The following is a 57,671-nucleotide window of genomic DNA, read 5'->3' as shown; positions in this document are numbered from 1 at the left end:
TTGGAATCACGGTTTGGGGCGTAAGGGATGTTGACAGTTGGTTGTACGACAATGGTACCGAATGGCCCTTGATGTATGATGCCGACTTTGAGCCAAAACCAGCCTATGACGGTTTTAAAGATGGTTTAAACGGAACGAACGTTCCGTAAAAAAAACTTAGTATTAAAAAAGCCTGCAAGTATTGCAGGCTTTTTTATTTTTGGCTTATTAACTTTTTCAAAACAGAACTATTGCTGTCCCTGGTTGGCTTTAATATTTTTTACCACATCCAACATCGTATCCGTCCAAATAACATCTTCATGAGCCTTTAAATAACGGACAAGGGCTTCGTGGTCCCCTAAAGAAACATTCAAGGAATGGCCTCCTCCCACACCATGAAACAAAAACACCAAAAGGCCTTTGTTTTTCATCGCCTTTTCCACTTCGGCAATCAACTCTTCTCCTGATTCGCCATTCACCCCAAAACACTTGATAGCATAGGGGTCGATGGCATCTATCGTTTCAATGCCTTTATACACAGTTCTAGCACCCGCCAAATCTCCTTTCAACAAATCCATAAACGTTCTATCTCCTATGGCCATATCTCCACAAGCAAAGGCAAAGGTGCGCTCGGCTTTGTGGTCTAGAACACCTAAAAAGGCATTGGTCAATCTAATTTCCTCCACCATTTTCTCAATACTGTAGGTACTTAAATCATAGTTGGGATCAACCCATTCCCTTCCGGGAAGATTTCCTAAACAGGGGTGATAAAGTGTATGGTTGCCCAATTCGTGTCCATTGGAGGCTAAGGTTTGCCATTCCTTTGTTCGTGATGTAAAACCGCTTGCTGCTGCCGAAATGTAAAAGGTCGCTTTCATGCCTAATTCATCCAATAGTGGTGCTACATTGTCCAAGTGCACATCCAAGGCATCATCATAAGTCAGCACCACGGCGCACTGCTTTCCTTGCCAAGCTACTTTGTACAACGTTTCAGGATCATAGTTTCTGAAAGGCGATGCCGGCAATCCTTCTTTGTTGTATAAATTAGCTTCCACAGGGTTGTTGGCCCATGCGTATCTTACATATTGAGGATCGGCAATATTGGGATGGCTCAACACCACGGTATTATTTTCAATAGAGGCATTAGCTTTTACGAAATGAAGATTGGCTCCTGCTATTTCAAAACCTTTCAATGCATCCCCACGGCAAACCAAGCCTTCTCCCGCATTGTTGAAATTGACATACAAAGCACCATTCCTTTCAATAGCTGATATAAACAAAGGTCCCGATGCCACCAAGTTTTGTTCCCCATAAGCCAAAGAACGTGCCTGCAAAGCCAAACGTTTTCCTATAACCTCCTTATTCAATGGGTGGATATCATTCCATTCTCCTGCGTCAATAGTGACCGCCATTCCTGTATTGGGAAGCGACAAAGCCTTCCATTGGGCTTCACGTAATTGCGCCCACTGACTCTCCTTTTCTGTATTGTATGGCTGCATATAATTAGGCAACTGCACATACAAAAAAGGGAAATCTCCTTGCCCCCATTGAGCTCTCCAATCGGAAATGAGAGCAGGAAATTGTTTTGAGTACAACTGAGGATCGTAGGTATTGGATTCTCCTTGGTAAAACAACACACCCTTTATTTTGAATTGGGTTAAAGGCGCAATCATTTTGTTGTAAAGCCCTACGGGTTTCCATCTAATAAAAGTTGGAGAGGCTAAAGGCTCCATGTTAGTCCCTAAACGGTACTTCCAAGTCCCTTTTAAGTCAATGGTATCCTTACCAACAGCTAGGTAATAGGGTTTATCATAGAAGAAACCACCTCTTCCCGACTGGTTCACAACTCTAACGGCAATGACATTTTTACCCTCTTTCAAAATATCAGGAGCCACCTCATAGCGTCTCGGCGGGTATTGATAACTGATACTGCCCACCTGTTTCCCATTGATATAGGTAAAATCTTGGTCCACCACGCGCCCCATCATAAGTTTTGCTGGCTTTCCAGCCATGGACTTGGGCACATCGATAGTTTTTCTGAACCAAACTGCTCCATTCACAAAGCCCAACGATTGGTCTGCCCAAAATCCAGGAACCATCATTTGGTTCCAATGGGAATCATCATATTGCGGATCACTCCATTGCGGTAACTGATTAACACCCAAATCATTTGAGTTTAATTCTTTGTACCAATCTTCCGCTCTTTTATTGTCGGCTGTTGTAATAGCCTCAATAAGACTGTCATTTTTAAACTTTTGAGCAACTTGGTAATCCTCTGGAAACTCCTTAAGGGCCATTTCACTCAAAAAACAGGACACCCTAGCCCCTCCATGGGCGGCATTAACCAAACCAATAGGCACCTGATAAGTAGCATACAATTCTTTGGCAAAAAAGTAGGCCACTGCAGAAAACTTATAAATGGTTTCGGGATTGGCTTCCAACCATTGCATAGGAGCCTTAAAATCTGTTTGGGGTTGATGGAAATCATAAGCATCAACCACCTCGATTTGGCGGATAAAAGGATTCTTTGAAGCCGCAATTTCCTTTGGGTATTTTTCCTTGACCCGTTCCATGGAAATTTCCATATTGGATTGCCCTGAACAAATCCATACATCTCCGAAAAGGATATTATTTACCTCAATTGAGTTCTTCCCCCTAAAAGTCATTTGGTAAGGACCTCCTGCTTTTTGAGGCGGTATTAAGAATTCCCATTCCCCCGAAGCATTGGTAACCGTCTCAAAATTTTGTTTGTTGAATTTTAAGCGAACGGTCTCTCCCGCTGAAGCCCAACCAAAAATCCTCAGTTCTGTATCCCTTTGTAATACCACACCATCACTTAAAAGCTTGGGAAGTCGAATTTGAGCCAAAAGATTTGAAGTACCAACAATAAGTACTACAATGACCAAGAGTCTCTTCAAAATTGATTTGGAGTACATATAAAGCTATTTTATTTTACAATTTAAATGTAGCTATAAAAAAACCGTCAGGCTTCTAGACCTGACGATTTTCCAACTAATTCAAAACTAATTCTAATTTAACTCTGTTTCTATTTTTTTAATCGCAGGCATCGTATGGAACCACCGACACATCATCTACAAAAAAGGTTTGTGTACTGGCGCCCATATCGAACAGCAATCTATATTCTCCTGAAGGTACTGCAGCCGCATTCACTACGAACGAATAATAAGTCCAGTCTTCTGGAATACTTAAATCATCCGAATAAAAGAAATCCGATCCATTACCATCCCATTGCGACATAGAAATTCTGAAGACACCATCAGGTCCTGCGGCTTTCGCCCAGAAACTAATTTTATAGTCATTTCCTTCCTCCATATCCATTGGGTCTGATGCCATTTGCACATCCCAAGGGTTGCCTCCAGCGCCCGTAGCTGTCATGGAAGCCGATCCCGAATGGGATTCTGTTGTGGAAACCTCATGGGCGCCATTTAGGGTATTCCAATTGGTTAGCCCATCTTCAAAACCGCCATTGGCAGCCAAACTACTTCCTACAATTTCATATTCTTTAACTGTTACGGCATCCACAAAGAAGGTTTGCGAAGTAGCTCCCATATCGAACAATAATCGATATACTCCTGAAGGAACTGAAGCAGCTTCTAACACAAAGGAGAAATACTTCCAATCTTCCGGAATTGCTAAATCGTCAGAATAGAAGAAATCCGATCCGTTACCATCCCATTGAGACATAGAAATTCTAAATATGCCATCAGGTCCCGCCGCTTTGGCCCAGAAACCAATTTCATATTGTGTTCCCACAACCAAGTCTATCGGGTCGGAAGCAATTTGAGTGTCCCAAGGGTTTGCGCCTGCACCTATAGCTGTTAAAGATTGATCACCGCAATAGGCTTCAGAAGTAGAGATATCATGGGCACCATTCAAGCTTTCCCAACCAGTCAAACCATCTTCAAAACTTCCGTTAGACAATAATTCTGGTGGCCCAGCGACAGCTGAAAATGCTCCAGGTACCAAAGCAATATGATCAATACCAAAAGGTACGCTTCCCATTCCCATATCCAACACCACTTTGTGGGTTGGTAAATCATTGGTCACCGTAAAAGTCCATGTATATGGCAACCAATCGGCATTGGAAATTTCAACGGTGTCTCCATAAAAATAGTCTGCTCCGTTACCATCATACTGAGAAACCGACACACGCATTTGCGCTCCAGCTGATTCAGCCTTAGCAAATAGGATAACGGTGTATTGCTCTCCAAAGTTAAGCGGTGTTGGCGTACTGGCAAACTGGCGGTCCCAAGGGTTACCTCCAGCAGGTGCCACTCTAATAGAGCGACCGCCGCCATAAGCATCATCTCCGGTAAGCTCGGTCATGGTTTCTCCACCGTTAAGTTTTTCCCATCCGGTAAACTCATCCCCTGAACCTTCGCTTAAAGTACTATTCACTAGGAAATTTTGTCTTGCCACAAAAGCTGTTGAAGCCGTTGCTTCTCCAAAATCATTACTAACAGTAAGATCCAAAAATGCATTGTCATCTACCCCTGCAGGCACGGTCACCACCAATTCAGTATCGGTATTGGAAACTATTGTGGCTGGCACATCATCTATTGTTACTACCGGGTTATATCCCGCATTAAAACTAGTACCAGTTATGGTAACATTGCTGCCTACTGCCACAAAAGCATCAAAGTTTTGTATGATAGGTACCGGAGTTAATAAGACTTCAATATTAAAGTGAACTCTATAATCATTAACCATGGCCAAAGTCACCACATTGTTGCCTACTTGGGCATTTTCTGGAACGACAAAGGTTAAAGTACCATCCTCGTTGAGGAAAAATTCCGTGTGTTTATCTCCAACAAAAACAAACTGTACATAATCGAAATTTGAACCTTGAATGGTTACACTTTCAAGAGGATATACAGATGTTGGATTTACCGCTGTTACCGAAACCTCAGTAAAATCGTCATCATTGTTACAATTCACAAGTGTCAAGGCCAACACTATTGTGAATGCACTAAAAAGAAATTTTAAAAATTTATTCATAACTTATTCTTTACTTGTTAGTAACCAGGGTTTTGAGTAGCACCTGTTTGATCTATAAAACTTTGAGGAATAGGCCAACGCTCATGTTTTCCAGCAGTTATATTTCCAGCTGCATTTGGATTGTACATATTGGTTCTTTCAATTAATAGGCCATTTCTTTTTAAGAAATACCAGCGATGACCTTCATGGCCCAGTTCGCGAGCGTGCTCTTCAATAATATCTTCAAAAGTGATGTTGGAAAAATTCCCAGAAGTATTCCCATAAGCACGTTCTCTTAACACATTAAGATATTGCATGGCCTGTCCGGTATTTCCTAACTGAAAATGAGCCTCGGCCGCATCAAGATAAGCATGGGCCAATCTGAAAATAATAATATTTCTCCAACCTTCAGCTAAAGCAGTTGTTCTATTATATTGCCCATTTTCCCAAGTTTTAGTGGACGTTGGTTCAATATATCTTACATTGGTTGAGGCTGCGTGCTCTTCTAAAACTACATCTCCTATTTCTACACCATCTGGTAAGTTTTCAGGGTCATCAAAAGTCCAAAACAACTTATGCCAAGCTTGTACCCGACCGTCGGCTTCATCCATAACATCACCATCACCATCGGTGTCAAATAAAGACCAATAGTATTCTGAAGGCGATAACCTTGACCATGGTCTTCCACCACTTTCCATAGTTCTGGCTACACCTGGGATTCTGTCGTACAGTGGTACAAACATTTGTGATGTCCATTGCACAGTAGATGAGGACTCTTGAAAAGCAATTGAAAAAATTAACTCGCTGTTATTTTCTTCACCACCTTTGCCACCATCCAATCCAAAAATATTATCCAATGGCTGTAATACATAAGACCCATCGTTAATCACGGCCTCTGCTGCTGCAACGGCTTTAGTATAATCACCAATATCTAAACTGGCTTCTGCCAACATCATATTAGCCAAACCTTTAGATATAGAAATTGCCTGATCATCACCCTCACTTCTGGTTTTCAATAAAGGTATGGCAGCTTCTAGGTCTGAAATAATTAAATCGTATACTTCCTCTTTAGAATTTTGCTCTGTTGTAAACACAGGTCCTGTTTCTTCCAAATCGGCTACTTCCACTATTGGGATATTTTCAAACCTTCTCACCAATTCAAGATACAAATAGGCTCTCATGGTATACGCTTGGCCTAATGCATCCTTGATTTCTGGATCCAAATCTTCAATAGGGCCTGAAGCCTCTATACCACTAATTGCAATATTGGCAGGAGTGACGCCTGAGTAATAATAATTCCACATGGCATCAAGAGGCCCACTGGCAGCAGAGAAATTACCGTCATAGGTATTCATTCCCAACAATCCATCTGCTGGTTCATCAGTTAAATTGGTCCCACTCCGCACGATATCCGTACCGCAGGGCTTAAATACTGAAATTCCAGCGCCCCCATCAGCAAAAATACTTCTGGCGTAAATCAAACCACTGGCAATTAAAGCTTTATTGCCATTTACCGTATTCGCCGCATCCTCAGCGGATAAAGTATGGCGTAAGTCTTGATCTAAAAAATCATCTTGGCACCCTGTAAAAAAGAGTGTAACTGCAAAAAGCGCAATTGAAATTTTATAAAACTTTCTCATTGTCTTCTTTTTTAAAAGGTTAATTTAATTCCCATCACCCAAGTTTTAGAAATAGGATACTGATCTGTATTTGTTATCTCTGGAGAATAGGCATTTGTATAATCTGTCCAATATTTTAAATTGTTACCACTAACGGATAAGGTCAAACCATTTAGAAAAGTTCTATCCAGCATTTCACTTGGTAAACTATAGGACAAGGAGACATTTCTTAAAGATACAAAACTGGCATCTTCAAGAAAAATAGAATTGTAGAAAGTTCCTCCTGGAGTCATCGCACTACCTTCACCTACTCTTGGATAATCGTTGGTTGGATTGTCTGGCGTCCAATAATTGATATTTATTCTATTCTGTCTGGCAGAATTATAACTATTGTAGATAGAATTGATTCTCTTTACGCCTTCTACAAATTCAAATAGAACCGAAAGCTCCAAACCTTTATATCGGAACACATTGTTGATACCACCATACCAATCTGGTGTTGGATTGCCCAAAAAGGTTCTGTCTTCAAAATCTACATTGCCATCGCCATTGGTATCTCTAATTTTAGGATCTCCTGGTTGTGGAACTGCTCCCAAATTAGTAACATCAGGGGTTTCACCTATTTGCCAAACTCCTAAATATTCAAATCCATAAATTTCCTGGAAATCTTGACCAATAAACCAACCATTATCTATATCATCCAATGGTTCTCCATCTTCTCCAAGTTCATTCAATCTTATAATTTTACTTTTCGAAGTAGCCCAATTAACCCCCATGTTCCATGAAAAATCTTCGGTTCTAATGATATCACCTCTTAAGCCAACTTCAACTCCCGAATTCTCAGTCTCACCAATATTTGAGGGGTAGAATTCATATCCATTGTTAAGCGCCGCTGGGATGCGCTGATAAAGCAATACATCTGTTGTTTTGGTGTTATAAACTTCAACAGAACCATTAACCCTACTATTGAAAAAGCCAAAATCTACCCCAACATTGAACTGTTTACTAGTTTCCCACTTAATATCTGGATTTCCAGCAACATTTCCAGGGATTAAGCCCGTTTCAGCATCTGCCGGCGGAATTAACACTGCATTGGTATTGGCTTGATACGAAAATGAAGGAATATTATCGTTACCCAATTCTCCATAACTCAAGCGTACTTTAAAATTGCTAAAGGTATCTCCTCCAAACCACCAAGCTTCATTGTGCGCATTCCATGCAAAAGCTGCCGATGGAAAGTAGCCTACTCTATTGTCTCCAATAAATTTATTGGACACATCTCTACGTAAAGTTAAAGTAGCACTATAGCGGCCATCGTAATTATAACCAAGTCTTCCGGCTAGATAGGATTTAGCCCAATCACTAGTGTTTACCCCTGTACTTTGAAGCTCCTGAGGTGCCGTTCCAAGGCCCCAATATCCCAACTCATCAGCTGCTGTTCTAGTAGCTTGGGAATTAACCTCTGTCCATTCAGATTTTTGCATTCCGTATATCAACGCTACATCGAACCCGTGCTTACCAAAATCCTTTTTATAGGAAAGAATATTATCAATCAAATAAGTAACTTGTTGACGCTCTCTTATTTGAGCTAAATTGTCTGCACCATCTGTAAAATTAGTTGATTGGAATCTTCCTAAAAACTCTCTTCTGTCTTCAGCAAAAGTATTCAAGGTGTAATCCAAGCCTTCGGCTATATCAATATTCACATAAGGATTCACATAAGACCTTGTAATATTAACATCCAGCTCACTTTCGTTAAACTTGTGCAATGGGTTTACTGCAAACAGGTCAGTTGTTGCAAACTTGCTGTAATTACCATCTTCATCATATAAATTACCATACGGACTGGACTCAACCAATGCAGACAGGGCTGGCACTCCTCCATTTCCAAAACCAACAATGGCTGTTCTTTGGTCGGCAAAACTTTTAGATAGTTGAACTCTAGCTCCAATTTTCAACCAATCTGTTGCTTGTAGGTCTCCATTGAAGCGTACAGAAAACCGCTTATAATCTGAAGCCACCAATGGCCCAGATTCTCTAAAGAAATCCCCATTTAAATAAAAAGTTGTCTTCTCGGTTCCTCCGGAAACCGTCAACCCTACATTGTTTTGAACTCCTGTTCTAGCAACCTCATCCATCCAATCTACTTGATTTCCTTCAATATAGTTAGCATATTCAATAGGATCTAATCCCAAAGTATTTGGAAAATACTGCGCTCCTGAACTACTGTTCTGATTGACATCTATCCTAAATTTCACGAATTCGTCTCCAGTCATGATATCAGGCCTTTGAGCCAAACTAACAAAACCGGATGAACTGTTAACTGTGATTTGAGTTTTTCCCTTTTTCCCACTTTTGGTTGTGATCAAAACGACCCCATTAGCTCCACTGGAACCATAAATAGAAGCGGAAGCGGCATCTTTTAAGATATTTATACTTTCGATATCGTCTGGGTTAAACTCGGCCATATTACCACCAACCAACGGAACACCGTCCACAACAATGATAGGCTGGTTCACAGTATCAAGATTTGTCCCCCCGTTTGTAGAAGCCCCCAAAGAATTGTTACCTCTAATCTTAAGTACCGGCGGCGAACCTGGTTGCCCAGTATTTCTGCTAATCTGTACCCCTGCAACCTGTCCTCTTAAAGACTCTACCACATTGACTACAGGAGCTTTGGCTACCTCCTCCATTTCAACTGTTGAAATGGCTCCGGTTACATTGGCACGTTCCATTGTACCATATCCAACTACCACCACTTCATCCAACTGAGCAAGATCTTCTTGCAGGGTGATATTGATGACACTTCTTCCTGCAACGGCTACTTCTTGGGTAAGATACCCCACATAGCTAAAAACTAAGGTGGCATTGGAGTCTACCCCATCCAAGGTATAATTCCCATCAAAATCGGTAGCGGTTCCTGTAGTAGTTCCCTTTACTATTATGCTAACCCCCAAAAGAGGGCCAGTAGCATCGGCAACCTTTCCTGAAACACTAACCGTTTGTGCTTGCACCGCCAAGGCAAAGGCCATGAGCAGTAACGTTAAAAAACCCTTTTGGGGTTTATTCCTGTAATTACTTTTGAATTGATCGGTCATTTTGTCAAAATATTAATTTAAGGTCTGTTAATTTAAGGTTATGGTATTTTTAACCTAGTATAATTTTGATATCGATAAATATACGTAATTATTTCTTTTACTCAATCGGTTGCGTTATTTTTTTGTTAATTTTTCACAACAACTCAATGCATATCAATAATTCAAAGGGAAATAAATTACGATATTCGTATAAAAATGAGTATTTTTACATATGTTAACAATTGGTAATTTCTAATATTTTCTGCGAGCAAACAGCTATCGTGTCATCTTTTTTAAAGCATTCCATCATGAAAAAACTACTCCCTTTTTTAGCCATTTGTATACTTATAGCATCCTGCAACAACTCAAAATCTTCCAACACAACGGAAGCCATGGAACCCCTTAACAAGGATAAAATAATGAACAAAAAATCCTTGGAAGGGGCTTGGGAACTGGTGAGTTTTTACAATTATGAAGACAATAACATAGTAGACTCCTTCCAAACCAGTGAAGGTTACAGGCAAGTAAAAATGTACACGAAATCTAAGGTGATGTGGTGTAAAAATGTACCGTCAGATTCCTCGGAATGGTTTGGCTACGGCAGTTACGAAATCCATGGAGATACCCTAACGGAAGTGTTGGATTATGGTTCTAAAATCATGACCAAAATCATCGATTTGAAAACAAAATTCAATAACGAATTGCAATTGGGCCCCAACTCCTTTACACAAATCGAGATTGACGATGAGGGCAATAGAATCTATTCCGAAAATTACAGACGCATAGAATAACCCTTAGCATATATACCATACTTTTAATGAGCCACGTAAGTTTGCGTTTACCGCTTTGTACCAAGCAAACACCTCATTTTTTTCAAATCACTATCTTTAAGGGGTATTTTTGAAATATGAATTTCAGCCCTTTTAAAAACAGGTACCTCCTCATCAATCTATTGATTGGTATTGGTTTGGTGAGCATCCCTTTTTTAACCTCCCCCGACCTTGGTTCGGGTTTGGAATTACTTAAGGTAAAACCATTTCAGCGCAGCCTTTTAAGCTATATGCTATTGCTCTTGGTGTTTTATGGCAATTACTATTTTATTGTACCAGAATTTTATATCAAAAAGCGCTGGTTTTGGTTTTTGGGGCTCTCTCTCTTGGGGTATCTCTTGGTATTTAATTTACCGCAAATCCTGATTCCAGAACACTTCCCAAATAACATGGAAAGACCCAAAATGCCCGCAATGCCGCCAGAACCGAGAAATCGGTTGCTGCCTTTCGGCATTTTTTCAAGAGACAGCTATTTCTTCCACTACATCGTCGTGTTTTTACTGTCCCTATTTTTAAGATTAGAAGAACATCTGCATAGTGTGCAAAACGAAAAATTGGCCACTGAAGTCTCCTATTTAAAAGCTCAGATCAATCCGCATTTTCTGTTTAACACCCTTAATAGTCTGTATGCCCTAACCCTTACAAAATCTGATGAAGCACCAAAAGCAGTCATCAAACTATCCAACCTAATGCGCTATGTTGTGACGGAAAGCGACCAAAAAATGGTGGATCTCAAAAAGGAAATTGCCTATATAGAGAATTTTATCGCACTTCAAAAATTGCGTATTTCAGAGGACATAAAGGTGACTGCCAATTTTTCGGGGGACTTTTCCAACAAAAAAATAGCGCCTTTGCTTTTGATCAATTTTATTGAAAATGCCTTTAAATACGGGCCTTCGGCAGAAAACGACTCAGAGATTCTCATAGACCTATCCGTAAACGAAGAGAATTCCTTATTTTTGAGAGTAGAGAATACATTCTCCAAAAAATATCAAGATGAGCAAACCTCTACCATGCAAGGATTGAAAAACACAAAGCGTCGCCTAAACATTCTCTACCCCAATGCGCATAAACTCACAACTACAGTAGCATCAGGAAGGTTTAAAGTGGCTTTACAACTAAACGTATCATGATCACGGCAGTTGCCATAGACGACGAACCCTTGGCGCTTAAAGTCATAGAGACCTTTTGCAGTGCGGTACCGGGCATTCAACTGGAAAAAACCTTTTCCAATCTTGCAAACGCCAAAAAATACATCAATAAATTTCCGGTAGATGTCATTTTTTTGGACATAGAAATGCCCAATATCAATGGGATCGATTTTTATGCCTCCCTCACCAAACCGGTAAAGGTCATTTTTACCACAGCCTATGATGAATATGCCGTAGAAGGTTTCAACCTAAACGCTACAGACTATTTATTAAAACCCTTTTCTTTGGAACGCTTCACCGAAGCAGTATCGCGGGTCCAAAAAAGCTTGGAATTGGAGCAGGCACACGAAAATGCCAACCCCTTGCTATCGATAAGGGCCGACTACAAACTTCACCGCATCCCAATTCAGGACATCCTTTATTTGGAAGCCATGGACGACTATGTAAAAATTTACATCCAAGACCAAAAAAGTCTGGTTACCAGATCCACCATGAAAGGCATCTTGGAAAAACTCCCGAAAGCACAGTTTGCCAGAATCCACAAATCCTATATTGTGCCTTTGCACAATGTTAAAAGTATCGCTTCCCAAGAAGTAGACCTAGGCTATGCCAAACTGCCCATTGGTAACAGTTACAAACAAAATTTGGAGCCGCTCAGCTAAACACACTTTTGGTTAATTAACCGCAAATTTTCTCCCTTTCCTCTCAATTTGTTCATTTCTCATTAAGCTTTTTATAATTTGGTTGAAGAATTAAAACATACAGCTTATGAAACGAAAAGATTTTTTAAAGAACGGACTTTTGGGAGTTGGAACCATCGTAGCCATTCCAACAGTTCTAACAGGCTGTTCCAGTGATGATGATTCAGGATCAGGTAAGGCAACGGGAGACAATTCGGGAAATAACTCTGGCAGTACTACTGGGGACTGTGTACTATCCCCAAGTGAGACCAAAGGTCCCTTCCCTATCAAAACACCCTCACAATTGGTTAGGGAAAACATTATAGGAGATCGCTCTGGTTTGGCTTTCCTCATGACTCTTACCATACAAGATAAAGACAACGATTGTGCTCCATTGGAAGGAGTATTGGTGGATATATGGCATTGCGATGCGGATGGCAATTATTCTGAATATGGCGGCGTACAAATGCAGACGGCCGACTATACTGACAATCACTTTTTAAGAGGGCGTCAAACTACCGATAGTAATGGCCAAGCCTCCTTTATCAGTATTTTTCCTGGATGGTACATGGGCAGGGCACCTCACATCCATGTGGAAATTCTAGATGCCAATGGCAACTCAAAAAGAGTCACCCAAATTGCCTTTCCTAAAGATATATGCGACACCGTTTACGCCACGTCAGGCTACCACGGTACTGCAGACACCTCCAACGAAACCGATAATGTGTTCTCGGATAGTTTGGAGGATAATATGGCCGACACCCTTACCGGAAACACTACCGACGGGTATACTTTGACCAAAATAATCACCGTATAGCCCTTAGGGTGTCGACATATAAACACTAGAAAATTCCATTGTTTTGATCTTTAGAGTTGTTAGCCGAAAAGAGGTGTTCAATATTGGACACCTCTTTTCATATCTCTACTTTCCTATTTTAAAGTTTTAACTGAACTTCAACAACTTAAGTTTTAGAATAAAAAGTTTGCAAACAATTTCCCTAAAATCAAAAAATCCCGCACAAAACACTAATTATCAACACTTTGTGGTAAAAGTTTGACTTATTTCGTTTACACTAGTTATTGATTACCAGCCCCTCTACAATTCTCCTCCTACTTCACAACTATTAATCAATAACCTTTTAATTAATCTCAAAAATCATGAAACAAAAACTTCACCCACTAAAGTTATTTTTATTGTTGATGCTGATGCCTTTATGCTCTTTCAGTCAGGAAAAACCAAACATTTTGGTTATCTGTGGAGACGATATTGGTACCTGGAACATTAGTCACAACAACCGCGGCATGATGGGCTACAAAACCCCAAACATCGACCGGATTGCCAAAGAAGGCCTTGCCTTTACCGATTATTATGCGCAACAAAGTTGTACCGCCGGTCGGGCCGCCTTTATTGGCGGTAACGTACCCGTAAGAACCGGGATGACCAAAGTAGGGCTGCCAGGTGCTGCCCAAGGCTGGCAAAAAACCGATGTCACCATGGCCACCGTTCTAAAAAGTCAGGGCTATGCCACCGGGCAATTTGGAAAAAACCACCAAGGCGATCTGGACGAACACCTCCCAACCATGCATGGCTTTGATGAATTTTTAGGAAACTTGTACCACCTCAATGCCGAAGAAGAGCCCGAAAATTTTGATTATCCAAGAGAGATGAAAATGAAGGACGGCAAAACCTTTCTGGAAAAATATGGTCCACGAGGAGTGCTTCATTGTTGGGCCGATGGCAAAGGAGGACAACGCATAGAAGACACCGGACCATTAACCAAAAAACGTATGGAAACCATTGATGACGAAACTATAGCGGCAGCTAAAGACTTTATCAGAAAAGCAGTGAAAGATGGCAAACGTTTTTTTGTATGGTGGAATGGTACCCGTATGCATTTCCGTACCCATGTTAGAGAAGAGCACCGCCATCCCGGTAATGATGAATATACCGACGGTATGATAGAACACGACGGCAACGTTGGAGAGCTCTTGGATTTATTGGATGAATTGGGCATTACTGATAATACGGTAGTGATGTATTCTACAGATAACGGTCCTCACTACAACACTTGGCCAGATGCCGGGACCACGCCTTTTAGAGGCGAGAAAAACTCCAACTGAGAAGGTGCTTACCGCGTACCTGCCTTTATTAAATGGCCAGGACATTTCCCTGCTGATAAAACTTTAAACGGCATTGTTGCCCATGAAGATTGGCTACCAACCTTTGCAGCCATAGCTGGGGCGTCAGACATTAAGGACAAACTTAAAAAAGGAGTCTCCTTAAATGGCCGAAGCTATAAAAATTATATCGATGGCTATAACATGGTTGATTATCTCTCCGGTAAAACAGAAGAGTCTCCACGCCACGAATTTTGGTACGTAAATGACGATGGGCAAATTGTAGCTGCCAGATACGATGATTGGAAAATTGTATTCCTTGAAAATCGTGGTGAAAAATTTGGCGTATGGATGGAACCTTGGGTAGAACTTCGCGTACCCTTAATTGAAAACCTAAGACGTGACCCCTTTGAAAAAGCCGAACACAACTCCAACACCTATTACGACTGGCTATTGGACCGCGCCTATGTATTGGTGCCCATACAAGGCTTGGCGGCCAATTTCCTAATGACTATGAAGGATTATCCTCCTAGTCAAACACCAGGTTCCTTTAATTTGAGTGCCATTGAAGAAAAACTAAAATCAACCATAGGCGGTAATTAAAAACCGGTAAATCCAACTAAAATCCAGTTACATGCAAGAATAGTGTGCAACTGGATTTTTTATTCAGTAAATTAGTAATGTTCCTTCTATTTTAAACTAAAACAATAAAACGTTGCATGGTTAGAAATGTTGAAATGAACGATGCTGAAGAAATTTCAAACATCTACAATTACTATATCAAAAATACCGTGATTACCTTTGAGGAAACGCCGCTTGCCAAAGAGGATATGGCAGAGCGGATCAAAACCAACAGCGCTCTATACCCTTGGATTGTTTACGAAGAAAATAATGAAATCTTGGGATATGCCTATGCTACGGGTTGGAAATCAAGATCTGCTTATCGATATACTGTTGAAAGTACCGTATATCTTAGGCACGACCAACATGGAAAAGGATTGGGTACCCAACTCTACAAAAGCCTTATAAATCAACTTAAAAAACAGAAATTCCATGCGGTTATTGGTGGTATTGCCCTACCCAATGATTTAAGTATTGCACTTCATGAAAAACTAGGTTTTGAAAAGATTGCCCAATTCAAAGAGGTCGGCTATAAGTTTGAAAAATGGATTGACGTGGGCTATTGGGAACTCATTTTTAAGTAGCAATAGTACAATCTATGACAAACTTATAATAGCACCCTCTAAAAAACTCCCCTTAAAAAATATAAACACCTGAAAATCATTCAATTTCTAGTTTTTATATTGTAATTTTATTACACCTAACACAAAATCAATCACTTAAAATGATTCTTTAACTAAAAGGATAAAAGAATCATTACTTCAAAGAGATTGGCATCCTAACAAAACTACGCGCTTTTAAGTTATAGGCACCTATGTTCTAAAAATATTCAAAACCATCTATTTTGACTATTCATCATTAATCAAAAAAACACACAATTATGAGAACACATGCCTTAATTATCTTAGTATCGATTATCTTATTGGGATGCGAACCAATCGACAATCAACCTGACATGATAGAAATTGAACCCACCTTGATTGCTAAGGACAATCTTTATGGAGCTGGGGCCGAAGGATTAGTAGAACAGAAAATGATTATTACTGAAGAAAGAGCTTGGAAAATTCTATTGGCCCAAATGAATTCAGTAAACAATGTGTCCGATAATTTTTCGGAAACGGATATCGATTTTTCTCAATATCAAGTAATAGCCATATTTAGCGAAGTACTTCCTCATGGAGGCTCTAGTTTGGATTTTAATATGACTGCCAATGTTGAAAATATCATCTTTAGGATTAACACACTAGGTTCCGATGGAATCGCAACCACAGTGATGACGCAACCTTTTCTTATTGTTAAAATTCCAATATCTAATTTGCCTATAGTATTTCAATAACTCCTCCTCATTACCTCTATCATAATTCATTGCGTTGTTTTTCATACTGAAATGCAACGCAATGTTTTGCTCTCACAATTCCATTTAAAACCAAATTATTTAAGGATAGCTACTGTGCGAGCATATCATATATAAAGCGTAATTTTACTTGATTTTTAGCAGATAGTATGTTTCCTGGTTTTGAATATATTGTAGCCTAGTACCCTATATCTCTTAGGCAAGAACAAACGAAGGAGAATTTAGTAGTAAAACCTCAACCATGAACAAAAAACATTACGGAGCAAAACCCACCAACGACCATATCACCCAATATGCCAAGAGCCCCAATTGGAACAATGATAAATTCCAAAATTTGGAAGAAACTATCATGTCCATCAGCATACAAAACCTTCCCAAATTACTGTACAAACAGTTTTTCAAAAAGCAGGATCGTGAACCCAAAACACACCTGCCAATAGAAACCTTCAATAAAGAACAGTTTCTCTCACCTTCCCAAAACACCAAATTTATCTGGTACGGACACTCCGTGATATTACTGCGTATGCAGAACAAAACACTTCTGATCGACCCTATGTTAGGACCAGATGCAGCGCCAATTGCCCCCTTTCCTGTAAAAAGGTTTAGCAAAAACACCTTGGACCTGATTGAAGAATTCCCTGAGATTGACCTTGTGTTGATAACCCACGACCATTACGATCATTTGGACTATAAAAGCATCAAAAAACTGAAGTCAAAGGTGAAACATTTTTATGTAGCCTTGGGGGTTGGGCGTCATTTGGAGAAATGGGGAGTTCCTAATAATCAAATCACCGAATTCGATTGGTGGGAAAAAAGTTCCTTTGAAGGGATCGATATCACCTTTACTCCCACCCGCCACTTTTCAGGTAGAGGACTTACCGACAGGGCAAAATGCCTTTGGGGAGGCTGGGCATTTAAAACGCCTTCCGAAAACATCTGGTTCTCTGGCGATGGGGGCTATGGCAAACATTTTAAAGAAATTGGAGACCGATTGGGCCCCTTCGATTTTGGATTTATGGAATGTGGCCAATACAACCAAAATTGGCATTTGATACACATGTTCCCAAAAGAAAGTGTGCAAGCGGCTCGGGATGCAAAAGTACAATGCATCATGCCTGTGCACTGGGCAGGCTTTTCCTTGGCGCAACACAGTTGGCAAGAACCCATGGAAGCTTTTTTAGATGCTGCACAAGGCAACAAGAGTGCCCATATCCATCCAAAATTGGGTGAATTGGTCGATTATAAAAATCATGAGAATAAAGTTTGGTGGAAAGACTAACAGTTCTTTTCTCGACTCAGTACATGCGCTCATCGGTTACTTGTTCAAATCAAAGACATCTAAACCTTTGCCTTGCCAATCCTACCCCCTTTTATGGATAACCCTCTGTTTAAGAAATTGAGAAACCATCACTTGGTAAAATCAGAGATTCCCTTATTAAAAAACACAATTGCTTAACAATTTGTGATAATTAAAACTTTTCTTACTTTTAACTGACTAGTGAGCATCACATCTAATGGATGATGTATCCAAGAAATTCATTAAACCAACAAAAGTCAGCTTTAAAAATATTTCATTTTGAAAAACCTACTACCTTTTATCGGGTCCTTATTAATTCCTGGATTAGGACAATTGGCATTGAAAAAACACTCCAAAGGAATTCTTATGATTGGACTTTGGTTACTACTACCCACATTAATACTACAAATTGGCTTTTTAAATTGGCTCCCGTGGCAAACCCCTCATTTATTACTGGTAATTTGGGCGACATCAGACCTTTACGACACACTAGAAAAAGCGGAGGGAAAAGCTTCAACGATAAGAAGCTTGGCTTTCAGTGTTATTCTTGTTTTGATAATTTTTCCGGCTCTCTGTGTTCTTTTGGTTGCAGGCCTATTCAAGGGAGGTGATTTTATTGTTCATGAATATTTAAATGAAGATCGAACGAAAACAGAAATGAACGAAATTAAACTACAATTGGAAAAGTATAAAAACTATTATGGATACTATCCTACCGACTATGGTTCATATATTTCGTCAAAACCTATTTGGTCAAGTTGGCTAGCCGATAGTTGGCAAACACCTTATAAATATGAACTGATCGATTCAACATCCTATAAATTAATTTCTGCTGGAAAAGACGAAATATTCAACACCCAAGATGATATCATAAGCGACAATTAAGTTATAATTGCTTATCCATACTTCTACAAGATTGAATAATAGGTCCTTCATAATTCAATAAAAACTATATCAGCCACTCATTAATACCTATACACGAATGAAAAATTTAATATGCTCTTTTATATTATTTGCGGTCTTCATCGAAATAAAAGCTCAAACATATAACGATTCTATTGCCCAATTTCAAGAACATCTCACAGCCGAATATAAAAACCCAGAGAATTCTCCACTTTCAAAGAAAGATTTGAAGAAATTTAAAAAACATGATTTTTTTCCTATTGATGAGAACTTTAAAGTCATGGCACGGTTTATTAAGAAAGAAAATGCGGTTCCCTTCCAAATGAAAACGACAACCGACAGATTACCTACCTACGAAATATATGGGATTGCAATTTTTAAAATTGATAATCAAGAATATACGCTTAATATATACCAAAGCCATAGTCTTCGAGAGCGAGAAGAATACAAAAACCACCTTTTTCTCCCCTTTACCGATGCTACCAACGGAACAGAAACTTACGGAGGAGGAAGATTTATTGATTTGGAAATACCTAGTGGTAATTTTATTATTATAGACTTTAACAAAGCCTATAACCCTTATTGCGCCTATAGCCACAACTATTCTTGCCCTATTCCCCCAAAAGAAAATGATTTACCAATAAAAATTACTGCAGGCATAAGGCTATAGAAATTGCACATTAACAACCGTTATTCCTTAAACCAATCTTTACAACATGCTTTTATTAATATTAATTAGTGCCTTGCCCCCTTTCATACTTCTAGTTGATGGAGTGTATGCAAAGAATACAAAAAAGGAGTTAAACATTTTCTAGGCTTCATTCTTTTGTCACTAGTTACTGTGCTGTGTTTAAAAAGCTTTGGTATGCGATTTGTCTTAGCAGTTCCACTTGCAGTTTTAGCATTTGTCATAGCCATAGCATCTAACCAACATTGAATCTTAACTTATTCCATTCTCTAGTATCCTGATTTATTCTAAAAATACTCATCTTTTCTACTGAAAAAACAACTAACTTTAGATACCCTTCCCTACTACAAACATACCTTCACCCAACTAAAACAATGGCGTCATGAGTAAACTGATTATGTGGAACCTCATCACACTAGACGGCTACTTTGAAGGCAATGAGCCTTGGGATTTATCCTTTCATCATAAGGTCTGGGGAACAGAGCTTGAACAACTAAGCATCGAACAATTGCACTCGGCAGACTATCTCATATTCGGACGTGTGACCTATGAAGGGATGGCTGCCTATTGGACCAACGCCGAAGGAGAAATTGCCGATTTAATGAATCAAATTCCCAAAATTGTGGTTTCTCAAACCTTATCTAACGCCGAATGGAACAATACCACACTCATTAAGGAAAACCCTTCAGAAAAAATCTCCAAATTAAAAGCTCAACAAGGTGGTAACATGTTTGTATTTGGAAGTGCCAACCTCTCCAAAACGTTGATGAACGACCATCTGTTCGACGAATACCGTATTGGGATTGCTCCCGTTATTTTGGGTAGTGGCCGTCCGCTCTTCTATCAAGGTTTAACACCAAAGCACCTGTCATTGGTTTCTATTCAACAATTAGTAAACGGAGGGATTGTTTTAAAATACATCGAACAACCCACCGAGGACATTTAACATAGAAACTCTAAAATATTAGCACAAACTGCAAATAGGGCAATGTAACTCAAGCTCTACAACTATTCACCATAGGCACCTTTGCCCGATCAGGACTTATAGCCACAAACAAGAGCAACTAGGCAGAGAGCAACTGCACTACACATAGTCAGCTTAACCTCAACTCAAAAAAAATATTAGTGGCGTCCACCACCATAAAAGTCAACACCTACATGAGGTGACACATGAGGTCCATTGGGGCCGAAACGCATGTCTACCCCCACATTGGTATGGGCAGAGCCACAGGCGGCTAAAAGAAATAAGAACAAAATAACGACGAGAACGGAAAAGGATTTATGTATTTTCATTTTAAGGAGTTTTAATGTTATTGATTCCAGATTTGAACGGCGAAAGGCGCTCCATTAGGATCTTGAATGATGGCTACAGAACCATTTCTGATATCCTGCTGAGGTTCCAGCATTATTTTGGCTCCCAAAGAAACCGCCTTTGTAGAAACGCTTTCGACATCCACCACTTTAATGTAAGGTAACCAGGCTGATCTCATGTTGGCAACTGGATTTTTCATGACACCGCACAGCTTTTGATCTCCTGATTTCAAGATGAAGTAAGGCACCTTTTCTTCATTGTTTTCAACAGCAGCATAAGGAGCTACGCCCTTATAATAGTCCAGAGAGCCTGTCACATCATTGGTCCACAGCTCGTTCCAAAGCCAGGAATTATTGGCTACTTGAAATTGAGGATCTCCAGTTTCTGAATGGACGTAAGCCACATAGGCCCCCTGCGGATCTTGCACAAGAGCAGATCGGCCTCTACCTTTAAAGTTGGAAGGTTTAAATAAGGTCTTTCCTCCTTTGGCCGTATTGTATTCCACCGCTTTGTCCACATCGGTCACTGAAACGGAACTCAGCCACTCCCCAGAAGGATGCGTTGCTACATTTAACGGAATAATACCGCCAATGGCATGGCCTCCGCTATAGATGACATGATAGGCCATATCATCCGTGCCAAGGGACTTGTAGGTCCATCCAAAAAGGTTAGCATAAAAATCCATAGCCTGTTTCGGATTAGGCGTGATCAAATCATGCCAAACAATCTGACCGTGATTGTATTGGATAGAATCAGAGGTGGACAAAGTAGGGTACTCCGTCTGATCGCATGACAGCGTAAAAAACAAAAACAAGAGCGCAATTAATTTGGGGATTCCATTTTGACTAACTTTCATATTTACAGTATTTTACAGTGAAAATTTATTCATATAAAGATAGGGATTTTCTTAAAATAATTAACCGTGCAAATAATTAAAAGATTTGTAATCCAAACCAAAATGGAAATGCTCTCGATTGTTGCTTACAAAGGTTTTTAAGTACTCATAACTGAAGTGTACATTTCACTTCTTAATTCCCAAGATTCACGAACATTCGTATATTAGCGAATAGAAACCGAAACAGCCATGCCTAACATTCCTAAAAATGAGTATTTCACAAAAGAACAAGAACTCACGGCAAGATTTGCCAAGGCATTGGCACACCCCGTAAGGATTGCCATTTTGGAATTGTTACATTCTCAAGCCTGCTGCTATCACGGAGATATGGCCGAGGAACTTCCTATTGCAAAATCCACCCTGTCACAACATTTAAAGGAACTCAAAGAGGCAGGCCTTATCCAAGGAGACATTACCCCTCCCACTACGAAGTACTGTATTCACAAAGAAAATTTTGCCCTAGCCAAATCCCTTCTTAACAAAGTATTTAACTAAAGTTTTTTTAAAAATATTGTTCGTAACATAACGAACTAAAGAGATATGTTCGTATCTTTACGAATAGAATCATACCTTCAAAAAAATGATACAGATAAAAGTCTTAGGTCCTGGTTGTGCCAAATGCAAAACCACCTACAACAATGTTCTGGAGGCTCTTAAGCAAACCCACAAAGAAGCTCAGGTAGAAAAAGTAGAAGACATCGAAGAAATGTTGAAATACAATATCATGTCCACACCTGCGCTAGTGATTGATGATGAAATAAAAATCAAGGGCAGGGTGCCACTTACCAGTGAAATTATAGAGCTTTTAAAAAGCTAATCCTTTTACTATTGAAGAAAAGAGAACCTTTGGCCTCCGTCTAGATGACGAAGACTCCAAAACATGAATTATGTTCAATTGGATACAACAGTTTGCGGATTGGCTTATTTATAGCGTTTTTGGCTTGGCTCCAGAAACCCATTTGGCAAAAGCGCTCAATTTCTTTGTCTACGACAGCTTAAAAATAGGGTTACTGCTTTTTTTTATGGTGCTCCTAATGGGAATGGTGAATACCTACTTCCCTGTGGAGCGCCTTAAAAATTACCTTTCAACAAAAAAGCTATTTGGCTTGGAATATATCTTAGCCTCTTTTTTTGGAGCCATTACCCCATTTTGCTCCTGCTCCTCTGTACCATTGTTCATAGGGTTTGTACGGGGAGGGATTCCCTTAAGCGTTACTTTGGCCTTTCTCATCACCTCTCCTTTGGTAAATGAAGTAGCCATAGCCATGTTCCTAGGCTTGTTTGGACTAAAAACCACCCTCATTTATGTAATATCAGGAATCTTATTGGGCTCTGTTGGTGGTTGGGTATTAGGGAATTTCCATCTAGAACCCTTGCTCACAGATTGGGTAAAAAAACTTCTAACCCAAAACCAACAACAGTTGCGATTTGAAGAGGAAACTTCAAGTTTTATGCAACGTATGCCTAATATAGCCAAAGATGCCTGGCAAATTGTAAAAAGCGTGACCCCATATGTTCTTTTGGGCCTTGCCATTGGAGCAGCCATGCATGGCTATGTCCCGGAAAACTTTTTTGAACACTATTTGAGCGGTTCACAATGGTGGACAGTACCATTAGCAGTCATACTCGCCGTTCCCATGTATGCCAATGCCGCTGGGATTGTGCCAGTCATCCAAGTATTTGTGGCCAAAGGCATCCCACTTGGCACCGCAATTGCCTTTATGATGGCTACCGTGGGACTCTCCTTCCCCGAGGCTACCCTACTCAAAAAAGTAATGACCACTAAACTCATCGCCATCTATTTTAGTGTGGTAACGCTGTTCATTATTGTATCTGGATTTTTGTTTAATGTCTTGCTTTGAAAGCTCCTTTCTAACTTAAAATTTCACGGTGTTTTCCTACAAAATATACCCCAAAAATCCTATCTTTATCTAAAGTAACCAATCCCCTCATGAGCCGACCAAAAATTAAAATTGAAAAAACAAACATCGATAAATCCATTGAGATGTTGACCTTCTTATTGGTTTTAAGTACGATAATTGCTATTGGGATTAGCTATAGTCAGCTCCCTGATAAACTTCCTATCCACTTTAATTGGCCTTCAAAAGACGAAAATGGATTGGGAATAAAAGATTTACTTTGGATAAATCTAATCATCTGTGGCATCATAGGCGCGGTAATTTACAAGCTCAACCAATATCCTTGGATTTTTAACTATCCCACTGAAATCACCAACGAAAATGCAGAATACAATTACCGTCAGGCAACACAAATGTTTCGTATCTTGAATTTGTTCATTGGACTATTATGCTTTTCCTTAACATTGATGTCGATTCTGGACGGATTTGGGATTGAAAGTGGACTCTATAAATACCTAGAACCTTTATTCCTTATCCTATTTATTGGACTTCTGGCCCTTTACATATTCAAAATATTAAAGAATAAAAAAATGAGGACTCATATCTAAACAACTGACATTCCTATTTCCTATATTATGATAAACCAATTTAATAATCAAACAACCAACCTATTAATGAAATACATCTTAACAACTGTCTGCTTATCATTTGTATTAAGTTGCGCTTCCCACAAAGCAACAAAAGACAATAAATGTCCAAAAATCTACAAAAATGATTTTACAGCTATATTACATGAAAAATATAAAGCGGTTTACAATAACGATACCCTAGCGTTTAATGAAATTAGGTTTGAATGCGTCTATTCAGCACTTTACACCCATAAAGTCATGTACGACAAATACGGTAAGTGGAATAAAGAAATCTTTCCTAGCAACAGTAAACACCCCATCCTAATGTGGGAAAATATAGATCTTTTCTCTAATGGAAAAAAATATACGGTGCTTACTAACGGAGTTGAGGAATGGCAACACATCTACGCTTCAGTGATGATTTTTGATGAGGCCAAAATAGACGTATTGTCAGATGCTTCTCCTGTAAAGGTATCCCTTACAAATTTATTTGCCGATTTAATAAAAAACCATAATACAGAGAAAAATGATTTTTATGAAACCTATTGGAATTTGGTAGACCCAAAACGTTTAGAATACCTAAAGTAATACAAAAATTAAAATTACATGAGTATGTAGCTCTTCATCTAGACTAAGGACCTATAAGAACTCAATGTCAATTATTTATGCCAAAAAGTTTGTAATAATGTAAGTAGCGCTAATATTTATTATCTTGGTAATCCCGTTATCTCCGCCCAAATCACGGGATCCGGAGAAGTGACCAATGTCAACTAAAAGAGTTCAAAACCAACCTAAACAATATAGTCATTTATGAGATACTTGATGCTTTCCATTATAGCAATAACGCTGTCCTGTGGCCAACCCACCCAAAAACCAATTGATGACACCAAACTAACCCAAGAATTGGATAGTTTAATTGAAGTACAGGACTTCTTTAAATTAAAAAAGCATTATCGCTCTCAAAAAAATAATTTGAGCAAAGAAAACAGCCTCTACTATGAGGCTATCATTCTAAATCGGTTTAACGACTTGGAAGCATCCAATTCGAAAATTGCTGAACTGCTCAAGATGGAAACATTACATCTAAATGATACCATGTTCAATACCCTATACAACACCAAACTGTTAAACCACGTCAATCTATACCAATATAAGGAAGCAGCTGAAGCCAGTGAGCACATCTTGAAAAACTATCGTCTTGTCAATGACTCCTCTAAAATTGAAAATTTAGAAAACGAATGGAAGATTTGGACATCTCTATCATCCATACCTCCTCAAGAAATCATCAAAAATGAGGACGCCACAATCCCCATGACCAAAGACAAAGTGGGCCTTTTTAATATCGATGCCTCCATTAACAATAAAACCTACAATTGCATTTTTGATACGGGCGCCAATATTTCGGTAATAAAACGATCCCTTGTAGAAGAACTAGGCCTCACATACATCGAATCCGATTTTTATGTTACCGCTTTCACAGGGGAAAAGGTAGATAGCGATCTGGCTATCGCTAAGGAACTCAGCATAGGAAATCTCACCTTTAAAAATGTGGTGTTTTTGGTTTTGAATGATGAGGACATTTCCTTTCCTCAGATAGAGTATTTTATCAACGGAATTATTGGCTTCCCGGTTATTGAAGCCATGGAGGAAGTACACATTTCCAAAGACAATACCATCTCCACTCCCAAAACACCAATTGACTACAAGCAAAATAACTTTGCTTTGGACGGCCTCACACCTATAATCGCTGTAGAATACCAAAATGACACTTTAAGCTTTGGCTTTGATACGGGCGCCAAAAGCACCTCATTATATGCCCCATTTTTTAGAAAATATAAAAAGGAGATTGAACAGCACTATACCTCCCAAACCTTTACCTCTGGCAGTGCAGGCGGTATTATTGAATTTGAAGGTTATATTATGGATAGCATCCCCTTAACCATTGGTAATTCCAAAACCACTTTAAGCAGCATCCAACTTCATAAAAACGATATAGAAGCAGACGCCGATCATTTCTATGGCAATCTTGGTCAAGACTTTATAAAACAATTTGATGAAATGATCATAAGTTTTAAATACAGCTCGGTTATTTTTAAATGAAAGAAACCAAATAAATCTCAGTTATTATAGAAGGAATTTTCTTAAATTTATTCTAACCTTTTTATTAAAGGTATTTGCCAGTAATCCTTAACCAACCCACACATGAAACCTGAGTTTTACGAACAACAAAAATTCACCCAATGGTGGCTTTGGCTTATTTTAATTCCCATTGGCATCATGCCACTTGTGGGCATTTACAAACAGTTCATTCTGAAAGAACCTTTTGGGGACAAACCCATATCAGACCTCGGACTTATGGGCTTCGCTTGTTTCATCTTTGCTTTGGTTGCACTTTTTTTTGTAATGAAATTGACTACCAGGATCAACAAAAGCGGCATTGAAATGAGTTTCTTTCCCTTTGTAAAAAAGACCACCAAATGGAGCGACATCAAAACGGCCCAAGTAATCAATTACGGGTTTGTTGGAGGTTGGGGCATCCGTCTTTGGACCAAATATGGCACCGTCTACAATATGAAAGGCAACAAAGGCTTGGCTATTGAGCTTTTAAATGGTAAAAAATTCTTGATAGGCACACAAAAGGAAGCGGAATTAACAAGTATTCTTAAAAAATTGGGGGTTTGATAACAGTCTATCGTCTTTTCTGAATCACCAATAACCTTTATCCTAACTAAAAGTCATGACCGCTGTAATGGATATTAAAAACATTGTGTTTAGCCCTATGTTGTCTATAAATTAGCTTGATTATGAATAAAATTATTTTAAGAACATTAGTTTTTGCTGTTTTGATTTTTGGATGCAATGCTGATAAAGCGAAGACTATCATAGGAATAAAACAAGTTAACTGCGAGAGTCCAACTGATGCCATAGTAAAATTCAAAGAACTAAAAGAAAATGATGTTTCATTAGCTATATTAAACTATGCAAAAAGTGAAAATATTGAATTTAGCAATTTAGAGGAAAAAGAAATTTCTGACTGGATCAATAACACTGTATTCAGTGACCAAAGAGGTTATTCAGGAATTAAAGAATGGAATATTAATGATGATGATATTTGCTTTGTACAAAATGTAAAAATTAAATCTGCATCAGACTCCACTCAAGTTTCTGAAGTTGACATCAAAATATGCAATTCGATTTTAACCAAAGATGTTTCTTCTGGAAACTACTGGGAATTTGATTTTGAAAATTTTGCAATTCACCTAACTTATTGTTTCGATGCAATAGAGTTTATTAAACCAGTGGGCTACTATGAAATTTTAGATAAAAATGGACAAATGGAACGTTCGTTAAAGACAAATCTAAGAAAGCATAATTGTATAGTTCATATCAACTTGACATTTATAGACAAAAAAAGCAATACAGAATTTCATAAGCAAATCTTATCTGATAATGGACTTTTATATACCGATTTTAGAAACTGGAAAAACTCTAGACAACACCGATTATAATCCATTGCTATAGTACTACCCTTTCCTAAATACAACATCTTTAACAAGTTACAACTCCTCTTAAAAACACAAAAACTCATGAATACAATCAACCAACTATGTATACTGTTGGCTTTTGCTACACTTCAAATGTATGGTCAAGCCAATAGACCTCAAGAGCCAAAAGAACCTTTTGACTATAATTCAGAAAATATTGTTTTTGAAAATGCAATAGATAGTATTTCTCTTGCGGGAACATTAACCTATCCAAAAACAGGCTCCAATTTTCCAGCCGTCATTCTTATTAGTGGCAGTGGACCACAGGACAGAAATTCAGAACTGTTAAACCACAAACCATTTTTAGTGATTGCGGATTACTTGACCAAAAACGGAATTGCTGTTTTTAGAATTGATGACAGGGGCACTGGCCAATCAGGAGGCATATATAATGAAACCACATTAAATGGATTTGTTAATGACACCAAAAGTGCCTTTGATTTTTTAAAAACCCGTAAGGACATCAATATTTCCAATATTGGTTTAATTGGACATAGTTTGGGTGGTGTTATTGCTCCAATTGTAGCCAGTGAAAATCTAGATATTTCTTTTATTATCCTTCTCGCAGGTTCAGGTATTAGGGGTGATCAACTAATGCTTTTGCAAAAAGAGCTATTAGAACGAAAAATGGGTGTTCCAGAAATTGGTATTACCCAAGGACAAAGCAATATGAAAGGTGCATATGACATCATTTTACAATCAGACAACAACAAGCAACAACTGCAAATAGATCTAAAAGATTATTTTACCCAAGTGTTTGGAGCCATGTTGCCTGAAAGCCAAATACAGGCCATATCACAACAATTATCTATCCCGTGGTTTTCTGATTTCATTAAATTTGATCCTCAAACATCATTGAGTAATACCAAATGTCCGGTGCTTGCTCTTAACGGTACTAACGACTTACAAGTTCCACCAAAAGAAAATCTTGAAAACATAGAAAGAATTTTGAAAGAAAACGGGAATGAGAATGTCGAAACAATGGAATTTGAGAATCTAAATCATTTGTTTCAAGAAAGTACAACTGGCTTGCCCAATGAATATGCTACCATCGAACAGACTTTTTCGCCCAAAGTTCTGGAGAAAATAGTTGAATGGATCAAAAAACAGCCTGAATGAAAAACGGAATGGTACAATAGGTATAATCCGTTTCCACCTCCAACATAACCCTAAAAACCTTATCTTTATTCAGATACAATGACATAAATCAATTCTAACAAATCCAAAATCCACCAATGGTAAGTTTGTTCATAATAGGGTACTTATTAATCACGCTTGGAATTGGATTTTGGGCTTCCCGAAAAATAAAAACTTCTGGAGATTTTGCCCTTGCAGGGAAAAGTTTATCCACCTCGCTTGTTGGCGTCACCTTATTTGCTACATGGTTTGGGAGTAGTCAAATTATGGGAAATCCAGGATATTTCATTGTAGATGGCTTTTCTTCATACATCACGCTAACCTTATCTGGTGGGATTTGTTTGTTTATTGTTGGACAATTCTACGCTCGAAAACTGTACCGAATGAATATTGTTACCATAAATGATTTCTTCGGAAGAAGGTATAACAAAAATCTTGAAGCCGCCTCTTCCCTTTTAATGGTATTCTCCTACCCTCACTGGATCGCGGCACAATTTGTTGCCTTGGCCTATTTGTTCAATGCGATAATGGATATTCCCTTTAATTATGGAATTTTGATAGGCGCTTCAATAGTTGTGTTTTACACATACATAGGAGGCATGTGGGCTGTAGCCTATACAGACATGGTCCAAAGTATCATGATTCTTTTAGGCCTATTTATACTGCTATTTGAAATATTACACAACACAGGAGGTATTACACCAATTTTCGAAAACCAGCCAAGCGATTTCTTTAAATTAACTCCGAAAGGAGGCCTAGATGCATGGTCTGAATATATTGCACTTCTGTTGGCATTTATTGCCGGAGCCATTCCTGTTCAAGAAATCTATCAACGCGTGTTTTCTGCTAAAAATGAAAATGCCGCACGTAAGGGACTCTTCTTGGGTGCCGTACTAATGGTGGTCATTCCCAGCATTCCACTGATCATTGGTTTAGGAGGTGTTTACTTATATCCCGAATTAATGAACAATGGCAATAGCCAAGACATCATCCCTTCCTTGGTAAAAATAATGACAAGTGTTCCTGTACAGGTTCTCTTTTATGGAGCTATGATATCGGCCATTTTAAGTACTTCAAGTGGGGCAATGTTAGCACCGGCAACAGTGATAGGAGAAAACTTGATCAAACCTTACGTAAAAAAGCTTTCAGACAAACAGTTACTGCTATACACTAGGCTCAGCGTTGTTTTAGTGGCAGTCATATCTTGCTATTTTGCGTTTGATGACTCCGATATTGTTGGTCTCGTTGCAGCTTCTCTAAGTCTTATTTTGGTCTGTTTGTTTGCGCCTTTTACGTTTGGACTATTTTGGAAGAAAGCCTCTGTTTCAGGAGCCTGGGCTGCCATAATCATTGGAGGTCTTACATGGTTCTTCTGTTTTATGTATGAAACCAGAATAGACGCTACCATCTACGGAACGGCCATAAGTTGTGTAAGCATGGTAATGGGTAGTTTGCTTTTCCCAGATAAAATTAAGCACAGCGCCATTCAAACTACAATTCTAAGGGACAAATAAATACAAAGCATCTTCATTTCAATTAGTTATATTTATATCACTATTGTGGCGCATATGAAAAAAACGATAATTTTTAATTCAGTAGATGGACAAGATTTGAATGGAAAATGGATACTAAAAGAAATTGATTCAGGAAATGACAGAAAGGGGTATCCTGGATTTCAGTTATTAGAAATTAACGATTCAATTGCGAAATTTTACACGGATTTCTCTCTCGTAAAAAAAGCCTCCAACCTTAAAGTCTTAGAAAATAAAATTTTGACCTCTGAAAACGAAAAATTTGCCAATTATAAAGTTGTTAATGATAATCACTTAAAATTGTTTATCGATGGAAAATCAAATGGAAAAGACACTGTTTTTGAATGCGACTTTTACAGACTCGAACCAACAATCACAACGCTTAAAAAAGAAAATATTGAAAAAATGACATTCGTTCTGACTGAAAATGGACGAGAAACGGAAATTATATTTAACAAGGAACTTTGGGATAAGGAAAGACTCGAAATGTCTAAAAGAAAAGAAGGTGAGAAAAAAATGATTGAACAAATTGATGCAACCTTTTTTGTTACAATATATTTTGATGGAAAAAGAAATGGTTCTATTCCAATTAAAGAAGTTACGTCGGAATTTTTAAAACTTTGTTTAATTCCAACTGGACCAATGGAAATGATAGCACACCGAAAAGAATAAAATACGTACCGCAACGCCATGTATACTTCATTGCTTCCGATTTTGCTTCGCCAGTTCCCACTTTGTGCTCGTGACCTCACGGAAAATCCTCGCAATTTTGCTAACTTAGTTTCTTAACCCGAAAATCCTAGCGGATTTTCACGCAACTAAACTATACACAAACTGAAGAAATTGTATCAGCCTATCACCAAAAACAGCTTTTCGCCACAACCATGCTAGACCTTTACGGATATCTTAAGACCGCTACCAATTACAAAAAGCTTCAAATCCATGATTTGCTTTTTATTGAATACAAATGTTTGGTAAATGAAGTAAAAGCTGGCATTTGGTCCCAATCCAACTACTTTGTGTTTGTAACCTCCGGCAAAAAAATGTGGCGGAGCATCTATGAGGATTATGTGGTGGAGGCCGGAGATTCCCTATTTGTAAAAAAAGGCGCCAACTTGGTGCACCAATATTTTGATGAAGACTATTGTGCCTTGATGGTATTCATCCCAGATGAATTTATTAAGAAGTTCATTCAACGGTTTGCTGCAATTGTTGCAAAAAGTAATTCAAGTGAAGATACTCATACAGATGCCGTAATCAGGGTCCAGCTAGATGCGTATTTGGAAGGCTATATTAATTCCCTAGCTGCTTTTTTGGGCTCCCCCTCCTATCCCGACAAAAACCTTCTGCAGCTTAAATTTGAAGAATTGTTGCTCAATATCTTTACCAATCCCATTCACCAAACATTGGCCGAATACCTCCTATCCATCACTAAGGAACAAAGCGCCCAATTGCAACAGGTTATGGAGGAAAACTTTGCCTATTGTTTAAATCTGCAGCAGTATGCCAGTTTGTGCCATATGAGCCTGAGCTCGTTCAAAAGAAACTTTCAGGGCATCTACAAAACCTCACCGGGAAAATGGCTTTCCAACAAGCGCCTCGACCTTGCCGCCCACCTCCTAACCACCACCGATAAAGCCGTAAATATCGTTGGATTTGAATGCGGATTCGAAGAACCTTCCAGTTTTATCAGAGCTTTTAAACAACGATTTTCGGTAACACCTTTACAATACAGAGAGGCTCCAATTCAGCAATAACCTACATTCCCAACCACCAAAAAGCCCATTTTACCCTTTTGAACCGAATTGTCAATTTTATGAACTTTTGCGCCTATCTCTAAGGGGCCTTCCATCTATACTTTTGTATTGTAATCATTTATTAATCAATAAAAAATCAAAGTATGGAAACTCTAGCAAAAACAGTAAACGGATTTAATCAGGAAGATATCGCAGCGGTAGTAACAGCGCTTCAAACCACCCCTGAAATTGGAAATTTTCAACTTCGTGCCACCAACGAATGGATAGACGGGGGACATAACAGAAGTTACATTCAGGGTTTTTACGGGGCCTGTCAGGAAGACACCAGTAGAACAGAACCTTTCATTTATGACAATGACGAACCACCTGTATTACTCGGAAAAAACAAAGGCGCCAATCCGGGAGAAGTATTGCTTCACGGATTATTGGGATGTATGACCACCGCTATGGTATTATTGGCCGCTGCAAGAGGTATTGAAATTGAAAGCGTATCCTCTAAAATTGAAGGTGACATAGACATTAAAGGATTCCTGGGCTTAAATACCTCAGGGCCAAAAGGATTCAAGCAAATAAGGGTAATCTTTGATATCAAAGGTTCAGACGAGGCTCAAAAACAGGAATTGATAACCTTAGCAAAGCAGTCACCAATTTTCAATTCACTTGTCAACCCCACGGATGTTCAAGTAGGATTGCAAAATTGATCTTACCCAAAAAGAGGTCTTTGGTATTTCTTCCAAAGACCTCTTTTTAAATTTTTGCCCGTTTTATTTCCTAAATTAGAACCAAAACAATGGACCTTATAGAATCAAAAAACTAAAACCATGACAAACTACATAGATGCCTTCGTCTTTCCAATTCCTCAAGTTCATTTGGAGGAATATAAAAAGGTCGCGGAAAAAGTAGCTGACATTTGGAAAGAATACGGGGCTATTGCCTACTTCGAATTTATTGGTGACGAGTTACATTTAGAAGGAACCAAATCCTTTATTGAAACCCTAAATGCGAAAGAAGACGAGGAAGTTATCTTTGGATGGACGGTATTCCCTTCAAAAGAAATACGTGATTTGGCCAACCAAAAAGTGCCAACCGACCCAAGAATAAAAGAATTGGTAGACCCCTTGACTAATCCTGAAAAATTGATTTTTGATGCCAGCAGAATGGTCTATGGTGGATTTAAACCTTTTGTGGAATCAAAATAGTTCCGTTTAAAATATAAGAAACAATAGATACGCTTTAATAATTAAAAATGCTGCTATGTATCATAACATTCTTTTTTCAAGCTCTTCCCCCTCTTCCAAGTAAAAGCAAACTCGCACCAGAAAAATCACTAGCAAATACTAAAGATGGTTGCATTTACCTATCTTTAATACAACCAACACTTCAACATCAATCCAGCCTTCAAGCTCATACCAATAAAAAAATGAACCGTTTGCAACCAATCACGAACCCATGATAAAATTCTTTAGGAAAACACGCTACAATCTAATGCAGCAAAACAACACCGCTAAATACCTGAAATACGCCATAGGAGAAATCATTCTTGTGGTCATTGGAATTTTAATTGCCCTAAGTATCAACAACTGGAACCAAAACAGGATTGAAAGCAAAAAGGAAAAACAGATTATCAAAGAACTCATTGTAGACCTAGAGGATCAATCAAAAGTACTGGCTACCTATATAGAAGTAGAATCGAGCTTTTATCAAAATGGCAGGGATCTTTTAAAGTACTTTTCGGCAAATCAAACATTTTATGGTGCCGACAGTATTTATGGAAAACTGAATTCTTTGGTGTCAAGGCAAACCTTTAACCCTATAAATACCACATTTCAGGAACTCATCGCAACTGGAACCATTGGAATCTTAAAAGATGAGACCACCAAAAGAAAAATCATACAATATTACAACGAGCTGAAAAGAATCTCCCTGGTAATTGGCAATAACAACATCCATATTGTAGATGCCCTTTACCAACACGAACTATTGAAACAAACGGCATTTATCCTCGATGAAGATGATAGCGACCTAAAAACAATAAATGATGCTATTTTCAATGAGCAATCACTAGGCCCCATTCGGCAAATATCAAAGATTGAACTGTCTAAAGACGGTAATATGCTACACCTCTTCAATTTGCTGGAACAACGAACCATTGTTGCCATGTCGCATCTGGACCTGTACAAAACAGTACAATCCAATACAGAGCAATTGCTTTCAGACATAAAAACACAAATGGACTAACCAACTCTTGCTTCCCATACTACAAACCTCTAGACAACTCCTCTAAAAAAACTTCAAAAGTAAACCAGACATACTCCTAGAAACCACCAGCCAAACTCACCAAAAACCTGAAAGTTGAATTTCTTTAACTATCTTTAATCTTAACAAACCATTGTATCTCTCCGATATAAAACGCAATGTTTAGAACCATCGTTTCAATAATATGTCTGTTAAGTAGTTTTGTCTTGGAAAGCCAAGTAAACCTCGATTCACTATACACCATTTGGAAGGACCACACCCTTCAGGATTCCATTAGGACCAAAGCTTATTCAGATTATATCTGGGATGGCTATCTCTATTCCCAACCCGATTCGGCATTTATTCTTGCGGAAAAATTGGTGGCCTTTGGACAAACCTCCAAGTATCCAAGAGCAGAATTTGCTGGCTATACCATTCAAGGAGTGTCATGGGTAAACAGAAGTGAGTATCAAAAAACGCTTCAATATTACCTCAAAGCTTTAGAAATAGCGAAACAAATGGGGCATCCGGCAGCCCTATCCATTGCCTATAATAATGTTGGAAGTGTGTATCACGATAAGGGCGATTATACCAAAGCTCTGGACCATTATATCAAAAGTCTGGAGTACAGGAAACCCAAACAGATGGGCACTACCCTTAATAATATTGGAAGCATCTACTTCAATCAAGGTAATTATGAAAAGGCCTTGGAATATCATATCCGAAGCTTGGAAATTAACAAGGAAAAGGGAGACCAAGGGGCGGTGGCCCTTGACCTTTCAAAGATTGGAGCCATCTACAGGGAACAGGGAGACTTTACCAAGGCCTTTGACTATTACTCCCAAAGCCTATCTCTCTTTGAACAAATAGATCATCAAAAAGGAATTGCTGAAACCTATAGCAATCTAGCACAGCTGCACTACAAGCAAGCCGAGTATCCACAAGCCTTGGACTACCACAAAAAAAGCCTGACCTATTACGAACAACTTGGGGATAAAAATGGCATTGCGGTTTCTGTAAATAATATTGGGAATATTTACCTGAGGCAAAAAAACTATAAAAAAGCACTGGAATACTGCCAAAGAGGCTATGACATTGCTATAGACATTAATTCTTTATTAAGAAAAAGAGCCAGTTGTTATTGTTTATATGATACCCACAAAGCCATGGGTAATGACGACCAAGCTCTCCATTTCCTCGAACTGCTGAAAACTGTTGAAGACAGTTTGGACTCCAAGGAACCAGGACAAAAGTTGCAGCAAATGGAGTTTCAAGCCGAAGCACGTTCATTACAACAAGCCCATGATGAAGATATTCGCCACGAAGAAAACACAAGAAACATCAGCTTAATAATCGGAGCCTTTTTCTTGTTGCTTGCGGGAAGTTTTTATATGAGGTGGCGTTACGTTAGAAAATCCAAAGCATCATTACAAATTGAAATGGAACGGTCAGACAACCTACTCCTGAACATCCTCCCCAAAGAGGTGGCCCAAGAACTCAAGGAATTGGGAAAATCTGAACCTAGAAAGTTTGAAAGTGTCACGATACTATTCTCCGATTTCCAAGACTTCACAAAACTCACTGCCTCCATTCCTGCCACAAAACTCGTGGTTGAGCTACACGACATCTTTGGGGCATTTGATGATATCATGGATGAATTTGGCATTGAAAAAATAGAAACCATAGGCGATGCCTATTTGGCCGCAAGTGGTTTACCTCAAGGAAATCCCGATCATGCTATAAATTGTGTGAGAGCGGCATTCCGCATGGTAGAGTTTCTTGAACAACGTAATAAAAATAGTGATATTCAATGGAACATGCGCATAGGGATCCATTCAGGACCTGTCATTGCAGGCGTTGTTGGAAAAAAGAAATTTGCCTACGACCTCTTCGGCGATTCGGTAAATACGGCCAGCCGAATTGAAACCAATGGGCAGGTTGGCAAAGTAAATATTAGTCAGGCAACCTACGATTTATTGAAAAACGAACAAGACCTTGTCTTTGAACCAAGAGGTAAGATTGAAGCCAAAGGTAAAGGGGAAATCGAGATGTATTTTGTCTCAAAAAATAAATGATTTTGAAATATCACCTGAAAACAACGTCCTCTTTTCACTTTCCAAACATTTAGATTATGCAATTCAAAATCATTGGCTTTACTTTGAAAAAACTTTTACTTCTAATATTTTTAGCATTTTGTTCTTTAAAAAATCACTCTTATTCGCAGACAACAAATTGCTTTAGTGAAGAACAGATTAAAATAATCAAAACCGGAATTGATCATTTTGAATCTAAACTTCAGGACAGATATCCCGATATGAACATTGAAATGGCATACTTCAAGTATGTAGATGATTTAAGTCACAAAAAAATTACCTCTAATTTCTTCCTTGATAGTATTTCTAGCACAATTAACGATCAAATTAGAAAATTAAAAGTCTGGAACACAAGTATTCGTTCAGATGAAAATATGAAAAGAGAAGCCAAACTCTTCAATGTTGAGGAAATGAATGAATACAATGTTAAATTAGATAAAAACATTTCTGATTGCTTAACCAAGCAAACTGATTGTGAGGGAATAAAAAATCTTCTTCTTGCAAATTCTTCATTAAGATTGAGTCCAAATACAATAAGAGACTTTATTTACGCAGGAACAAGTGAATCTGATTTTAAAGAAGAAATAAACAAAATGGCACTTGTCCTCTGTGTTTATTACCAAATAGCGTTTAACATTCAAAAATAATACTGCCCATTCAATATTGATAACTTCTCATTTATACTTAGAAAATCAATCACTGCCACAAGAAACGTCTTCTTTCTCTATTTAAAAAAACACCTGCTAAAAAGCCTTTCCACATAGAACACAAGAAACTAATATAGATGGAGCACCCTATCAACACCTCCATCAACCATCATGACTACTCTGGGAATTTTACCTTAAATTTGAGGGAAGCCAGAAATAACAACAGAAATGGAACTAAGCGAAATAGAAAAAGTTGAACTTTTATACCTTCAATTGGAGGATTACTTGGAGATTAAGGATGTTATGCAATCTGCATATACCTCCATGCCCGATGTGTATTGGAAAGAAAACCACATCCAAGCCTTACTTAAAAAGTTCCCGGAAGGCCAGGTTGTAATAAAGGTAAACGGGCAGATTGCTGGGTGCGCATTATCCATTATCGTGGATTATAACAGTCATGACCATAACCATTCCTATAAAGAAATTACAGCTAATTACACCTTCGATTCACATACCTACGATGGTGATCTGTTATACGGCATAGACGTATTCATAAAACCAGAATATAGAGGACTGAGACTAGGAAGAAGGCTTTACGATTATAGGAAAGAGCTATGTGAAAAATTAAACCTAAAAGGCATTGCCTTTGGAGGAAGAATTCCAAACTATCACAAGTATTCTAAGGAACTCACCCCAAAAGAATACATTGAAAAAGTAAGAAGAAAAGAAATCCACGACCCTGTCCTAAACTTTCAAATTTCTAACGATTTTCACCCTGCAAGAATTCTAAAAGGATACCTTGAGGGAGACCAGGCATCCATGGAGTTTGCCGTGCTTCTTGAATGGGACAACATTTATTATGAAAAGCCTACCAAAAAGGCGGAAGTCAAAAAAACTGTGGTCCGATTGGGATTAATCCAATGGCAAATGAGGCCTTACAAGGATATTGATTCGTTGCTTCAACAGGTCGAATATTTTGTGGATGCTGTCTCTGGATACAGATCGGATTTTGCCTTGTTTCCAGAATTTTTCAATGCGCCTTTAATGGCGCAATACAACCACTTAACGGAGCCTGAGGCCATTCGGGAATTGGCGAAATACACAGATGACATTGTTCAGAAATTCTCAAATCTATCCATAACATACAACATCAATATCATTGCGGGAAGTATGCCCGAAATGAGAGATGGCACGCTCTACAATGTAGGCTATCTCTGTAAAAGAGACGGTACTATAGAGCCCTACGAAAAAATCCACGTCACCCCAGACGAGGCAAAAGTATGGGGAATGCAAGGAGGAAATGAAGTTAAGGTATTTGATACCGATTGTGGTAAAATTGGAATTTTGATATGCTATGATTCTGAGTTCCCCGAACTAAGCAGACTTCTTGCCGATGATGGTATGGACATATTGTTTGTGCCATTTTTAACCGATACCCAAAATGGATATTCTAGGGTAAGACATTGTGCACAAGCAAGGGCAATTGAAAATGAATGTTATGTAGCCATCGCGGGAAGTGTCGGGAATTTGCCAAATGTGCACAATATGGATATTCAGTTTGCCCAGTCCATGGTGTTTACGCCCTGTGATTTTTCATTTCCAACCAATGGCATAAAAGCCGAGGCAACCCCAAACACCGAAATGATTTTGATTGCCGATGTTGATATTGATTTGCTTAGAGAATTAAATGAATTTGGTAGCGTAAGAAACCTTAAAGACAGAAGAAAGGACGTGTTTGAATTAAAGAGAAAAAAGTAACCTAGAACTTTATAATACATCATTGTTGACTTATGGAATGAGACAATAGTGTTAACCAGCTGTAATGGACAGCCGCATTTAATCCCACCTCAACATATGAAGGCAGTTGGGAAAACGGATCAAAAATCTACTTTATAGGAACCGATGCCAATGGTAAAAGAGGTGGAATGGTATCCGAAATTGCCGATAATATTCCATTCCAGTTGGTGTCCATTCGCCATTACGGAATGTTGGATGGAGATAAAGAAATTACCGAAGGTCCAGAGGTTGAAAAATGGGCTGGCAGTCTTGAAAATTATGCCCTCCAAGAACATAATGGTGTAACAACCGTAACCGTAGAATGCGATATGGCGGAGGACTACCTTGATTACTTTAACACCACTTGACCCAAGGCTTTGGATAAGCTCAAGGAGCTTTCAGAGAAATAGCAGATTTAAGTGCCCACAATAATTTTAAGCATCGAAACATAGGAAAGCTACTTATTAAAAAATAGCCTTCCTGTGTCATGAGTATCGTATTTTGTATTAATTACAATTGCCATCCATATCGCAGGCGTTATCACTAGCCACCATCTGAATGCTGTGTTGATGCTTCTCCCAACTTTCTTGAAGAACCCGACTAAAGACCTCCACCGGCTGAGCCCCCGAAACACCATATTTGCCATCTAAAACAAAAAACGGCACAGATGTAATCCCAAGGTTTCTGGCCTCCATTTCATCTTGTCTCACATCATATGCAAAATCATCCGATTCTAGTATGTCATTTACCTTATGAGTATCGAGACCTAAAGATTTTGCTATATCACTAAGTACATTGGTATCGTCTATATTTTTACCATCACAAAGATGCGCTTTAAGCAAAGCTTCTTTGGTTTCGTTGGCAAGCCCTTCTTGTTTTGCAAAATGCAATAATCTGTGGGCATTTAAGGAATTCGCAGGAATAGATTGTTCCAAATTAAAATCCAGATCAGTAGCTGCGGCCATTGCCGAAACCTGATCAAACATTTGTTGGGCACGCGCCCTGTCTATGCCTTTGCTTTCAACAAAATGGCTCAGCGCATCAGAATCTGTTACAGTTTGCAAATTAGGATCTAACTCAAAACTTTTCCATTCAATGGAGATACTATCTTTATGGGGGAAACTGTGTAAAGCAGTTTCAAAGTGTCTTTTTCCAATATAACAAAAAGGACAACGTATATCGGACCAAATTTTTATGTGCATATTTTTTGTTTCAGACCTTGGACGCAAGTTCCTTTTAAAACTTTCAACAGAAACTAGTATTTTCTACCTATATATTCTGGAATAAAAAATTTGGTTAACCATATACCTCTCATCATCCAAACACAAACCTCTGTATATTATTATTTTAAAAATTACCATTGTTAAAAATCCTATCTTTAGAGAGAAACCGTCACATGATGATAAAATTCTTTAGCAAAATAAGACACCAACTACTTTCTGAAAACAAGTTCAGCAGGTATCTTGTATATGCCATTGGAGAAATTATTCTGGTGGTAATAGGTATTTTGATTGCGTTACAACTTAATAATGCAAAAGAAAATTGGCAGAGGGAAAAATTAAGGCAGGAACTGTTCATAGAACTGAGGTCAAGTATGATGGAGGACACCCTTGCCCTGAATAGAGAAAAAAACAAATTAAAATCGGCTTATATAAATGCCATGTTGTTAAAACGGGTTATAAAAGAAGATTTGCCTTATACAGAAGCATTAGATTCCTCTTTGGCTTTAATTAGGCGAGTGTCAATTGTGCCGGCCGACTATAAAATTTATGACAGACTCTTAGCCATTGGTATGGATGTTCTAGGCGACAAGGACCTGAGCAATGAAATTGTTCATTATTATGATGACTCCAGAAATTTGGAAAACAGAGGAGAAGATGCCATAAAATTGTTAAAAGAGCACATCTATCCCAATTATTTTATTAGCTATAGAGGATCTAAAGCGGTACCGGAAGATTTTGAAAAGCTCAAAAAATCCAATGAATTTAAAATAGCACTTGACTATTCCTCGCGGAGCTCATATGGTTTAATAGGACGATCTGTTCACAGAAAAAATCTAGCCACAGCAATTCTTAAAATATTAGACAGAAAAATTACTGACAAGCATTTACTAAATAAAGAACCTTATTTAAGAAACGCTAAAAAGGACTCCATTGACATTTCAAGAGAGTATGATATATTAAAAGCGATAATTGATGAGTAACGAAAGTACAAAATGGCTATAAGAATTGAAGAGTTGTATTGAAAAACCTGCTACCATCAACGTTCACAATGTTTAAAAACTGCAAGTAGTCAGTAAAAAGTGGACAGCTCCAACTTAAAGGAAAGCGCGTGTTTCTAATAAAAAAGTAAATTTAAGCATGGAAACACAAAAAATCCTTGGAAAGAAAACTTCTTTATCCGGAATAAAAAGAGGCTTTGTCAAGGAGAAAAAACAGAAACAGAAAAGTATAAATCAATAAAGAAATAATCCATTCTAAAACTCTGAGGAAAGGCATTACTGAAGTGAACAAACTTGATATGGAATGAAATTAGAAAATGTTACCAATAATGCCTAAACCCAATTATGGCCGATGCGACGACGTCCCAATCCACTAGGAATTGCTAACGTCAGTTCTAAACCAAAATTCACTATTTTTAATCTTGTAACTAACAGTTATACCTGACCTTCTAACTCATTAACCAACCAAACCTATGATTAAGTTTTTTAGAAAGATTAGATACGACCTTATGGAACAAAACAAAACTGGAAAGTATCTTAAATATGCTTTAGGAGAAATTGTGCTTGTCGTTATTGGAATTTTAATAGCATTACAAATTAATAATTGGAACGAACAGAGAAAAGTAAACAATAAAGAATATCTAATCCTAAATGAGTTTCTTAATTCAATCAATGGGGACTTAAAGCAATATGAAGATTTTCTAAATCAAAGAATAGAAAGAAAAAAATCTGGGTTAGATAGTCTTCAGAGGTATGTTTTTCACAAAAAAACAATTAACGATTCACTTTTTTTAGATTTTTATGCCAATTTAAGTATGGACATGTACCTGCGATTCGATAATGGGCCGTTTGAAGCTCTAAAATCAACTGGTTTAGATGTAATAAGAAATGATTCTTTAAGAACAGCAATTAATAGGGCTTACACTTCCAGATTACCTAACGCTACCTATTTTGCCAATGGCTTAAATAAGAGAACCGAATCCGAAATATCTGAATTCCAATACAAGTTTTTAAAGTTAAAGCGAGTATATCATGATAATGGACAGGAACACATGCATTTTGACCTAAAAGTCGAAGATATTCTAAATAATCAAGATTTTCTTTGGGCTTTTGATTTAGAACGTCAAAAGTATGAAGAGTATCAAAGAAGGTCAAATTCAATTAAAACTACTTTATTAGAATTAAAAACAATGATAGAAATGGAATTAGAAAAATAACGAAAGCACAACAATGCTATAAATAATTGCTTGTTCTCGCCTACTTCTGAAAATCCTCGCAATTTTGCTATCTTAGTTTCTTAACTCGAAAATCCTGAGGATATTCATCCAACAAAAGCACGAAACCTGCTATGATTCAACAGATTGCTAGTATGTGAACCAAAGAAAAAAGCGTATATTTAAGTTGCTTTCTTAAGCGTATAAATCCAGAGAATCCATCCCCGCCAAAATCACACCATAAACACTACTGCAAGCTAAAGCAACTCTTAACAAATGAAAAATGTAATCATAATATTTATCCTATTCATTGCTTTGGGTTGCAAACAGAAAGATTCTCAAAAGGAAAATGACGAAACTTCTGAAAATATTGAGAAACTTAATTTTTGGAAAAAACAATTTGCCCAAAAGGAGTCAGACGCCCTGAAAGAGCCCTTTGTTGGAATTTTTACAGAAAGTGGCGATTCGGCTGATTTGTTTCAAATTCATTCTACAGGGGTTTCAACTTTACCAATTCAAAAAGCTGCTGAACATTTTTTAAATAGCTTATCTCCTTCACAACTGCAACGTACCACATTCGACATAGATGATGAGGAATGGAGAAAATGGTGTAATGTAGACAACGGCATATATGACCGGCAAGGAGTTAGCCTGAAAGAATTGACCGAGAATCAGAAAAAAAATGTTTTTCAATTAATTCAAGAGTCGTTAAGTGCTAAAGGTCTCCAGCTTAGCAAAGATATTATGAAGACTGACCATACGCTTAAAGAACTCAACAACGGTTTATGGTATTATGATGAAGAATTGTATTTCCTGACCATTATGGGGAACCCCTCAAGTACGGAACCTTGGGGTTGGCAATTGGATGGACACCACCTAATTATTAACTACTTTATTTTAGGAGACCAAGTTGTAATGTCTCCTGTGTTTATGGGAGGGGAACCAATAATTACAACTACCGGGAAGTACAAAGGAAATACCCTCTTTCAAGACGAACAGAATTTAGGATTGCACATTATGCTGTCTTTAACCCCAGAACACCAAAAAGAAGCCACAATCTCAAAAATTAAAACTGACAATAACAATGTGGCTGAAGCCAATAAAGATAATTTAAAGCTCAATTATCAAGGGGTTCAAGTCTCAAAATTTTCTAATGAACAGAGGCAAAAACTCCTAGACTTAATTTATTTGTACATCAGCAATATTCGGGAGGGACACGATAAAGTCAAAATGGAGGAAGTAAAGGCACATATAAATAACACCTGGTTTTCATGGGTTGGAGACACCTCTGAAGATGCTGTTTTTTACTATCGAATTCATAGTCCGGTTGTATTAATTGAATTTGATCATCAAAAAGTCGTTGGTGTACCGAATGCCGATGATGGAAAACCGTCAAGAAACCATATTCATACAGTTGTAAGAACACCAAACGGAAATGATTATGGGAAAGATTTATTGAGACAACATAAAGAAAAACACCACCACAATAATTAACAGCCAGCAACTAACAACATATATAAGCCCAGCTGGTGTACGAAATCGAAGATTCAGCGAGGCTAAGGTACCCGCTCCCTAAGTCATAGCCAAAAGGCTCACTACTCACAACTCACTCCCTCGTCACTTCGATTTCTGTTGACGCAGGAAACAGCATATCGAGAAGTATCACTCATTACTGGCAAATTTTATGATTTATTTATAGATTTTTCTTACATGTTATTAAAAATAACCTATTAATTTCATCAAAACATAAACCAACACATATATAGGTAACAAGATGAAAAAAGTAATAACAACCTTATTCATAATCTTTGCTCTTAATTCCATTTTTGGCCAAATCGAGGAAAATATCCACGAATTAAACTCAATGGAGAATCTTTTAACCGAGGATGTTAAAGGAATTCTAGATTCAAATTTAACCGGCAAAAAAGTTGTGTTTTTAGGGGAGGCTGAACATCATATTGGCTCAGATTTTTTAGCTAAAACTCAATTTGTAAAGTATTTAGTTCTAGAAAAAGGATATAAAGACATTGCTTTTGAAGGCGACTTTTTCGGACTTTATTTTGAGCATGACAAGAATAATTTATACTCCTTTTGGTCTCGCTCCTTACAATGTGAAGAACTATTCGAATTTTTAAAAGAACACAATGTTACCATTTGGGGCTTCGACAATCAAATGGGCTCTGGATATACCTATATTAATTTCACCAAAAAACTATCTGAATTCCTTATAACCAACTCGATTAGTTTTGAAGAAAATTTTATTGCAAAAACTGAAACTTACATTAAAAACAGGAAAAAAGCCAACAGTATTCTTGGTAAAACAGATTTGGAATATTTAGTCAACGAAGTTGAAAGGATTTTAAAAAATGATAAAGTTATTCAAAACAAACTTTGGTTTCAATTTTTAGAAAGCTTCAAAAGTGATATTATCATAAATTCAACGCATTCAAAAATTGCCAAAGCAATCCCGGTAAGAGATAGTCAGATGGCAAAAAACCTTGATTTTTTGGTTAAAACAATGCCAGAAAAAAAATTCATTGTGTGGCTAGCCAATGCCCATATGGCAAAATATGAATACGATTTTATGAAAGGCCAAACTATGGGAGGTCAGTTTGTAAATTTAAATCCAAACATCTCGTATCATATTGCAATTTCATCAATCCATATGCCCTACAGAACAGGAAAAAAGATAGAGAAATGGAGCAATGACCAAGAAAACCTACTGAACCTTCTACCATCAACCGAAAAAAACTACTTCATCGATTCCAAACAGCTCATTGCTGACCATCCAGATTATGCAGAAAAGAAATATGATGGAATGTTCAACCTTGAAGAAAATAAAACCAATTGGTTCAAACATTTTGATGCCTTAGTTTTTGTTGGGAAAGGAGAAAAAGTAAAATATCCTGAAATAAAATAAAAAACTGTTGCCAATATCATGTAACAAAAATGGCTTCATATTTTCATGCAACCAAAACATTCACAAACCGTTTTACTGCAATACCCCATCAAAGGCAAAAAACCCAATGAATGATAGAATTTGATTTAGACAAGCAAACAATAAAGGACCTAGGCATATTTGATGATATTAGATCCTCAAATTCAATTTCAAACTTCTATAACCACACCAAAACATCTGGTGGCAAGGATTTCTTATATCAGTTAATGAGTATGCAAGAGGGAAAACAATAAAAGAGGGAATCCAAAGAGATTATTTGAGGCTATTCAACACCTCGACTCCCCAGATATAAATTAAAAGGAAAATCAGTAAGACGTGGAGCTGACTACTTTTAAAAAATGGTTTAAGTAGAACTTTCCTATGGGCAATTCCTTTTTATTGATTTCTACCAATTCGTGAGTATAAGATTTGATTTTGTTTATAGGAACAATAAATGACCTGTGGATGCGAACAAAATTGTTTTTGTCAATCATGGCTTCAATAGCCGATATGGTTTGTCTGCATAAGTGCATTTTATCAGGTGTAAATATTTTGATATAGTCTTTATCGCTCTCGATATAAAGAATATCATCCAAAATAATTCTAACCTGTTTTCTATTGATACGAAGATAGATGGAATCAATACCCGATTTTCTATCGAGTTCAAAAGTTTCATTGCCAATTAAGGAGGCTTCATAACCAGGTAAGGCTTTGTTCACTGCTTTTAAAAAACGTTCAAAACGTATGGGCTTTAATAAATAATCCACAGCATCAAGTTCAAACCCATCCAAAGCATACTCTTTATAAGCAGTTGTAAAGATCACTTTGGGTGCTTTTTTAATAGAGCGTATTAATTCGGTTCCCAATAATTCAGGCATTCTTATGTCTAAAAAGAGGATATCAACTTCGTTGGTCTGAAGAAATACAAAAGCATCTATGGCATTATTGCATTCACCAACAAGTTGTAAAACAGGTAATTTTTTTAAATATCGTTTTAACACATCTCTAGCCAAAGGCTCGTCATCGACTATCAGGCATCTTGGTTTTATATTTTCAAAACTGTTCATATGCTGTTAAAGGTGCTATGCTTGGTTGGGTTGCTCCCCCTTCATCGATATCTAATTCAACTTGAAGATTGACAACAAATACTTCGGGGTCATCTTTTATGTCCAGTTGATGTTTGTTGGGGTAGATAAGCTGTAACCTGCGCTGAATATTTTCAATGCCTGTGCCCTTTCGCTTTTTAATTGATGTTTTTTTATTTTTTTTACCGTTCATCAGTTTCATTGTAAACTGATTATTTTGAAGTTCTGCTTTTATATTAATCCAAGGATTATCAATAATTTTACTAGCTCCATGTTTAAAACAATTTTCCACCAATGGCAGTAACAGTAATGGCGCAATTGTAATATCGCTAGTGTTAGTTGGGAACGAATAATGTAAATCTAGTTTTTTATCGTACCTTATTTTTTCTAGGTTGAGATAATCAATAATCATTTCAAGTTCATTTTCCAAAGGCACCTTTTTTTTCTTGCCTTCATCCAATATATATCTTAAAATATGGGATAGTTCCAAAATCATTTTGGCACTTTTCGGAGATTCTTCCTGAGCCTGTGAATATATGTTGTTTAATGTGTTAAACATAAAATGTGGCTGTATTTGGGCCATGAGAAGTCGTAATTGCGCATCGGAGTTTTCTTGTTGTAATTGCTGGTTGCGTAACGTTTTTAAATAGTAATGTTTAAACATTTTAAAACTTCCGGCCAATGCAGCCCCTGTTAAGCCACCCTGTAAGCTTGCCAAATAAGCTGTGTGAAGTTTTTTGGAGAAGGAATCTGCAGTAAAAAACAGTTGACTGGTAGATATCCAAGGGACTCTGTCCCATGGGAAAATGATTAGAAATACCACATGGAAACAACTGGCTATTATGAAAAATACGATTCCCCATATAACAGCTTCAACGTATTTGTGTTTGAATACATATTTGGGGAAAATAAAATAAAGTAATGGATAAATTAAAACCATTTGAGGAGCAAGAAAGAAAGCGCATTCCACGATGGTTTTATACAAGCTTCTAAAATGGCCTGTTTGCATATAAATAACAGGATTAAGGTATCTAACCATCGTAAAATAGCCCCCCCAGAAAAGCCAAAAAAATACATGCCGTCCTAGACGATGCCATTTCTTATCCGATAATATAAACTCGCTTATCGACATATGTACCCATTTTTCCCCAAATGTATCAATATAAACATCAAGCCTTTGGCTTTAGCTGCATACAGACCTTAATTTGAGACAAACACATACAAAACTGCGATAAAGCGCTGTAATCCTATTTCTTTTTGTCTCTATCGCTGTTACTTCACATCCTGTCGCTTTTATAATCTCAATTCAAAGGTGCAGATTAAATTTAATCATAATTTCTCAATACAATCAACTGTAAATCAACATTTAGAACAGCTCCCTCTATAGGATTGATTGTAACCTGTACAGTAATACAGTTTAGACTATTAATGAAAAAAGAAAAAGTTGAAATGCTCCCAAGTCAATTCCAAAAAGAACCAAACCGCACATTATCAATACTTAAAATGAAAAATTATGAAAACAACACAGGTGGCAACCTTAAATGCTTGGAAGTTTAAATTAGGATGCGCTTTGCTAACTATTCTGTTAGTTTTGAATGTGTCTTGCTCTAAAGACGAGGATTTAGAGATTATTGATGATGAAAATACGATGATGTTGAAAAATACTTCGGCAAATCATTCCGCTAGTACAGTCTTGGCTTGGAATCAGGCTATGGAAGATCTTTATACATTTCCATTAGGCCCAAGTACACCCCCGCCCGCAGCTGCTTATACTTGGGCATTGGTGCATCTGGCCATGCATGATGCCCTTAATTGTATAACGCCTCGGTATGAAACCTATGCTGGCGTTCCTAGAGATAAGGATGCCGATCCTGATGCGGCCGTATCTCAAGCGGCATATGATGTTCTCATGGCAGTAAATCAATTTCCTTTTGCTGCGGTTTATCTACCACAAAATCTAGGAAGTATCAATGCATTATTGGAGACCTCTTTAAATTCGGTTCCTGAAGGAGATGCCAAAAACAGAGGAATCGCGTTGGGCCATGCCGTAGCACAGGCCATCATGAATAAAAGGGCCGGTGATTTACAAAATTTAGTTCCAGGTTCTCCTAATCAACCTGCGGAAGGCACCTTACCAGGACAATATCGCTACCAACCTTATCCTTTAGCTCCAAATGGTATGGGATATGGCTTTCCTTTCTATCATAACCTTCAACCATTTTTTATGGAAGCAAGTGATATGTTTAGATCAGAGCCTCCTTATACCATAGATTCCCCTGAATATGCAGCAGATTTTAATGAAACTAAAGATTATGGGGCATTAAACAGTCAGGTTCGTTCGGCAGACCAATCTGAGTTAGGAGTGTTTTGGGCAGAAAATTCCAATCGAGGTTGGAATGTTATGGCCAGACAAGTGAGGGACACTTATAATGAAAATTCGCAAAACGCATGGAAAACGGCAAGATACCTAGCTTTAGTACATGGAGCGATTGCCGATGCATATATATCTATATTCGATAGTAAAATGTATTACTATTTCTGGAGACCAATATCGGCTATCCGTCTAGCTGATAATGATGGAAATGATGCAACCGCTGCAGATCCGTCATGGGTGCCAGTACTCAATACTCCCGCAGTAGGCGAATATCCATCTGCACACGCCATTTCAGGTGCTACGGCTGGACAAATAATAATTCGCTTTTTCGATAACAGGGATAATTATGAAATTCATCAAGACAGTGGCTATAAGCCAGGTGTAATCCGTTCCTTCTCCTCGATTTCAGACGCTGTAAGAGAAAATTCTTTATCACGAATTTATATTGGTTATCACTTTAGATTGGCTGTTGATGTAGGTGAAGACTTGGGCCGGGAATTGGGCGATTATGTTTTTGAAAATGCTCTTAAAGCTAACTAATAAAACAAACTTGTACATCGTAAAAATCTAATTTACATATGAGACAAACACCCTATAAATCACTGATTATACGCACATAAATTACCCTAAGATGTATTTCGTATACAAAAAAGAATTAATTTTAATACTCCTTAAATTAAAGGATAGAGATAAACCCCAAACGGAATATGATTTTAATTGAAATCATTAAAATATTCAGTTTGGGGTTTCTTTTTTACCCTATTGCTTTTTAATCACTCCAGTGACAATTTTTGTATTTGAATATTAAGTAATAGTCCCAAATTGCATAATAAAGAATCCCTAAGTAGTTGAAGTAATTTAAGTTTGACTAAAGTCATGTATGATGAAACATGCAACTATTTTATGCCTTTCCCTTTTCTTTTTTATACAGGGCATTTTTGCGCAAAAGGAAGATCAGGATAAAGAAATCCTGATGGATACCTTATCTGAAGTAGTGGTTACATCGCTTTTACGTCCCGAAAAAATAACCCGTGCACCTGCTTCTGTACAGGTGTTAACTTCTGAAGATTTCAATCGCTTTTCAGGTTCTAATGTTGGTGAATTATTAGCCACAGTTCAAGGGGTAGAGTTTACAAGATATGGGGTAGATGGCACCACTTTTAATGCAAGAGGATTAAATAGTGCGTTTAACAATAAGGTACTTCAAATTGTTGATGGCCGCATTAGTACAGCCGCCTTAAGTGGCGGTTTACCTATCTTTAATAACGGTACAACGGTTAAGGATGATATCCAGCAAATGGAAATTATTCTAGGTCCACAAACAGCGTTGTTCGGGCCGAATGCGCATAATGGAGTCTTCAATACGATTACTAAAGACCCTCGAATTTATCAAGGCACATCCATGTCTTTAAGTGCAGGAAATCAGTATCAGTTTAGCGGGCGGTTAAGACATGCACAAAAAATCAACAATACCTGGGCTTGGAAAGTTACAGGGGAATACGCTAGTGGCCGGGATTTTTATTTTATTGATAGTGTTTACGTACCAGCTTCGCCCAAAGCTATTCCTGAGCATCATGTTGATTTTGATTTTAAGCATCTACGGGGAGAAGCACAGTTATTCTATAACATAAATTCGAAAACCGAAATTATTCTGTCTGGTGGCGCAAGCAGCAATGATTTTGTACAAGTTGTTTCAAGTGGACGAAACCAAATGAGGAGGTTCACCTATAGTTTTGTACAGGCCCGGTTAATAAGTCCTCATTTTTATGCTAATGTTTACAATACATGGGGAAGTTTAGGAAAGAGCTATAGCATAACAAGCTATACCCAGAACTTTTGGATGAGATCACAACCAGGTGACACCTATCTACCACCGGAAGAAGCCGAAGAATTTTCTTTAAAAAGTGCCAGCATTAAAGAAAAAAGTAGGCGGTTTAACGCCGATTTTCAGTACAATACCAGTTTCCCAAAAGTGGGATTGTTTTTAGTGGGTGGATTGGATTTTGAAAATGCACGTCCCAATACAGATAATGGAACCAGTGTGGTTGGAGAGTCCGGAGAGATCTCAGTATTTCAAATTGGAGTCGTATTACAACTTGAAAAAAAAATAATAACGAATGTTCGCGCCATAGGTGCTATTCGCTTTGATAAAAATGATAATTTCAACGATTTGTTTGCCCCAAAAATTACTTTGGTAAAAGACTTTCCTCATGGGAATATCCGCTTAGGTTGGGCTAAAGCCTATGCATTACCGTCCATTCAAAATCAATATGCCAGTATCCGAAATTATCTTTTGGGAAATGGAGGGAAAGGTGTGGCATATATTCCCAATAACTCCTCGATTAATGATTCCGAAGCCATTGTGAATACACAGCCTTTAAAACCCGAAGAAGTCAAAACATGGGAGTTTGGATTTAAAGGACAGCCCATTAAAAAACTTTGGGTGGATGCCAATGTGTATTATGGATCCAGTAAAAATTTTATTACCCCAGCGCTGCCTGTTGGAGGCAGAGCCCTGTCCGTTAATGGAATTGAGGTAACACATAACCCGAGTTTTGCAGGGACAGTGAGTAACGATACATTGCAAGGGGCCAATTTTCTAACCTTTTTTAATTACGGTAAAGCAAAGGTGTATGGCCTAGATATAGGTACCTCTTACAATTTTACACCTTCGGTGAAATTAACACTTAAATATTCTTGGCTTAATGCAAATTTTGAAGAGAATGATGCCAACAAAGATGGCATTATATCGCCTTCAGAAAAAAGTATCAATGCACCCAATCATAGAGGTATTGCGCAGTTATCCGTAGAAAAACTTTGCAAGAATCGATTAGATCTTTCCATGATAACCAGAGTCGTTCAAAAATATGATTTTTACAGTGGCAATCAGGTTGGAAGTGAAGAAGGATCTGGAACCCGAACACCTCCAACTAATTTTAACCATGGGCCCTTAGGAGGCTTTACTACTGTTGACTTTTCAGCAAAATACCAATGGCGTAAGAAGGTGTCCTTCAATTTTAATATAACCAATATATTTAATACCTATCAGATTGAATTTGTTGGAGCACCGTCTATTGGCAGATTAGCAATGATGAGTATAACAATTGCCGATTAACTAAGAATTAACCTTCCTAAGTCCCTCTCCCGCCAAAATCCCCGTCATTTCGAGTGATGTTACAGCAGAAAATAGCATATCGAGAAGTCACTACGCCGTCACCCTGAGCTTATCGAAGGGCTCACTACTCACCACCAACATCCCCACAGCCTGCTCTCCCAACAAGGGCACCAAATCCCCATTCACCTCCTGAAAATACTGCATCCCCAAAACCGCAATCCCAGTATGGTCAACAGGGTTCATCATCGTAGGAGTCAAATCAAAAGCATCCGCATCAAAGGTTCGGTCTACAGTTATGGGCACACTCAGTTCCAAGTGCTGCTCCAAAGTCTCAAAATCAAAATCCAGCACACCTAACCTAAACTGCACATGCGTACTCCCAGTAATAAAAGGCAGCTGCGAGGCCTTAAATTGGCTTACCGTTAAGGTCTGTAATTCCCAGTCAAAAGCCATCCTAAAAGGCACCTGCGTACTCAGTTGGCAATGCGGCGTATAGGCAAACCCCTTCAGCAATCCCTTACCTTCCGCCATGGTCATGCCTTGGGCTACACTACGCTTCCCACGAGCACTCACGGTATCCAAACTTTTAATTTTGGTAAACAACCCCAACAATCTACTATGAAAGTGACTAAAGGTGTACCCCTCATAAAACGGGCGCAAAGCTTGTCTAAAAGCCTTGTTCACCTTCGAGCATTGCCCAAATTCACTGCCATTCTCGCGCACCCGTACCATCTTGGGGTCCGTCTTGATGCGCTTCCCATCAAACCCGCCTGGGCGTCTTACCACGGGACTGCCATGTAAAAAATAAAAGGAAAGACCATCCAGCTGCCCCTCCAAACTTAAAATACCTCTTGATTTTGCCATAATGCTCTGTATCTCTTAGTAATTTACAGAATATAGTCCTAATAAACAAGGCATGATTAATATATAATTAAAGGAAGGATATAGTATAGTTATAGTATGCTTATAGCATGGATATAGTATGGATATAGCATAAAATGAGAATAGGTATTATTAAATCTAAGTACCCAATACTAACATCTAACGACTAAAATCCAATGCACAAAAAAAGCCGAACATTGCTGTTCGGCCTTTTTGTCGGGGTGGCAGGATTCGAACCTGCGACCTCCTGCTCCCAAAGCAGGCGCGATAACCGGGCTACGCTACACCCCGTAAGTGTGATCTCGTTGGGTAGTTTATCTCGAGCTTGTCGAGAGGCTACACCCCGAGTGGTTATCTAATCCATTAAGAACATCGCAATGCCCTTAAATTGGGTGTGCAAATATATAGCTTTTATTGAAAAACCAACAACATTTCTTCAGAAATTTAAAAACCTTGTAAAATTCCCTAATAGCAGTCAATATTTCAACAGTTAAATTAGGACAAATATCCTCTTTTGCCTTACTGTATTAAACATCCACAAACCATTGACTACCCAAACATTGAAGACAAACAAAGCCACTATAAACTTCCCTAACAACCATGAATAGGCATCCAATTGCTCTTTTGTCATCACAACAAAAAAAATCTTCAAACGCAAAAAACTCTAAAGACGCTCTTTGCTCCCATAAATCTAACCTACACCCAGTGCATGCTTTTATCACTTAGCATAAACATCCCATTTGAAAAGGAAATTTATTGGCCAAACTTTAAAATTTCAGTACCTTGACAACGCTTATTTCCTCCTGAGCAAAGTAGCTTTGGAAGAACATCGAACCCCTTTGGTTTAGAGATTGGATAAGCCTATAAATTGTCAAACTATTACGCTCAACATAATGAATCTATACACACTCTTTATTTCGCTATATCTCTCCTTTGGAGCTGGGACAAACTACTATACACCGGTACAAAAGTCATCGTTACAGGACAGCATCAAAAAAGGCAAAGTGGTGTATGAAAGCTTTTGCATGACCTGCCATATGGCCAACGGAGAAGGCCTCCCAAAAGCATTTCCTCCCTTGGCTAAAGCCGATTACCTTATGAACAAAAGAGCAGAGAGCATCAAAGCTATCAAATATGGACTTTCTGGGACCATCGTGGTCAATGGCAATACCTTCAAGGGCTCGATGGCCCCATTGGGATTGTCAGATAAACAGGTAGCCGATGTCATGAATTACATCACCAATTCATGGGGAAATCAAAACGATAAAATGGTCACGGAAAAAGAAGTTTCGGAAATTCGCCCTTGATTATTCTTGTAAATATTTAAATTTGCTTCATTAATAAAAGAGGAATTATGCTAATTATAGGGATTGCAGGAGGAACCGGCTGTGGCAAGACAACGGTAGTGAACCAGATACTCGAACAATCGCCTGATGGTGAGATTGGTATAATATCGCAGGATTCCTACTACAGGGACACCTCACACCTCACTTACGAGGAACGTACGGCCATCAATTTCGACCATCCAAGGTCCATCGATTTTGAGCTCATGGAAGCCCATCTTAAAGAACTTAAAGAGGGCAATACCATCGAGCAACCCGTGTACTCCTTCGTCAAGCACAACCGCACGGGCGAAACCGTAAAAACCGCTCCTACCAAAGTAATGATTGTAGAGGGCATTTTGATCCTTACCCACCCCGAACTGCGCAAATTATTCGACATTAAAATCTACGTGCATGCCGATAGTGACGAGCGCTTGATTCGCCGTTTGAAAAGGGACATCTCAGAACGTGGAAGAGATCTGGACGAAGTCCTGTCACGCTATCAGGACACCCTCAAGCCCATGCACGAACAGTTCATTGAACCAACAAAGGAATATGCCGACATCATTATTCCTAACAACAGATACAACACGGTGGCCATAGACATCGTAAAATCCATTATCAACCAAAGTTTATAAACGCGTTGACCTTTAAAATAAAATACCTTAAGCCCCTTAAAAATCCTTTCGTGCTCATCCTGTTGGGCTTTGCCGTTTGGATGCTGTTTTTTGATGCCAACTCCTGGCTCATCCACCATGAACTCAATACCGATATTGAAGAATTGGAAGATGAAAAAGAGTACTACAAAAAAGAGATTGCAAAAGACAAGAAAGCCATCAAGGCCCTGAGTACAGAAGAAGGCCTTGAAAAATTGGCCCGAGAAAAATATTATATGAAAAAAGCGAACGAGGAGATATACATTATCGAATACGAAGACAGCTTAAAAACACAATCGAACCATGACTAAATTGGCATTCAACGAATTTCAGGAGGTCTCTTCCAAACAATGGAAGCAGAAAATACAGGTCGACCTTAAAGGAGCCGATTATAACGACACCCTTATTTGGAATACCAACGAAGGCATCGATGTACGGCCTTTTTACCATTTGGATGAAATGGAATTGCCCTTTCCAGATCCAAACACACAAGCCTCAAAATGGACCATCAACCAGACCATTTTTGTAGCCGCTGAAGCAAAATCGAATACAAAGGCCAAAGAGGTCCTAAACCGTGGTGCGGAAAGCATCACCTTTGTCATTCCTTCTTCGGGAGTTGACTTAAACGCCCTAATGGAAGGATTACTAAATTCTGAAACAACCTTTCATTTCACCCTGCAGTTTTGCTCGGATGAGTTTGTAAAGGAATTAAAAGCGCTTTTAGGAAATACGTCTTTCGCGATCCATATTGACATTATAGGAAATTTGGCAAAAACAGGAAACTGGTACCGCAACCTGAACAGCGATATCGAAGCCTATAAAGCCATTGTGGCCGAAACCAACAGCATTACTATCAACCTGGGGCTATACCAAAATGCGGGAGCCAACCATATACAGGAACTGGCCTATGCTCTGGCCCACGCCAACGAATACCTAACCCATTTGGAAAGCAACCCTAGTATTAAGGCCACCTTCCAGGTGTCCGTGGGCAGCAATTACTTTTTTGAAATTGCCAAGCTTAGAGCCTTACGTTTGCTTTGGGCCTCTCTAGCTTCAGAATATAATGTAGACGAAACCTGCCATATCATTGCCACCCCTACCAAGCGCAACAAAACCCTGTACGATTACAATACCAACATGTTGCGCACCACTACTGAGTGTATGGCAGCCATTTTGGGAGGAGCAGATACCGTGGGTAACTTGGCCTATGACGCCATTTACCACAAAGACAACGAATTTGGCGAACGCATTGCCCGAAACCAACTCTTGGTACTCAAGCATGAAAGCTATTTCAACAAGGTGAACAATCCTGCCGACGGCGCCTATTATATTGAACAGCTCACAGACCAGTTGGCAGAAAAAGCTCTGGAATTGTTCAAGGACATCGAGCAACAGGGAGGCCTGTTGAAACAGTTAAAAGAAGGCACTATTCAACGTAAAATAAAGGAAAGCGCCAACAAGGAGCAAGAAGCCTTTAACAAAGGCGAATTGGTACTTTTAGGAACCAACAAACACCCCAACCCAGAGGATAGAATGAAAGACGAGTTGGAACTTTACCCCTTTGTCAAAACCAATCCGGTAAAGACACTTCTCCCGCCAATCGTAGAAAGACGCTTGGCCGAAGCTTTGGAACAACAACGAATCAAATCAGAATAACCAAATCATTTAAAATTATGAAATTTAAATTAGTGACATTATCAGTAATCTTAAGTTTTACCTTGTTCAACTGCAAACAGGAATCCAGCACGCCGGACATTCCTTTAATATATGCCAACCGCAACGAGATCAAGCTCTGCAACAGCAAGGACTCCTTACTATTGAACGAAGCCCTGCAATCTTTTGAAACCGATCTTTTGGACACCTATGGAGACGAAAAGAAAAACAGCAATAGGGCCTACACCCAGTTTTTCAATGCGGTGAGAACCAAAAGAATTGATTATACAACCATGGCTTCAGACCATACCAAGGAAGTTTTGGGAGCCCTAAAAACACAACAGGGGCTTTGGGTTACCGATGGCACCGAATACCACCTAGACTACAACAACCCAATTGTAGAGTGTGTGAGCACCAACATGACCGAGTCTGGTTTTAAAACCACTTTTAAAGCCTTATTGGACACAAACAGCATGAGCTACAGAATGTATGGAGAGGCCATTAGAAAACAGACTACCGTGCTAAACAAAGACAAATATTTGGCACTTTTTGTGGCTTTGGACATGTACTATGCAAAAATGCTCAACATCGACTTTTCAAAAGTGGAAGCAGCCTCTAATGTTGATTTCAACCAAACACCTCCTAAACAGGAAGACAACCACGAAGGACACAACCACTAATCATGTATAAAAAACTGCTTTCCATATCCCTCTTGTTCCTTACGCTAACCTCTTGTATGCAGGTGGCACAGCAAGTCAACAATTGGGCGGAACCTATAGAAGGAAGTGAAATATATGGCGACTATTTCCAATTGGATGACGACGCCATAAAAGTATTTCTGCCGGACTCATTTGTAAAATATTCGGCGGTGGAATACCACCAGATGTTGGATTCTATGCTTACCAAAGAAGCCTATGAATTTGAAACTAGAAGGCTCAGGTATTTAAGGGAAATGGAAGGCAATCATTATCTATTTTTCGATAAGGGAAATGGCGCTACTTACAGTATAAACACCATGCCCTTTACCCCTATATACAAGAGAGACGCCCAACAACTATTGGGGCTGATCAGGCTAAACTACGAACAAACAACCGCAGGCTCCGATTTGGAATTCAATAAAATAACAGCAAAATACAGTTCCAATTCGGGCACCCAAATATTCAAAGCGGTCTATCGCGTTGATAATAAGGAGACGCAAATTACGGCCTACAGCGCCAGTTATATACTGTCTGGGAACAAAAAAACGGTAATGATAAATCTAACCACTCCTTTTGAAGTGGATTTTGATCCCTACCTTCAAAAAATGATACTCTAATGCAAAGAAAAAATCTTCAACATATCACCCTCAAAAGGACCTTGGAAGCTCCCGAAAAGAGCGTTCAGGAAACCTTTCAAACGGCCGAGGACATTCCGGTAAAAACCACCTACTCCAAAGCCGATTTGGAGGAAGTGGACCACCTAAATTTCGTAGCAGGGATC

55 protein-coding genes and 1 tRNA gene (2 of these 56 only partly in view) are annotated in these 57,671 nt (G+C 38.4%); 45 read left to right on the top strand and 11 right to left on the bottom strand.

The window, feature by feature from the left end:
* Window positions 1-149, top strand: partial view of an endo-1,4-beta-xylanase gene (locus AC6I5C_RS10650; RefSeq protein WP_497905145.1) — the end only. The gene continues 979 nt to the left of window position 1, outside the view; 149 of the gene's 1,128 nt are visible here — the last part of the coding sequence; its start codon lies beyond the left edge, outside the window; the stop codon is at window positions 147-149.
* Between the two features lie 78 nt (window positions 150-227).
* Here AC6I5C_RS10650 and AC6I5C_RS10645 read toward each other — a convergent pair whose 3' ends face one another.
* The 4 genes from AC6I5C_RS10645 to AC6I5C_RS10630 form a co-directional block, all read right to left on the bottom strand.
* Window positions 228-2,915, bottom strand: coding sequence for a sialate O-acetylesterase (locus AC6I5C_RS10645; protein ID WP_497905144.1), 2,688 nt, complete (start codon window positions 2,913-2,915; stop codon window positions 228-230).
* 118 nt (window positions 2,916-3,033) lie between these two features.
* Window positions 3,034-4,998 (bottom strand): carbohydrate binding domain-containing protein, encoded by a 1,965-nt coding sequence (locus tag AC6I5C_RS10640; protein ID WP_497905143.1) that lies wholly within the window; start codon window positions 4,996-4,998, stop codon window positions 3,034-3,036.
* A 17-nt stretch (window positions 4,999-5,015) separates the two neighbouring features.
* Window positions 5,016-6,617, bottom strand: coding sequence for a RagB/SusD family nutrient uptake outer membrane protein (locus AC6I5C_RS10635; protein WP_053975463.1), 1,602 nt, complete (start codon window positions 6,615-6,617; stop codon window positions 5,016-5,018).
* An 11-nt stretch (window positions 6,618-6,628) separates the two neighbouring features.
* Window positions 6,629-9,694 carry a SusC/RagA family TonB-linked outer membrane protein gene (locus AC6I5C_RS10630; protein ID WP_053975464.1) on the bottom strand — a complete coding sequence of 1,022 codons (3,066 nt, stop codon included), beginning with the start codon at window positions 9,692-9,694 and terminating at the stop codon, window positions 6,629-6,631.
* A gap of 287 nt (window positions 9,695-9,981) precedes the next feature.
* On the opposite strand from AC6I5C_RS10630, the gene AC6I5C_RS10625 reads away from it, so the two are divergent.
* From AC6I5C_RS10625 to AC6I5C_RS10570, 12 genes are all read left to right on the top strand, one after another.
* The gene (locus AC6I5C_RS10625; protein WP_497905142.1) at window positions 9,982-10,464 is read left to right on the top strand and encodes a hypothetical protein; all 483 of its coding nucleotides are present in this window, start codon (window positions 9,982-9,984) and stop codon (window positions 10,462-10,464) included.
* A gap of 116 nt (window positions 10,465-10,580) precedes the next feature.
* A complete protein-coding gene (locus tag AC6I5C_RS10620) occupies window positions 10,581-11,636 on the top strand; it encodes a sensor histidine kinase (protein WP_497905141.1) in 1,056 nt (351 codons plus the stop codon).
* Window positions 11,633-12,316, top strand: a complete 684-nt coding sequence (locus AC6I5C_RS10615; RefSeq protein ID WP_497905140.1) for a LytR/AlgR family response regulator transcription factor — start codon at window positions 11,633-11,635, stop codon at window positions 12,314-12,316. The genes AC6I5C_RS10620 and AC6I5C_RS10615 overlap by 4 nt, the downstream gene beginning before the upstream one ends.
* A 106-nt stretch (window positions 12,317-12,422) precedes the next feature.
* Entirely contained in the window at window positions 12,423-13,151 is a 729-nt protein-coding gene (locus tag AC6I5C_RS10610) for a dioxygenase family protein (RefSeq protein WP_497905139.1), read from the top strand.
* 341 nt (window positions 13,152-13,492) lie between these two features.
* A complete protein-coding gene (locus AC6I5C_RS10605) occupies window positions 13,493-14,455 on the top strand; it encodes a sulfatase-like hydrolase/transferase (protein WP_497905138.1) in 963 nt (320 codons plus the stop codon).
* 201 nt (window positions 14,456-14,656) lie between these two features.
* On the top strand, window positions 14,657-15,055 hold the full coding sequence (locus AC6I5C_RS10600; protein ID WP_497905137.1) for a hypothetical protein: 399 nt from the start codon (window positions 14,657-14,659) through the stop codon (window positions 15,053-15,055).
* Window positions 15,056-15,171: 116 nt separating this feature from the next.
* The gene (locus AC6I5C_RS10595) at window positions 15,172-15,657 is read left to right on the top strand and encodes an arsinothricin resistance N-acetyltransferase ArsN1 family B (RefSeq protein WP_497905136.1); all 486 of its coding nucleotides are present in this window, start codon (window positions 15,172-15,174) and stop codon (window positions 15,655-15,657) included.
* A gap of 296 nt (window positions 15,658-15,953) precedes the next feature.
* Window positions 15,954-16,409: a protease complex subunit PrcB family protein gene (locus AC6I5C_RS10590; RefSeq protein ID WP_497905135.1), complete on the top strand. Its 456-nt coding sequence runs from the start codon at window positions 15,954-15,956 to the stop codon at window positions 16,407-16,409.
* A gap of 259 nt (window positions 16,410-16,668) precedes the next feature.
* The gene (locus AC6I5C_RS10585) at window positions 16,669-17,706 is read left to right on the top strand and encodes an MBL fold metallo-hydrolase (RefSeq protein ID WP_497905134.1); all 1,038 of its coding nucleotides are present in this window, start codon (window positions 16,669-16,671) and stop codon (window positions 17,704-17,706) included.
* A 297-nt stretch (window positions 17,707-18,003) separates the two neighbouring features.
* Complete coding sequence (locus tag AC6I5C_RS10580; RefSeq protein WP_497905133.1) at window positions 18,004-18,609, top strand: hypothetical protein; 606 nt, start codon at window positions 18,004-18,006, stop codon at window positions 18,607-18,609.
* A gap of 97 nt (window positions 18,610-18,706) precedes the next feature.
* Complete coding sequence (locus AC6I5C_RS10575; RefSeq protein WP_497905132.1) at window positions 18,707-19,297, top strand: DUF1684 domain-containing protein; 591 nt, start codon at window positions 18,707-18,709, stop codon at window positions 19,295-19,297.
* Between the two features lie 400 nt (window positions 19,298-19,697).
* On the top strand, window positions 19,698-20,261 hold the full coding sequence (locus AC6I5C_RS10570) for a dihydrofolate reductase family protein (RefSeq protein WP_497905131.1): 564 nt from the start codon (window positions 19,698-19,700) through the stop codon (window positions 20,259-20,261).
* A gap of 176 nt (window positions 20,262-20,437) precedes the next feature.
* On the opposite strand, the gene AC6I5C_RS10565 is transcribed toward AC6I5C_RS10570, so the two are convergent.
* Both AC6I5C_RS10565 and AC6I5C_RS10560 read right to left on the bottom strand, forming a co-directional pair.
* Window positions 20,438-20,608: a hypothetical protein gene (locus AC6I5C_RS10565; RefSeq protein ID WP_171971839.1), complete on the bottom strand. Its 171-nt coding sequence runs from the start codon at window positions 20,606-20,608 to the stop codon at window positions 20,438-20,440.
* 17 nt (window positions 20,609-20,625) lie between these two features.
* Window positions 20,626-21,483, bottom strand: a complete 858-nt coding sequence (locus tag AC6I5C_RS10560) for a VOC family protein (RefSeq protein ID WP_053975471.1) — start codon at window positions 21,481-21,483, stop codon at window positions 20,626-20,628.
* 228 nt (window positions 21,484-21,711) lie between these two features.
* Between AC6I5C_RS10560 and AC6I5C_RS10555 the strand changes: the two genes are divergently transcribed.
* The 19 genes from AC6I5C_RS10555 (at window position 21,712) to AC6I5C_RS10465 (ending at window position 39,100) form a co-directional block, all read left to right on the top strand.
* Window positions 21,712-22,017 (top strand): ArsR/SmtB family transcription factor, encoded by a 306-nt coding sequence (locus AC6I5C_RS10555; protein ID WP_497905130.1) that lies wholly within the window; start codon window positions 21,712-21,714, stop codon window positions 22,015-22,017.
* Between the two features lie 85 nt (window positions 22,018-22,102).
* Window positions 22,103-22,339: a thioredoxin family protein gene (locus AC6I5C_RS10550; RefSeq protein WP_497905129.1), complete on the top strand. Its 237-nt coding sequence runs from the start codon at window positions 22,103-22,105 to the stop codon at window positions 22,337-22,339.
* A gap of 70 nt (window positions 22,340-22,409) precedes the next feature.
* A complete protein-coding gene (locus AC6I5C_RS10545) occupies window positions 22,410-23,384 on the top strand; it encodes a permease (protein WP_497905128.1) in 975 nt (324 codons plus the stop codon).
* Between the two features lie 89 nt (window positions 23,385-23,473).
* Complete coding sequence (locus AC6I5C_RS10540; protein ID WP_497905127.1) at window positions 23,474-23,989, top strand: hypothetical protein; 516 nt, start codon at window positions 23,474-23,476, stop codon at window positions 23,987-23,989.
* A gap of 66 nt (window positions 23,990-24,055) precedes the next feature.
* Window positions 24,056-24,598, top strand: a complete 543-nt coding sequence (locus AC6I5C_RS10535) for a hypothetical protein (RefSeq protein WP_497905126.1) — start codon at window positions 24,056-24,058, stop codon at window positions 24,596-24,598.
* A 222-nt stretch (window positions 24,599-24,820) separates the two neighbouring features.
* Window positions 24,821-26,110 carry a retropepsin-like aspartic protease gene (locus AC6I5C_RS10530; RefSeq protein ID WP_497905125.1) on the top strand — a complete coding sequence of 430 codons (1,290 nt, stop codon included), beginning with the start codon at window positions 24,821-24,823 and terminating at the stop codon, window positions 26,108-26,110.
* 102 nt (window positions 26,111-26,212) lie between these two features.
* Window positions 26,213-26,692 carry a hypothetical protein gene (locus AC6I5C_RS10525; RefSeq protein WP_497905124.1) on the top strand — a complete coding sequence of 160 codons (480 nt, stop codon included), beginning with the start codon at window positions 26,213-26,215 and terminating at the stop codon, window positions 26,690-26,692.
* Between the two features lie 122 nt (window positions 26,693-26,814).
* Window positions 26,815-27,519: a hypothetical protein gene (locus AC6I5C_RS10520; RefSeq protein WP_497905123.1), complete on the top strand. Its 705-nt coding sequence runs from the start codon at window positions 26,815-26,817 to the stop codon at window positions 27,517-27,519.
* Window positions 27,520-27,597: 78 nt separating this feature from the next.
* Window positions 27,598-28,674, top strand: coding sequence for an alpha/beta hydrolase family protein (locus tag AC6I5C_RS10515; RefSeq protein WP_497905122.1), 1,077 nt, complete (start codon window positions 27,598-27,600; stop codon window positions 28,672-28,674).
* A 116-nt stretch (window positions 28,675-28,790) separates the two neighbouring features.
* Entirely contained in the window at window positions 28,791-30,206 is a 1,416-nt protein-coding gene (locus AC6I5C_RS10510) for a high affinity choline transporter 1 (RefSeq protein WP_497905121.1), read from the top strand.
* Between the two features lie 54 nt (window positions 30,207-30,260).
* Window positions 30,261-30,896, top strand: a complete 636-nt coding sequence (locus tag AC6I5C_RS10505; protein WP_497905120.1) for a hypothetical protein — start codon at window positions 30,261-30,263, stop codon at window positions 30,894-30,896.
* A gap of 212 nt (window positions 30,897-31,108) precedes the next feature.
* Window positions 31,109-31,981, top strand: a complete 873-nt coding sequence (locus AC6I5C_RS10500; RefSeq protein WP_497905119.1) for a helix-turn-helix domain-containing protein — start codon at window positions 31,109-31,111, stop codon at window positions 31,979-31,981.
* A 143-nt stretch (window positions 31,982-32,124) separates the two neighbouring features.
* Complete coding sequence (locus AC6I5C_RS10495) at window positions 32,125-32,682, top strand: OsmC family protein (protein ID WP_497905118.1); 558 nt, start codon at window positions 32,125-32,127, stop codon at window positions 32,680-32,682.
* A gap of 120 nt (window positions 32,683-32,802) precedes the next feature.
* Window positions 32,803-33,180 (top strand): DUF1428 domain-containing protein, encoded by a 378-nt coding sequence (locus tag AC6I5C_RS10490; protein WP_497905117.1) that lies wholly within the window; start codon window positions 32,803-32,805, stop codon window positions 33,178-33,180.
* 250 nt (window positions 33,181-33,430) lie between these two features.
* Window positions 33,431-34,219: a DUF6090 family protein gene (locus tag AC6I5C_RS10485; protein ID WP_497905116.1), complete on the top strand. Its 789-nt coding sequence runs from the start codon at window positions 33,431-33,433 to the stop codon at window positions 34,217-34,219.
* A gap of 224 nt (window positions 34,220-34,443) precedes the next feature.
* Window positions 34,444-36,291 (top strand): adenylate/guanylate cyclase domain-containing protein, encoded by a 1,848-nt coding sequence (locus AC6I5C_RS10480; protein ID WP_497905115.1) that lies wholly within the window; start codon window positions 34,444-34,446, stop codon window positions 36,289-36,291.
* A 56-nt stretch (window positions 36,292-36,347) separates the two neighbouring features.
* Complete coding sequence (locus AC6I5C_RS10475; protein ID WP_497905114.1) at window positions 36,348-36,956, top strand: hypothetical protein; 609 nt, start codon at window positions 36,348-36,350, stop codon at window positions 36,954-36,956.
* A gap of 228 nt (window positions 36,957-37,184) precedes the next feature.
* The gene (locus AC6I5C_RS10470) at window positions 37,185-38,714 is read left to right on the top strand and encodes a carbon-nitrogen hydrolase family protein (protein ID WP_497905113.1); all 1,530 of its coding nucleotides are present in this window, start codon (window positions 37,185-37,187) and stop codon (window positions 38,712-38,714) included.
* Between the two features lie 167 nt (window positions 38,715-38,881).
* Entirely contained in the window at window positions 38,882-39,100 is a 219-nt protein-coding gene (locus AC6I5C_RS10465; protein ID WP_497905112.1) for a hypothetical protein, read from the top strand.
* A 138-nt stretch (window positions 39,101-39,238) separates the two neighbouring features.
* Here the strand turns inward: AC6I5C_RS10465 and AC6I5C_RS10460 are convergent, their stop codons facing one another.
* Entirely contained in the window at window positions 39,239-39,934 is a 696-nt protein-coding gene (locus tag AC6I5C_RS10460; protein ID WP_497905111.1) for a DsbA family oxidoreductase, read from the bottom strand.
* A gap of 194 nt (window positions 39,935-40,128) precedes the next feature.
* Here AC6I5C_RS10460 and AC6I5C_RS10455 point away from each other — a divergent pair, with 194 nt between their 5' ends.
* The 4 genes from AC6I5C_RS10455 (at window position 40,129) to AC6I5C_RS10440 (ending at window position 45,087) form a co-directional block, all read left to right on the top strand.
* On the top strand, window positions 40,129-40,935 hold the full coding sequence (locus AC6I5C_RS10455; RefSeq protein ID WP_497905110.1) for a hypothetical protein: 807 nt from the start codon (window positions 40,129-40,131) through the stop codon (window positions 40,933-40,935).
* A gap of 527 nt (window positions 40,936-41,462) precedes the next feature.
* Window positions 41,463-42,170 carry a DUF6090 family protein gene (locus AC6I5C_RS10450; protein WP_497905109.1) on the top strand — a complete coding sequence of 236 codons (708 nt, stop codon included), beginning with the start codon at window positions 41,463-41,465 and terminating at the stop codon, window positions 42,168-42,170.
* A gap of 273 nt (window positions 42,171-42,443) precedes the next feature.
* Window positions 42,444-43,661 carry a DUF3500 domain-containing protein gene (locus AC6I5C_RS10445; RefSeq protein WP_497905108.1) on the top strand — a complete coding sequence of 406 codons (1,218 nt, stop codon included), beginning with the start codon at window positions 42,444-42,446 and terminating at the stop codon, window positions 43,659-43,661.
* A gap of 280 nt (window positions 43,662-43,941) precedes the next feature.
* Window positions 43,942-45,087, top strand: coding sequence for an erythromycin esterase family protein (locus tag AC6I5C_RS10440; protein WP_497905107.1), 1,146 nt, complete (start codon window positions 43,942-43,944; stop codon window positions 45,085-45,087).
* A 344-nt stretch (window positions 45,088-45,431) separates the two neighbouring features.
* Here AC6I5C_RS10440 and AC6I5C_RS10435 read toward each other — a convergent pair whose 3' ends face one another.
* Both AC6I5C_RS10435 and AC6I5C_RS10430 read right to left on the bottom strand, forming a co-directional pair.
* Complete coding sequence (locus tag AC6I5C_RS10435; protein ID WP_497905106.1) at window positions 45,432-46,172, bottom strand: LytR/AlgR family response regulator transcription factor; 741 nt, start codon at window positions 46,170-46,172, stop codon at window positions 45,432-45,434.
* The gene (locus AC6I5C_RS10430; RefSeq protein ID WP_497905105.1) at window positions 46,159-47,013 is read right to left on the bottom strand and encodes a sensor histidine kinase; all 855 of its coding nucleotides are present in this window, start codon (window positions 47,011-47,013) and stop codon (window positions 46,159-46,161) included. Before AC6I5C_RS10430 ends, AC6I5C_RS10435 begins: the two co-directional genes overlap by 14 nt.
* Window positions 47,014-47,703: 690 nt before the next feature.
* On the opposite strand from AC6I5C_RS10430, the gene AC6I5C_RS10425 reads away from it, so the two are divergent.
* The gene (locus tag AC6I5C_RS10425; protein WP_497905104.1) at window positions 47,704-49,104 is read left to right on the top strand and encodes a vanadium-dependent haloperoxidase; all 1,401 of its coding nucleotides are present in this window, start codon (window positions 47,704-47,706) and stop codon (window positions 49,102-49,104) included.
* Between the two features lie 340 nt (window positions 49,105-49,444).
* Window positions 49,445-51,679 (top strand): TonB-dependent receptor plug domain-containing protein, encoded by a 2,235-nt coding sequence (locus tag AC6I5C_RS10420; protein WP_497905103.1) that lies wholly within the window; start codon window positions 49,445-49,447, stop codon window positions 51,677-51,679.
* A gap of 90 nt (window positions 51,680-51,769) precedes the next feature.
* Here AC6I5C_RS10420 and AC6I5C_RS10415 read toward each other — a convergent pair whose 3' ends face one another.
* Together AC6I5C_RS10415 and AC6I5C_RS10410 are read right to left on the bottom strand one after the other, a co-directional pair.
* A complete protein-coding gene (locus tag AC6I5C_RS10415) occupies window positions 51,770-52,543 on the bottom strand; it encodes a hypothetical protein (RefSeq protein ID WP_497905102.1) in 774 nt (257 codons plus the stop codon).
* A 234-nt stretch (window positions 52,544-52,777) separates the two neighbouring features.
* Window positions 52,778-52,852, bottom strand: a tRNA-Pro gene (locus AC6I5C_RS10410).
* 602 nt (window positions 52,853-53,454) lie between these two features.
* Between AC6I5C_RS10410 and AC6I5C_RS10405 the strand changes: the two genes are divergently transcribed.
* The 7 genes in view from AC6I5C_RS10405 to scpA are tightly spaced (at most 50 nt apart) and all read left to right on the top strand, a layout consistent with a single transcriptional unit that may run on beyond the window.
* Complete coding sequence (locus AC6I5C_RS10405; RefSeq protein WP_082331895.1) at window positions 53,455-53,868, top strand: c-type cytochrome; 414 nt, start codon at window positions 53,455-53,457, stop codon at window positions 53,866-53,868.
* Window positions 53,869-53,915: 47 nt separating this feature from the next.
* Entirely contained in the window at window positions 53,916-54,521 is a 606-nt protein-coding gene (gene udk, locus AC6I5C_RS10400) for a uridine kinase (protein WP_497905101.1), read from the top strand.
* 50 nt (window positions 54,522-54,571) lie between these two features.
* Window positions 54,572-54,850 carry an FtsB family cell division protein gene (locus AC6I5C_RS10395; RefSeq protein ID WP_497905100.1) on the top strand — a complete coding sequence of 93 codons (279 nt, stop codon included), beginning with the start codon at window positions 54,572-54,574 and terminating at the stop codon, window positions 54,848-54,850.
* The gene (locus AC6I5C_RS10390) at window positions 54,843-56,195 is read left to right on the top strand and encodes a methylmalonyl-CoA mutase subunit beta (RefSeq protein WP_497905099.1); all 1,353 of its coding nucleotides are present in this window, start codon (window positions 54,843-54,845) and stop codon (window positions 56,193-56,195) included. The genes AC6I5C_RS10395 and AC6I5C_RS10390 overlap by 8 nt, the downstream gene beginning before the upstream one ends.
* 17 nt (window positions 56,196-56,212) lie before the next feature.
* The gene (locus AC6I5C_RS10385; protein ID WP_497905098.1) at window positions 56,213-56,872 is read left to right on the top strand and encodes a hypothetical protein; all 660 of its coding nucleotides are present in this window, start codon (window positions 56,213-56,215) and stop codon (window positions 56,870-56,872) included.
* Between the two features lie 2 nt (window positions 56,873-56,874).
* On the top strand, window positions 56,875-57,507 hold the full coding sequence (locus AC6I5C_RS10380; RefSeq protein ID WP_497905097.1) for a hypothetical protein: 633 nt from the start codon (window positions 56,875-56,877) through the stop codon (window positions 57,505-57,507).
* Window positions 57,507-57,671: the start of a methylmalonyl-CoA mutase gene (gene scpA / locus AC6I5C_RS10375; RefSeq protein ID WP_497905096.1), read on the top strand. Its footprint extends 1,962 nt past the window's final position; 165 of the gene's 2,127 nt are visible here — the first part of the coding sequence; the start codon lies at window positions 57,507-57,509; its stop codon lies off the right edge, out of view. The genes AC6I5C_RS10380 and scpA overlap by 1 nt, the downstream gene beginning before the upstream one ends.

The organism is Mangrovimonas sp. sgz306409 (assembly GCF_059735265.1).
The sequence above is the reverse complement of the archived record's forward strand: the minus strand, read 5'-3'. Positions and strand labels throughout refer to the sequence as shown.

Coding starts and splice junctions, on each gene's coding strand:
- AC6I5C_RS10520 (WP_497905123.1), top strand. CDS start 26,815: ATGAATAAAATTATTTTAAGAACATTAGTTTTTGCTGTTTTGATTTTT.
- AC6I5C_RS10620 (WP_497905141.1), top strand. CDS start 10,581: ATGAATTTCAGCCCTTTTAAAAACAGGTACCTCCTCATCAATCTATTG.
- AC6I5C_RS10490 (WP_497905117.1), top strand. CDS start 32,803: ATGACAAACTACATAGATGCCTTCGTCTTTCCAATTCCTCAAGTTCAT.
- AC6I5C_RS10380 (WP_497905097.1), top strand. CDS start 56,875: ATGTATAAAAAACTGCTTTCCATATCCCTCTTGTTCCTTACGCTAACC.
- AC6I5C_RS10575 (WP_497905132.1), top strand. CDS start 18,707: ATGAAAAATTTAATATGCTCTTTTATATTATTTGCGGTCTTCATCGAA.
- AC6I5C_RS10495 (WP_497905118.1), top strand. CDS start 32,125: ATGGAAACTCTAGCAAAAACAGTAAACGGATTTAATCAGGAAGATATC.
- AC6I5C_RS10445 (WP_497905108.1), top strand. CDS start 42,444: ATGAAAAATGTAATCATAATATTTATCCTATTCATTGCTTTGGGTTGC.
- AC6I5C_RS10500 (WP_497905119.1), top strand. CDS start 31,109: ATGCTAGACCTTTACGGATATCTTAAGACCGCTACCAATTACAAAAAG.
- AC6I5C_RS10540 (WP_497905127.1), top strand. CDS start 23,474: ATGAGCCGACCAAAAATTAAAATTGAAAAAACAAACATCGATAAATCC.
- AC6I5C_RS10485 (WP_497905116.1), top strand. CDS start 33,431: ATGATAAAATTCTTTAGGAAAACACGCTACAATCTAATGCAGCAAAAC.
- AC6I5C_RS10565 (WP_171971839.1), bottom strand. CDS start 20,608: ATGAAAATACATAAATCCTTTTCCGTTCTCGTCGTTATTTTGTTCTTA.
- AC6I5C_RS10615 (WP_497905140.1), top strand. CDS start 11,633: ATGATCACGGCAGTTGCCATAGACGACGAACCCTTGGCGCTTAAAGTC.
- AC6I5C_RS10550 (WP_497905129.1), top strand. CDS start 22,103: ATGATACAGATAAAAGTCTTAGGTCCTGGTTGTGCCAAATGCAAAACC.
- AC6I5C_RS10625 (WP_497905142.1), top strand. CDS start 9,982: ATGAAAAAACTACTCCCTTTTTTAGCCATTTGTATACTTATAGCATCC.
- AC6I5C_RS10640 (WP_497905143.1), bottom strand. CDS start 4,998: ATGAATAAATTTTTAAAATTTCTTTTTAGTGCATTCACAATAGTGTTG.
- AC6I5C_RS10525 (WP_497905124.1), top strand. CDS start 26,213: ATGAAACCTGAGTTTTACGAACAACAAAAATTCACCCAATGGTGGCTT.
- AC6I5C_RS10460 (WP_497905111.1), bottom strand. CDS start 39,934: ATGCACATAAAAATTTGGTCCGATATACGTTGTCCTTTTTGTTATATT.
- AC6I5C_RS10635 (WP_053975463.1), bottom strand. CDS start 6,617: ATGAGAAAGTTTTATAAAATTTCAATTGCGCTTTTTGCAGTTACACTC.
- AC6I5C_RS10390 (WP_497905099.1), top strand. CDS start 54,843: ATGACTAAATTGGCATTCAACGAATTTCAGGAGGTCTCTTCCAAACAA.
- AC6I5C_RS10630 (WP_053975464.1), bottom strand. CDS start 9,694: ATGACCGATCAATTCAAAAGTAATTACAGGAATAAACCCCAAAAGGGT.
- AC6I5C_RS10425 (WP_497905104.1), top strand. CDS start 47,704: ATGAAAACAACACAGGTGGCAACCTTAAATGCTTGGAAGTTTAAATTA.
- AC6I5C_RS10510 (WP_497905121.1), top strand. CDS start 28,791: ATGGTAAGTTTGTTCATAATAGGGTACTTATTAATCACGCTTGGAATT.
- udk (WP_497905101.1), top strand. CDS start 53,916: ATGCTAATTATAGGGATTGCAGGAGGAACCGGCTGTGGCAAGACAACG.
- AC6I5C_RS10505 (WP_497905120.1), top strand. CDS start 30,261: ATGAAAAAAACGATAATTTTTAATTCAGTAGATGGACAAGATTTGAAT.
- AC6I5C_RS10595 (WP_497905136.1), top strand. CDS start 15,172: ATGGTTAGAAATGTTGAAATGAACGATGCTGAAGAAATTTCAAACATC.
- AC6I5C_RS10530 (WP_497905125.1), top strand. CDS start 24,821: ATGAGATACTTGATGCTTTCCATTATAGCAATAACGCTGTCCTGTGGC.
- AC6I5C_RS10600 (WP_497905137.1), top strand. CDS start 14,657: ATGGTTGATTATCTCTCCGGTAAAACAGAAGAGTCTCCACGCCACGAA.
- AC6I5C_RS10535 (WP_497905126.1), top strand. CDS start 24,056: ATGAAATACATCTTAACAACTGTCTGCTTATCATTTGTATTAAGTTGC.
- AC6I5C_RS10465 (WP_497905112.1), top strand. CDS start 38,882: ATGGTATCCGAAATTGCCGATAATATTCCATTCCAGTTGGTGTCCATT.
- AC6I5C_RS10450 (WP_497905109.1), top strand. CDS start 41,463: ATGGAACAAAACAAAACTGGAAAGTATCTTAAATATGCTTTAGGAGAA.
- AC6I5C_RS10440 (WP_497905107.1), top strand. CDS start 43,942: ATGAAAAAAGTAATAACAACCTTATTCATAATCTTTGCTCTTAATTCC.
- AC6I5C_RS10610 (WP_497905139.1), top strand. CDS start 12,423: ATGAAACGAAAAGATTTTTTAAAGAACGGACTTTTGGGAGTTGGAACC.
- AC6I5C_RS10420 (WP_497905103.1), top strand. CDS start 49,445: ATGATGAAACATGCAACTATTTTATGCCTTTCCCTTTTCTTTTTTATA.
- AC6I5C_RS10470 (WP_497905113.1), top strand. CDS start 37,185: ATGGAACTAAGCGAAATAGAAAAAGTTGAACTTTTATACCTTCAATTG.
- AC6I5C_RS10590 (WP_497905135.1), top strand. CDS start 15,954: ATGAGAACACATGCCTTAATTATCTTAGTATCGATTATCTTATTGGGA.
- AC6I5C_RS10455 (WP_497905110.1), top strand. CDS start 40,129: ATGATGATAAAATTCTTTAGCAAAATAAGACACCAACTACTTTCTGAA.
- AC6I5C_RS10555 (WP_497905130.1), top strand. CDS start 21,712: ATGCCTAACATTCCTAAAAATGAGTATTTCACAAAAGAACAAGAACTC.
- AC6I5C_RS10560 (WP_053975471.1), bottom strand. CDS start 21,483: ATGAAAGTTAGTCAAAATGGAATCCCCAAATTAATTGCGCTCTTGTTT.
- AC6I5C_RS10515 (WP_497905122.1), top strand. CDS start 27,598: ATGAATACAATCAACCAACTATGTATACTGTTGGCTTTTGCTACACTT.
- AC6I5C_RS10405 (WP_082331895.1), top strand. CDS start 53,455: ATGAATCTATACACACTCTTTATTTCGCTATATCTCTCCTTTGGAGCT.
- AC6I5C_RS10435 (WP_497905106.1), bottom strand. CDS start 46,172: ATGAACAGTTTTGAAAATATAAAACCAAGATGCCTGATAGTCGATGAC.
- AC6I5C_RS10570 (WP_497905131.1), top strand. CDS start 19,698: ATGAGTAAACTGATTATGTGGAACCTCATCACACTAGACGGCTACTTT.
- AC6I5C_RS10585 (WP_497905134.1), top strand. CDS start 16,669: ATGAACAAAAAACATTACGGAGCAAAACCCACCAACGACCATATCACC.
- AC6I5C_RS10385 (WP_497905098.1), top strand. CDS start 56,213: ATGAAATTTAAATTAGTGACATTATCAGTAATCTTAAGTTTTACCTTG.
- AC6I5C_RS10605 (WP_497905138.1), top strand. CDS start 13,493: ATGAAACAAAAACTTCACCCACTAAAGTTATTTTTATTGTTGATGCTG.
- AC6I5C_RS10475 (WP_497905114.1), top strand. CDS start 36,348: ATGCAATTCAAAATCATTGGCTTTACTTTGAAAAAACTTTTACTTCTA.
- AC6I5C_RS10415 (WP_497905102.1), bottom strand. CDS start 52,543: ATGGCAAAATCAAGAGGTATTTTAAGTTTGGAGGGGCAGCTGGATGGT.
- AC6I5C_RS10645 (WP_497905144.1), bottom strand. CDS start 2,915: ATGTACTCCAAATCAATTTTGAAGAGACTCTTGGTCATTGTAGTACTT.
- AC6I5C_RS10545 (WP_497905128.1), top strand. CDS start 22,410: ATGTTCAATTGGATACAACAGTTTGCGGATTGGCTTATTTATAGCGTT.